General features: G+C 56.6%; 53 protein-coding genes (2 of these 53 cut by a window edge). 27 read left to right on the top strand and 26 right to left on the bottom strand.

Translation table 11 applies throughout. The features are described from left to right. The 6 genes from ispU to rpsB form a co-directional block, all read right to left on the bottom strand. Positions 1–32 carry the 5' portion of a (2E,6E)-farnesyl-diphosphate-specific ditrans,polycis-undecaprenyl-diphosphate synthase gene (gene ispU, locus EPG66_RS20095; RefSeq protein ID WP_010254107.1) on the bottom strand. It extends 721 nt beyond the left edge of the window, so 32 of the gene's 753 nt are visible here — the first part of the coding sequence; it begins with the start codon at positions 30–32; the stop codon falls past the left edge of the window. A gap of 181 nt (positions 33–213) precedes the next feature. Beyond that, positions 214–1,410: a 1-deoxy-D-xylulose-5-phosphate reductoisomerase gene (gene ispC / locus EPG66_RS20090; RefSeq protein WP_022625453.1), complete on the bottom strand. Its 1,197-nt coding sequence runs from the start codon at positions 1,408–1,410 to the stop codon at positions 214–216. Positions 1,411–1,521: 111 nt separating this feature from the next. Then, on the bottom strand, positions 1,522–2,079 hold the full coding sequence (gene frr, locus EPG66_RS20085; RefSeq protein ID WP_010254103.1) for a ribosome recycling factor: 558 nt from the start codon (positions 2,077–2,079) through the stop codon (positions 1,522–1,524). A gap of 143 nt (positions 2,080–2,222) precedes the next feature. Beyond that, complete coding sequence (gene pyrH / locus EPG66_RS20080; protein ID WP_010254099.1) at positions 2,223–2,948, bottom strand: UMP kinase; 726 nt, start codon at positions 2,946–2,948, stop codon at positions 2,223–2,225. Positions 2,949–3,105: 157 nt separating this feature from the next. Then, a complete protein-coding gene (gene tsf, locus EPG66_RS20075; RefSeq protein ID WP_031591214.1) occupies positions 3,106–3,957 on the bottom strand; it encodes a translation elongation factor Ts in 852 nt (283 codons plus the stop codon). A gap of 181 nt (positions 3,958–4,138) precedes the next feature. Then, the gene (gene rpsB / locus EPG66_RS20070; protein ID WP_008925636.1) at positions 4,139–4,864 is read right to left on the bottom strand and encodes a 30S ribosomal protein S2; all 726 of its coding nucleotides are present in this window, start codon (positions 4,862–4,864) and stop codon (positions 4,139–4,141) included. Between the two features lie 318 nt (positions 4,865–5,182). Here rpsB and map point away from each other — a divergent pair, with 318 nt between their 5' ends. The 4 genes from map (at position 5,183) to EPG66_RS20050 (ending at position 10,223) form a co-directional block, all read left to right on the top strand. Then, positions 5,183–5,977 carry a type I methionyl aminopeptidase gene (gene map / locus EPG66_RS20065; RefSeq protein ID WP_010254092.1) on the top strand — a complete coding sequence of 265 codons (795 nt, stop codon included), beginning with the start codon at positions 5,183–5,185 and terminating at the stop codon, positions 5,975–5,977. Positions 5,978–6,043: 66 nt separating this feature from the next. Then, complete coding sequence (glnD, locus tag EPG66_RS20060) at positions 6,044–8,698, top strand: bifunctional uridylyltransferase/uridylyl-removing protein GlnD (protein WP_182687921.1); 2,655 nt, start codon at positions 6,044–6,046, stop codon at positions 8,696–8,698. A gap of 83 nt (positions 8,699–8,781) precedes the next feature. Next, a complete protein-coding gene (gene dapD, locus EPG66_RS20055) occupies positions 8,782–9,606 on the top strand; it encodes a 2,3,4,5-tetrahydropyridine-2,6-dicarboxylate N-succinyltransferase (protein WP_010671859.1) in 825 nt (274 codons plus the stop codon). Between the two features lie 224 nt (positions 9,607–9,830). After that, the gene (locus tag EPG66_RS20050; protein WP_010254085.1) at positions 9,831–10,223 is read left to right on the top strand and encodes a DUF3461 family protein; all 393 of its coding nucleotides are present in this window, start codon (positions 9,831–9,833) and stop codon (positions 10,221–10,223) included. Between the two features lie 60 nt (positions 10,224–10,283). On the opposite strand, the gene EPG66_RS20045 is transcribed toward EPG66_RS20050, so the two are convergent. The 3 genes from EPG66_RS20045 to dgt form a co-directional block, all read right to left on the bottom strand. Then, positions 10,284–11,441, bottom strand: coding sequence for a CdaR family transcriptional regulator (locus tag EPG66_RS20045; RefSeq protein ID WP_031591218.1), 1,158 nt, complete (start codon positions 11,439–11,441; stop codon positions 10,284–10,286). 184 nt (positions 11,442–11,625) lie between these two features. Beyond that, a complete protein-coding gene (degP, locus tag EPG66_RS20040) occupies positions 11,626–13,071 on the bottom strand; it encodes a serine endoprotease DegP (RefSeq protein WP_182687919.1) in 1,446 nt (481 codons plus the stop codon). Between the two features lie 134 nt (positions 13,072–13,205). Next, complete coding sequence (dgt, locus tag EPG66_RS20035) at positions 13,206–14,696, bottom strand: dGTPase (protein WP_069025842.1); 1,491 nt, start codon at positions 14,694–14,696, stop codon at positions 13,206–13,208. Positions 14,697–14,788: 92 nt separating this feature from the next. On the opposite strand from dgt, the gene mtnN reads away from it, so the two are divergent. The 3 genes from mtnN to EPG66_RS20020 all read left to right on the top strand — a co-directional run bounded on the left by mtnN (position 14,789) and on the right by EPG66_RS20020 (position 16,649). Next, on the top strand, positions 14,789–15,487 hold the full coding sequence (gene mtnN, locus EPG66_RS20030) for a 5'-methylthioadenosine/S-adenosylhomocysteine nucleosidase (RefSeq protein WP_010254075.1): 699 nt from the start codon (positions 14,789–14,791) through the stop codon (positions 15,485–15,487). After that, positions 15,480–16,274: a vitamin B12 ABC transporter substrate-binding protein BtuF gene (gene btuF, locus EPG66_RS20025; RefSeq protein ID WP_115758001.1), complete on the top strand. Its 795-nt coding sequence runs from the start codon at positions 15,480–15,482 to the stop codon at positions 16,272–16,274. Before mtnN ends, btuF begins: the two co-directional genes overlap by 8 nt. Before the next feature lie 123 nt (positions 16,275–16,397). Next, positions 16,398–16,649 carry a hypothetical protein gene (locus tag EPG66_RS20020; protein WP_010254068.1) on the top strand — a complete coding sequence of 84 codons (252 nt, stop codon included), beginning with the start codon at positions 16,398–16,400 and terminating at the stop codon, positions 16,647–16,649. Between the two features lie 30 nt (positions 16,650–16,679). Here the strand turns inward: EPG66_RS20020 and erpA are convergent, their stop codons facing one another. Continuing rightward, positions 16,680–17,027: an iron-sulfur cluster insertion protein ErpA gene (erpA, locus tag EPG66_RS20015; RefSeq protein ID WP_010254064.1), complete on the bottom strand. Its 348-nt coding sequence runs from the start codon at positions 17,025–17,027 to the stop codon at positions 16,680–16,682. Positions 17,028–17,230: 203 nt separating this feature from the next. Between erpA and hemL the strand changes: the two genes are divergently transcribed. Next, on the top strand, positions 17,231–18,511 hold the full coding sequence (hemL, locus tag EPG66_RS20010; protein WP_039391370.1) for a glutamate-1-semialdehyde 2,1-aminomutase: 1,281 nt from the start codon (positions 17,231–17,233) through the stop codon (positions 18,509–18,511). 252 nt (positions 18,512–18,763) lie between these two features. On the opposite strand, the gene fhuB is transcribed toward hemL, so the two are convergent. The 6 genes from fhuB to hrpB form a co-directional block, all read right to left on the bottom strand. Beyond that, positions 18,764–20,743, bottom strand: coding sequence for a Fe(3+)-hydroxamate ABC transporter permease FhuB (gene fhuB, locus EPG66_RS20005; protein WP_182687917.1), 1,980 nt, complete (start codon positions 20,741–20,743; stop codon positions 18,764–18,766). Then, positions 20,743–21,621 (bottom strand): Fe(3+)-hydroxamate ABC transporter substrate-binding protein FhuD, encoded by an 879-nt coding sequence (gene fhuD / locus EPG66_RS20000; protein ID WP_039391365.1) that lies wholly within the window; start codon positions 21,619–21,621, stop codon positions 20,743–20,745. Before fhuD ends, fhuB begins: the two co-directional genes overlap by 1 nt. A gap of 10 nt (positions 21,622–21,631) precedes the next feature. After that, positions 21,632–22,426, bottom strand: a complete 795-nt coding sequence (gene fhuC, locus EPG66_RS19995; protein WP_163638332.1) for a Fe3+-hydroxamate ABC transporter ATP-binding protein FhuC — start codon at positions 22,424–22,426, stop codon at positions 21,632–21,634. Positions 22,427–22,465: 39 nt separating this feature from the next. Further along, positions 22,466–24,682, bottom strand: a complete 2,217-nt coding sequence (gene fhuA / locus EPG66_RS19990) for a ferrichrome porin FhuA (RefSeq protein WP_182687915.1) — start codon at positions 24,680–24,682, stop codon at positions 22,466–22,468. Positions 24,683–24,881: 199 nt separating this feature from the next. Beyond that, positions 24,882–27,422 (bottom strand): bifunctional glycosyl transferase/transpeptidase, encoded by a 2,541-nt coding sequence (gene mrcB / locus EPG66_RS19985; RefSeq protein ID WP_031591230.1) that lies wholly within the window; start codon positions 27,420–27,422, stop codon positions 24,882–24,884. A gap of 98 nt (positions 27,423–27,520) precedes the next feature. Next, a complete protein-coding gene (gene hrpB, locus EPG66_RS19980; RefSeq protein WP_182687914.1) occupies positions 27,521–30,004 on the bottom strand; it encodes an ATP-dependent helicase HrpB in 2,484 nt (827 codons plus the stop codon). A gap of 36 nt (positions 30,005–30,040) precedes the next feature. Here hrpB and thpR point away from each other — a divergent pair, with 36 nt between their 5' ends. From thpR to panD, 9 genes are all read left to right on the top strand, one after another. After that, entirely contained in the window at positions 30,041–30,598 is a 558-nt protein-coding gene (thpR, locus tag EPG66_RS19975) for an RNA 2',3'-cyclic phosphodiesterase (RefSeq protein WP_010671851.1), read from the top strand. Continuing rightward, complete coding sequence (gene sfsA / locus EPG66_RS19970; protein ID WP_033780601.1) at positions 30,576–31,280, top strand: DNA/RNA nuclease SfsA; 705 nt, start codon at positions 30,576–30,578, stop codon at positions 31,278–31,280. The genes thpR and sfsA overlap by 23 nt, the downstream gene beginning before the upstream one ends. A 247-nt stretch (positions 31,281–31,527) precedes the next feature. After that, positions 31,528–31,983: an RNA polymerase-binding protein DksA gene (dksA, locus tag EPG66_RS19965; RefSeq protein ID WP_010254035.1), complete on the top strand. Its 456-nt coding sequence runs from the start codon at positions 31,528–31,530 to the stop codon at positions 31,981–31,983. 73 nt (positions 31,984–32,056) lie between these two features. Then, positions 32,057–32,935, top strand: a complete 879-nt coding sequence (gene gluQRS, locus EPG66_RS19960; RefSeq protein ID WP_031591235.1) for a tRNA glutamyl-Q(34) synthetase GluQRS — start codon at positions 32,057–32,059, stop codon at positions 32,933–32,935. 86 nt (positions 32,936–33,021) lie between these two features. Then, entirely contained in the window at positions 33,022–34,440 is a 1,419-nt protein-coding gene (gene pcnB / locus EPG66_RS19955; RefSeq protein WP_203583884.1) for a polynucleotide adenylyltransferase PcnB, read from the top strand. Next, positions 34,437–34,922, top strand: coding sequence for a 2-amino-4-hydroxy-6-hydroxymethyldihydropteridine diphosphokinase (gene folK / locus EPG66_RS19950; protein ID WP_115757998.1), 486 nt, complete (start codon positions 34,437–34,439; stop codon positions 34,920–34,922). The genes pcnB and folK overlap by 4 nt, the downstream gene beginning before the upstream one ends. Positions 34,923–35,005: 83 nt before the next feature. Beyond that, entirely contained in the window at positions 35,006–35,800 is a 795-nt protein-coding gene (panB, locus tag EPG66_RS19945) for a 3-methyl-2-oxobutanoate hydroxymethyltransferase (protein ID WP_182687912.1), read from the top strand. 15 nt (positions 35,801–35,815) lie between these two features. Further along, a complete protein-coding gene (gene panC / locus EPG66_RS19940; protein WP_182687910.1) occupies positions 35,816–36,670 on the top strand; it encodes a pantoate--beta-alanine ligase in 855 nt (284 codons plus the stop codon). Positions 36,671–36,717: 47 nt separating this feature from the next. Then, entirely contained in the window at positions 36,718–37,098 is a 381-nt protein-coding gene (gene panD, locus EPG66_RS19935) for an aspartate 1-decarboxylase (RefSeq protein WP_010254022.1), read from the top strand. Between the two features lie 65 nt (positions 37,099–37,163). Here the strand turns inward: panD and EPG66_RS19930 are convergent, their stop codons facing one another. The 3 genes from EPG66_RS19930 to EPG66_RS19920 form a co-directional block, all read right to left on the bottom strand. Continuing rightward, a complete protein-coding gene (locus tag EPG66_RS19930) occupies positions 37,164–38,177 on the bottom strand; it encodes an acyltransferase family protein (RefSeq protein WP_010254020.1) in 1,014 nt (337 codons plus the stop codon). Between the two features lie 424 nt (positions 38,178–38,601). Then, positions 38,602–39,372 (bottom strand): ABC transporter permease, encoded by a 771-nt coding sequence (locus tag EPG66_RS19925; RefSeq protein WP_010254018.1) that lies wholly within the window; start codon positions 39,370–39,372, stop codon positions 38,602–38,604. Continuing rightward, on the bottom strand, positions 39,369–40,298 hold the full coding sequence (locus tag EPG66_RS19920; RefSeq protein ID WP_010671845.1) for an ABC transporter ATP-binding protein: 930 nt from the start codon (positions 40,296–40,298) through the stop codon (positions 39,369–39,371). The genes EPG66_RS19925 and EPG66_RS19920 overlap by 4 nt, the downstream gene beginning before the upstream one ends. A gap of 108 nt (positions 40,299–40,406) precedes the next feature. On the opposite strand from EPG66_RS19920, the gene can reads away from it, so the two are divergent. Beyond that, positions 40,407–41,063: a carbonate dehydratase gene (can, locus tag EPG66_RS19915; protein WP_029519477.1), complete on the top strand. Its 657-nt coding sequence runs from the start codon at positions 40,407–40,409 to the stop codon at positions 41,061–41,063. An 80-nt stretch (positions 41,064–41,143) separates the two neighbouring features. On the opposite strand, the gene hpt is transcribed toward can, so the two are convergent. Continuing rightward, entirely contained in the window at positions 41,144–41,680 is a 537-nt protein-coding gene (hpt, locus tag EPG66_RS19910) for a hypoxanthine phosphoribosyltransferase (protein WP_010254010.1), read from the bottom strand. A gap of 235 nt (positions 41,681–41,915) precedes the next feature. Here hpt and EPG66_RS19905 point away from each other — a divergent pair, with 235 nt between their 5' ends. Then, entirely contained in the window at positions 41,916–43,199 is a 1,284-nt protein-coding gene (locus tag EPG66_RS19905) for a cystathionine gamma-synthase family protein (protein ID WP_115757995.1), read from the top strand. Here the strand turns inward: EPG66_RS19905 and cueO are convergent, their stop codons facing one another. Continuing rightward, positions 43,200–44,795: a multicopper oxidase CueO gene (gene cueO / locus EPG66_RS19900; protein ID WP_182687908.1), complete on the bottom strand. Its 1,596-nt coding sequence runs from the start codon at positions 44,793–44,795 to the stop codon at positions 43,200–43,202. It abuts the gene before it with no gap. A 182-nt stretch (positions 44,796–44,977) separates the two neighbouring features. Between cueO and EPG66_RS19895 the strand changes: the two genes are divergently transcribed. The 3 genes from EPG66_RS19895 (at position 44,978) to speD (ending at position 47,129) form a co-directional block, all read left to right on the top strand. Then, complete coding sequence (locus EPG66_RS19895; RefSeq protein ID WP_003854673.1) at positions 44,978–45,325, top strand: YacC family pilotin-like protein; 348 nt, start codon at positions 44,978–44,980, stop codon at positions 45,323–45,325. A 102-nt stretch (positions 45,326–45,427) separates the two neighbouring features. Beyond that, a complete protein-coding gene (speE, locus tag EPG66_RS19890) occupies positions 45,428–46,291 on the top strand; it encodes a polyamine aminopropyltransferase (protein ID WP_163841761.1) in 864 nt (287 codons plus the stop codon). Between the two features lie 28 nt (positions 46,292–46,319). Continuing rightward, on the top strand, positions 46,320–47,129 hold the full coding sequence (gene speD / locus EPG66_RS19885) for an adenosylmethionine decarboxylase (RefSeq protein ID WP_010253978.1): 810 nt from the start codon (positions 46,320–46,322) through the stop codon (positions 47,127–47,129). 246 nt (positions 47,130–47,375) lie between these two features. Here speD and EPG66_RS19880 read toward each other — a convergent pair whose 3' ends face one another. The 3 genes from EPG66_RS19880 to dtnK are packed head-to-tail and all read right to left on the bottom strand — an operon-like array spanning position 47,376 to position 50,379. Further along, the gene (locus EPG66_RS19880; RefSeq protein WP_033756597.1) at positions 47,376–48,140 is read right to left on the bottom strand and encodes a DeoR/GlpR family DNA-binding transcription regulator; all 765 of its coding nucleotides are present in this window, start codon (positions 48,138–48,140) and stop codon (positions 47,376–47,378) included. 6 nt (positions 48,141–48,146) lie between these two features. After that, the gene (locus tag EPG66_RS19875) at positions 48,147–49,127 is read right to left on the bottom strand and encodes a D-threonate 4-phosphate dehydrogenase (RefSeq protein WP_022625433.1); all 981 of its coding nucleotides are present in this window, start codon (positions 49,125–49,127) and stop codon (positions 48,147–48,149) included. After that, entirely contained in the window at positions 49,120–50,379 is a 1,260-nt protein-coding gene (dtnK, locus tag EPG66_RS19870; RefSeq protein ID WP_182687906.1) for a D-threonate kinase, read from the bottom strand. Before dtnK ends, EPG66_RS19875 begins: the two co-directional genes overlap by 8 nt. A gap of 187 nt (positions 50,380–50,566) precedes the next feature. Here dtnK and EPG66_RS19865 point away from each other — a divergent pair, with 187 nt between their 5' ends. The 5 genes from EPG66_RS19865 to EPG66_RS19845 all read left to right on the top strand — a co-directional run bounded on the left by EPG66_RS19865 (position 50,567) and on the right by EPG66_RS19845 (position 55,984). Next, the gene (locus tag EPG66_RS19865) at positions 50,567–51,715 is read left to right on the top strand and encodes an iron-containing alcohol dehydrogenase (protein WP_115757992.1); all 1,149 of its coding nucleotides are present in this window, start codon (positions 50,567–50,569) and stop codon (positions 51,713–51,715) included. An 11-nt stretch (positions 51,716–51,726) separates the two neighbouring features. Then, positions 51,727–52,611: a dihydrodipicolinate synthase family protein gene (locus EPG66_RS19860; RefSeq protein WP_064703405.1), complete on the top strand. Its 885-nt coding sequence runs from the start codon at positions 51,727–51,729 to the stop codon at positions 52,609–52,611. Positions 52,612–52,690: 79 nt separating this feature from the next. After that, positions 52,691–54,106: a sodium:solute symporter family protein gene (locus tag EPG66_RS19855; protein WP_031292876.1), complete on the top strand. Its 1,416-nt coding sequence runs from the start codon at positions 52,691–52,693 to the stop codon at positions 54,104–54,106. A 1-nt stretch (position 54,107) separates the two neighbouring features. Next, a complete protein-coding gene (locus tag EPG66_RS19850; protein WP_115757991.1) occupies positions 54,108–55,304 on the top strand; it encodes a sialidase family protein in 1,197 nt (398 codons plus the stop codon). An 8-nt stretch (positions 55,305–55,312) separates the two neighbouring features. Continuing rightward, entirely contained in the window at positions 55,313–55,984 is a 672-nt protein-coding gene (locus EPG66_RS19845; protein WP_031593571.1) for an SDR family NAD(P)-dependent oxidoreductase, read from the top strand. A 61-nt stretch (positions 55,985–56,045) separates the two neighbouring features. Here the strand turns inward: EPG66_RS19845 and yacL are convergent, their stop codons facing one another. Next, positions 56,046–56,423, bottom strand: a complete 378-nt coding sequence (gene yacL, locus EPG66_RS19840; RefSeq protein WP_010253973.1) for a protein YacL — start codon at positions 56,421–56,423, stop codon at positions 56,046–56,048. A 190-nt stretch (positions 56,424–56,613) separates the two neighbouring features. Continuing rightward, a protein-coding gene (gene acnB / locus EPG66_RS19835) for a bifunctional aconitate hydratase 2/2-methylisocitrate dehydratase (RefSeq protein ID WP_115064838.1) crosses the window boundary here: on the bottom strand, positions 56,614–57,671 show its final stretch. 1,540 nt of this gene lie beyond the right edge of the window; the window shows 1,058 of its 2,598 coding nt (coding positions 1,541–2,598); its start codon lies beyond the right edge, outside the window; it ends in the stop codon at positions 56,614–56,616.

The raw sequence follows: 57,671 nt of genomic DNA, 5'->3' as shown, positions 1-57,671 counted from the left end.
TCATCAGTGTTGTTGTGATTGTTAGACGACATAACGCTTAACCAATTCCTTTCATCAGAAATGCTGTGGTTTCTGAATACATTGCGCCCGATTCAAATCCCGACACACTCTCAGTGCCGGGCCACACCGAATTCGGTGACAGACCGTGAAACGCGAGCCAGCGACTATATCATTTTCACCTGAAGCGAACAAATGGCCTCATAACGATCGGCCTCACGACGTGAAACGCGGCAACATTTCTGTCGCCAGCGCGCGTGCAGTGCGATCGATTTCAAGGACAGCGTCCACCGAATCCGGCTCCGGACACACTTGTGCCGCCATCACCTCACTATTAAGCGCGGCAATGTCGGTGAAGCGGATCTGGTGATTCAGGAAAGCCGCGACGGCAACCTCGTTGGCTGCATTCAGCGTGGTGGTCGCCGCCTGCCCCGCATCACAGGCATCAATGGCCAGTTTCAGACAGGGATAGCGACTAAAATCAGGTTCTGCAAAGGAGAGCGCCGACATGCGGGTAAAATCCAGCGGCGTCACGCCTGCATTGATGCGCGAAGGCCAGGCCATGCTGTGGGCAATCGGCGTACGCATATCAGGAGAACCTAATTGAGCCAGCACGCTGCCATCGCAGTATCGCACCATGGAGTGAATCACCGACTGTGGGTGGAGTATCACTTCCATTTGCGCTGCGCTGGCATTAAACAACCAACGGGCTTCAATGTACTCAAGACCTTTATTCATCATGGTGGCCGAATCGACAGAGATTTTTCTCCCCATCGACCAGTTCGGATGTGCACAGGCCTGATCTGGCGACATGGCGCTGAGATCCGCTAAATCTGTGTCACGAAAAGGACCACCCGATCCCGTAAGGATAATCGACTCAATGCCATTATCCCGCAGGTCAGCGTAACCTAACTGATGCTGGATGGTAGCCGGTAAACTCTGAAAAATGGCGTTATGCTCGCTGTCGACCGGTAGTAACTGTGCGTTATGATGACGCACGGCCTCCATAAACAAACGGCCGCAGGTGACAAGCGATTCTTTGTTGGCCAGCAGCACCGTTTTGCCGGCGCGAATGGCCGCCAGCGTCGGCAGCAAACCCGATGCGCCGACGATCGCCGCCATCACCTGATCCACCTCATCCAGCGCGGCCAGCTCACAGGCTGCCTGAACGCCGGAGAGCACTTCAGTATTGACCCTGATTGCTCTCAGTCGCTCACGCAACGCAGCGGCGGATGCCTCGTCTGCCATGCAGGCGTAGCGTGGTGTAAAGGCCGCACACTGCTCGGCCATCAGCGCCACGTTATGGCCGGCAACCAGCGCCGTAATCTGATAAAGCGCCGGGTTGGCGCGCACCACCGCCAGCGTACTGGTGCCGATTGAGCCGGTGGATCCCAGCAGAGTTAATCGCTTCATGAAGCTATCCGTGTGAAGTCAGCGTGCCCACAGGCACAATGTAAAACGCCGCCAGATGTCGCATTCATACGAATACCTCTCTGTACGGCGTTTTGTCCGGCAGTGATGGGATTAGAAATCCATCAGCTCCGTCTCTTTTTCTGACAGTGCAGCATCAACTTTCTTGATGTAAGCATCGGTCATTTTTTGCACTTCATCCTGCGCACGACGTTCGTCGTCTTCGCTGATCTCTTTATCTTTCAGCAGCGCTTTGATTTTATCGTTGGCATCGCGACGGACGTTACGTACCGACACACGGCCCTGCTCGGCTTCGCCGCGCACGATTTTAATCAGATCTTTACGACGCTCTTCTGTCAGCGCAGGCAGCGGAACACGGATGTCGGTACCGGCTGAACTTGGGTTCAGACCGAGATCGGACTTCATGATCGCTTTTTCGACTGCCGGACTCAGTGAACGATCAAACACGTTGATTTTCAGCGTGCGTGAATCTTCCACAGTGACAGAAGCCAGCTGACGCAGTGGCGTCGGCGTGCCGTAATATTCGACGACGATGCCGTCGAGCAGCGAAGGTGAAGCACGACCGGTGCGCACTTTGCTGATGGTGGTTTTGAATGCTTCAACGCATTTTTCCATGCGCGTGTCAGCATCTTTTTTGATGTCGTTAATCACGTTGAAACCCTTGGATTCGGTTTGACCTGGCCAGTTCCGGCGTAACCGGAAGCGGGATCGATAATCATCGATAATCCTGACTGGTGCGCGATGCATTCTCATCGCGCTGACAGAATATACCTTATTTTATCTCGCCTCGGGTATTAATGCGTAATCAGGGTGCCTTCTTTTTCACCCATCACTACGCGACGCAGTGCGCCAGGCTTATTCATGTTGAAAACACGGATAGGTAATTTGTGGTCACGCGCCAGGGTAAAGGCCGCAAGATCCATCACTTTCAGCTCCTGATCCAGCACTTCAGCATAGGTCAGTTGCTCATACAGCGTTGCGTCCGGGCTTTTCACCGGATCCGCAGAGTAGACGCCGTCCACTTTGGTCGCTTTCAGCACGACGTCCGCTTCAATCTCAATGCCGCGCAGGCACGCTGCAGAGTCAGTGGTGAAGAACGGGTTACCGGTACCGGCGGAGAAGATCACCACGCGGTTGTTACGCAGCAGGCTGATCGCTTCTGCCCAGCTGTAGTTGTCACAGACGCCATTCAGTGGAATCGCTGACATCAGGCGTGCATTCACATAGGCGCGGTGCAGTGCATCACGCATCGCCAGGCCATTCATTACGGTTGCCAGCATACCCATGTGGTCACCCACAACGCGGTTCATGCCAGCCTGCTGCAGGCTCGCTCCACGGAACAGGTTCCCTCCGCCAATCACCACGCCAACCTGAATGCCCAGTTCAACCAGCTCTTTTACCTCTTGTGCCATGCGGTCAAGCACACTCGCGTCGATACCAAAACCTTCAGCGCCTTGCAGGGCTTCGCCGCTGAGTTTAAGCAGGATACGTTGATAAACAGGTTTTGCGTTGGTCGCCATGGTCAGTTCTTCCTGGAAGATAGGGTGTAAAGGAGAAGTAAATTCTGATCGATCATCCGCTTACCGCAATGAAATTGCTATTGGGATGAAACTGAAAATGTATCTGTTGCGATTCACAGACAAAAAAGAACCGCCATCTGGCGGTTCTTTCAGAGCATTAAGACTGTTTGGACATTGCTGCAACTTCTGCAGCGAAGTCAGACTCAACTTTCTCGATGCCTTCACCGACTTCGAAGCGGATGAAGTTGATAACGTCAGCGCCCTGCTCTTTCAGAGCCTGGCCAACGGTTTTGCTTGGGTCGATAACGAAAGCCTGACCAGTCAGAGAGACTTCGCCGGTGAATTTCTTCATACGGCCTTCAACCATCTTCTCTGCGATCTCTTTTGGCTTGCCAGACTGCATCGCGATGTCCAGCTGAACCTGGTACTCTTTATCAACCACGTCAGCAGAAACGTCTTCTGGCTTAACGAATTCAGGCTTGCTTGCCGCAACGTGCATCGCGACCTGTTTGATCAGATCTTCGTTAGCGCCTTTGGTTGAAACCAGAACGCCGATACGTGCGCCGTGCAGGTAGCTGCCCAGCTCTGCGCCTTCCAGGATAGCAACGCGACGGATGTTGATGTTCTCACCGATTTTAGCAACCAGTGCAACGCGCTCTTCTTCGAACTGCGCTTTCAGAACTTCAACGTCGGTAACGCGATCAGCTGCAGCCGCATCCAGAACTTTGTCTGCGAACGCCTGGAAACCGCCATCTTTTGCAACGAAGTCAGTCTGGCAGTTTACTTCCAGAATTACGCCGTAGTCGCCAACGATCTTGGTTTTGATTACGCCATCAGCAGCAACGTTGCCTGCTTTTTTCGCTGCTTTGATTGCGCCAGACTTACGCATGTTCTCAATCGCCAGCTCAATGTCGCCGTTCGCTTCAGTCAGCGCTTTTTTGCAATCCATCATGCCAGCGCCAGTACGCTCACGCAGTTCTTTTACCAATGCAGCGGTAATGTCAGCCATTCCAGAATCCTCGGTTCGTGCCTGTGTACGTTTGCACCAGCAGACACTTATTTGCGGAAAATTTACTCTGTCCCGCCGTCCGGTTGGGGGCGTGACAGACTTAGATAAAATAAAGGGGCCAGTATAGGCCCCTTACAGATCACATCTGAATGCTAAGGGCTCTTATGCAGAGCAAACCTTATTAAGCGTTTTCTAAAGACGCTTCTTCAGCTTGCTCAGCCAGGTCCTGAGAGCGGCCTTCGCGAACGGTGGTCGCAACGGCAGTCAGGTACAGGTTTACAGCACGGATCGCATCGTCGTTACCTGGGATAACGAAATCAACGCCATCTGGATCTGAGTTGGTATCAACGATAGCAAATACCGGGATACCCAGGTTGTTTGCTTCTTTGATTGCGATGTGTTCGTGGTCAGCATCGACAACAAACAGCGCGTCTGGCAGACCGCCCATATCTTTGATACCGCCCAGACTGTTTTCCAGCTTGGCCAGCTCACGCGCACGCATCAGCGCTTCTTTTTTGGTCAGTTTGTCGAAAGTACCATCCTGAGACTGAATCTCCAGATCTTTCAGACGCTTGATTGACTGACGCACGGTTTTCCAGTTAGTCAGCATGCCACCCAACCAGCGGTGGTTTACGAAGAACTGGTCGCAGCTCAGTGCAGACTCTTTTACCGCCTGAGCAGCAGCACGCTTAGTACCTACGATCAGGATCTTACCTTTACGGGAAGAGATCTTGTTCAGTTCAGCCAGAGCTTCGTTGAACATAGGTACAGTTTTTTCCAGGTTGATGATGTGAACCTTGTTACGAGCACCAAAGATGAATGGCTTCATTTTTGGGTTCCAGTAACGGGTCTGGTGACCGAAGTGAACACCAGCCTGGAGCATGTCGCGCATGGAAACAGTTGCCATGATAAAACCTCTAAAGTTTGATTGGGGTTGGGCCTCCATGTATCCCATACGACCGACCTCTTTCAAGGCACCCCGGCGTATGTGTCGATACATGTGTGTTTTATTACACATAATGAGAGTTATGCGTTTCCTGCTGACCGAAACGGCCATACAGAGAATCGTCGGCGCGCTTTATACCACAACCAGCCCAGGGACGCCAATAAATGATCGCTGACGGAGGTCAGCGCGTTCTCTATTTGGCAGCCCATTTGCTGGCTGCTAACATGACAGCACAGAACTTATTATTGTCGAAAATTTCGACAACTGCGGATTAATTTAATGGCAATTTCAATTAAAACCCCTGAAGAAATCGAAAAAATGCGCGTCGCGGGCCGACTGGCCGCCGAAGTGCTGGAGATGATCGAGCCTTACGTAAAACCGGGTGTGACCACCGGTGAACTGGACCGCATCTGCCACGATCACATTACTCAAAAGCAACAGGCTGTCTCCGCCTGCCTCGGCTATCACGGCTTTCCGAAGTCGGTCTGCATCTCGGTGAATGAAGTGGTGTGCCACGGAATCCCCAGCGATGATCGTCCGTTAAAAGATGGCGATGTGGTGAACATCGATGTCACCGTAATTAAAGATGAATACCACGGCGATACCTCAAAGATGTTTATCGTTGGTAAGCCGACTATTCAGGGCGAACGCCTGTGCCGTGTCACGCAGGAGAGCCTCTACCTCTCACTGCGTCTGATCAAGCCCGGCATCCGCCTGCGCGAACTGGGCCGCGCCATCCAGAAATATGTCGAAGCCAACGACTTCTCTGTGGTGCGTGAATATTGTGGCCACGGTATCGGCAAGGGTTTCCATGAAGAGCCTCAGGTGCTGCATTACGATGCCGATGATGGCGGCGTGGTACTCCAGGCAGGCATGACCTTTACGGTAGAACCGATGGTCAATGCCGGGGATTACCGCATCCGCACCATGAAAGATGGCTGGACGGTAAAAACCAAAGATCGCAGCTTGTCCGCGCAGTATGAGCATACTATTGTGGTGACGGAGAACGGCTGTGAGATTTTAACCCTGCGCAAAGACGACACGCTGCCCGCTGTGCTCGTCGCCGAAGGGTAATTCCCCCATTACAGATCAAGCCGGCGCTGAGCCGGCTTTTTTTTGGCTAAAAAAGAGAAGAGCTGCATGAGCGTGAGTCTGTCAGAAGAGGTAAAAAACGGTCTGGTCGATTCGCCAGCCGAATGGGGTGACGACCAGCTGACGCGCGACATTCTGAAGCCGCGGCTGGAACTATTTCAGCAACATCTGGCCGCCGCTTTTGATGCCGGTGAACCCGTTGAGCCGCTGATTGATGCCCGCACGCTGTTTATCGATCGGCTGCTGCGTCGCCTGTGGCGCTTCTTTGGTTTTGATGAGATGCCGGCTATCGCGCTGGTCGCCGTTGGCGGCTATGGCCGTGCCGAACTGCATCCGCTCTCTGATATAGATGTCCTGATCCTGAGCCGCCAGCCGCTGGATGAACAGGCTGCGCAGCACACCAGCGACCTGTTAACGCTGATGTGGGACCTTAAGCTGGAAGTGGGCCACAGCGTGCGCACGCTGGAAGAGTGTCTGCTGGAGGGATTATCTGACCTGACCGTTGCCACCAATCTGATTGAGTCACGCATGCTGACCGGTGATGTGGCGCTGTTTCTGGAATTACAGAAAAACATCTTCAGCGACGGTTTCTGGCCCTCATCCTGCTTTTTCGCCGCCAAAATTGAAGAGCAGCAGGAGCGCCACAAGCGTTACCACGGCACCAGCTATAACCTTGAACCGGACATTAAAAGCAGCCCTGGTGGCCTGCGGGATATTCATACGCTGCAGTGGGTCGCCCGACGCCATTTTGGCGCCACCACGCTGGATGAGATGGTGGGCTTTGGTTTCCTCACCGACGCGGAGCGCAGCGAACTCAACGAATGTCAGGCATTTCTCTGGCGCATCCGCTTTGCCCTGCACCTCTCCCTGCCCCGCTACGATAACCGCCTGCTGTTTGATCGCCAGCTCAGCGTGGCACAACGCCTGAATTACCAGGGCGAGGGCAATGAGCCGGTCGAGCGGATGATGAAAGATTTCTATCGGGTCACGCGGCGTATCGGCGAACTGAATCAGATGCTGCTGCAGCTGTTTGATGAGGCGATTCTGGCGCTCTCCACCAGCGAAAAGCCCAGGCCTATTGATGACGATTTCCAGCTGCGTGGCGATTTGATCGACCTGCGCGACGAAACGCTGTTCCGACGAGAGCCGCAGGCGATTCTGCGCATGTTCTACGTCATGGTGCGTAACGACAGCATCAAAGGGATCTACTCCACCACCCTGCGTCACCTGCGCCATGCGCGTCGTCATCTTAAACAGCCGCTGTGTCAGATCCCGGAAGCGCGCCGCACCTTTATGTCGATTCTGCGCCATCCCGGCGCGGTCAGCCGGGCGCTGGTGCCGATGCATCGCTACAGCGTGTTGTGGGCTTATACGCCGCTGTGGGGCCATATCGTCGGACAGATGCAGTTCGATCTGTTTCACGCCTACACCGTGGATGAGCACACCATTCGGGTGCTGCAGAAGCTGGAAAGTTTTGCCAATGAAAGTACCCGTCCGCAGCATCCACTGTGCGTCGAGCTATGGCCGCGTCTGCCGCAGCAGGAGCTGTTGCTGATGGCCGCGCTGCTTCATGACATTGCCAAAGGGCGCGGCGGCGATCACTCCATTCTCGGCGCGCAGGATGCGCTCGATTTTGCTGAAATGCACGGTCTCAATTCACGTGAGACCCAGCTGGTGGCCTGGCTGGTGCGTCATCATCTGCTGATGTCGGTGACAGCACAGCGGCGCGATATTCAGGACCCGACGGTGATACAGCAGTTCGCCGAGGTGATGCAGAATGAGAACCGGCTGCGCTATCTGGTTTGCCTGACCGTAGCCGATATCTGCGCCACCAATGAAAGTCTGTGGAACAGCTGGAAGCAGAGCCTGTTACGTGAACTCTTTTTCGCCACCGAGAAGCAGTTGCGACGCGGCATGGAAAACAGTCCGGATCTGCGTGAGCGGGTGCGTCATCATCGCCTGCAGGCGCTGGCGCTGCTGCGGATGGACAACATCAATGAAGAGCGTCTGCACCAGATCTGGAATCGCTGCCGCGCTGACTACTTCCTGCGCCATACGCCGAATCAGATCGCCTGGCATGCCCGCCACTTACTGGTTCACGACCTGAAAAAACCGCTGGTGCTGGTCAGTCCGCAGGCCACGCGCGGCGGGACCGAAATCTTTATCTGGAGTCCCGATCGCCCGCACCTGTTTGCCGCCGTAGCGGGTGAACTCGATCGCCGTAATCTCAGCGTGCACGATGCGCAAATCTTTACCAGCCGCGACGGCATGGCGATGGATACCTTTATTGTGCTGGAGCCGGATGGCAGCCCGCTCTCTCCGGATCGCCATCCAATGATCATTCAGGCGCTGGATCAGGCGATAACCCAGTCAGAGTGGGCGCCGCCGCGTACCCGCCGTCCGTCGGCCAAACTCAGGCATTTCAGCGTCGATACCGAGGTCAATTTCCTGCCGACGCATACCGATCGTCGCAGCTATCTGGAACTGGTGGCGCTGGATCAGCCAGGCCTGCTGGCGCGGGTCGGTGAAGTCTTTGCCGATCTCGGGGTCTCACTGCATGGCGCACGCATCAGCACCATCGGCGAGCGGGTCGAAGATTTGTTTATTCTGGCCAACAGTGAACGTCAGGCGCTGGACGAAGAAATGCGAAAAGCGTTGCGACAACGGTTGACAGAGGCCCTTAATCCAAACGATAAAGTGTGACCAGACTCGATTTGTAAACATTAATCTCTTTACTTGTGTCGGGATATTGCCCGGCATCGCACATGACAGATCAGGAAAAAAATATGCAACAGTTACAGAGCGTTATTGAATCCGCCTTCGAACGTCGCGCTGACATCACACCCGCCAGCGTCGACAGCGAAACCCGTGATGCCATCAACCAGGTAATCGCCCTGCTGGACAGCGGTGCACTGCGCGTTTCTGAGAAGATCGACGGCGAGTGGGTAACGCATCAGTGGCTGAAGAAAGCCGTACTGCTCTCTTTCCGCATCAATGACAATCAGGTGATGGAAGGTGCAGAAACCCGCTTTTACGACAAAGTGCCGATGAAGTTTGCAGGCTGGGATGAAGCGCGTTTCAAAGAAGCCGGTTTCCGCGTCGTGCCGCCTGCGGCTGTGCGTCAGGGTGCCTATATCGCCCGCAACACAGTGCTGATGCCTTCTTACGTCAACATTGGCGCCTTTGTGGATGAAGGCACCATGGTGGACACCTGGGCGACCGTTGGCTCCTGTGCGCAGATTGGTAAAAACGTTCACCTTTCTGGCGGCGTGGGTATCGGTGGCGTGCTGGAGCCGCTGCAGGCGAACCCGACCATCATCGAAGATAACTGCTTCATTGGCGCGCGCTCTGAAATCGTTGAAGGCGTGATTGTTGAAGAAGGTTCAGTGATCTCAATGGGCGTTTACATCGGCCAGAGCACCAAAATTTATGACCGCGAGACCGGTGAAGTGCATTACGGCCGTGTTCCTGCGGGGTCCGTAGTGGTTTCAGGTAACCTGCCCTCTAAAGATGGCAGCTACAGCCTCTACTGTGCCGTGATCGTGAAGAAAGTGGATGCAAAAACGCTGGGCAAAACAGGCATCAACGAACTGCTGCGCACCATCGATTGATTTAAGTGATGGGCTGGTTTCCAGCCCGTCATCTTTTCTTTACAGTGATTCCCAAATAACATGCTTCGCGTCGCGAATTAACTGGTGCGTTTAGTTTTTATCCAGGTCATAATCCGCGCCAGTTAAATCCTGTCGCGCAATGTTCATCCCGCTTATTTATGTCTACAGTTGACGGACGTCATGAACAAATCTGCGCGCTTCTCACTTTTGATGGAAACAACGCTATGTATGACAATCTGAAAAGCTTAGGTATCAGTAACCCGGACGACATTGACCGCTATAGCCTGCGTCAGGAAGCCAATAACGACATTCTGAAAATCTACTTCCGCAAAGATAAAGGAGAGTTTTTCGCGAAGAGCGTCAAATTCAAATATCCGCGCCAGCGCAAAACGGTTGTTGCCGATCACGCGACCCAGGGCTACAAAGAAGTTCAGGAAATCAGCCCGAATCTGCGTTATGTCATCGATGAGCTGGACCAGATTTGCCAGCGCGATCAGGTTGAAGTGGATCTGAAACGCAAAATTCTGGATGACCTGCGTCACCTGGAAAGCGTGGTTTCCCACAAGATCACTGAAATTGAATCGGATCTGGAAAAATTAACCCGTAACGGTCGTTAATTTCCTGCCCGACCAGAGAGGCCAGCATTGCTGGCCTTTTTTATGCCGCAAATCTGCACTTCAGCCCTGCTCATCCAGTTGCAAAGCGACATAGAGCAACAGCCTGTCATCAAAATGGCCAAGATTCAGTCCGGTCAGTTCAGAAATCCGGTTCAGCCGGTATTCCAGCGTATTACGATGAATGAACAGCGCACGCGCGGTAGCGCTCGGCTGAACGTTGTGGGTGAACCAGGCGATCAGCGTGCGGCGCAGCAAGCCGTTATTATCCATGCTCTTGAGCTTCGCCAGTGGCCGGGCGAGCTCATTGGCCTGCCAGCCACCCCGCAGGCTGTCGAGCAGCACGGGCAGCACCAGATCCTGATAAAAATAGCTGCGTACCTCGGGCATACGTTGTTTACCCACCATCATGGTGGTGCGCGCTGTCCGGTAAGAGCGTGCGATGCTGCCGGGTCCGGTAAAGAAGTTGCCCAGCGCGATACGCATCCGAAGATGACCGCTCTCTTTCATCCGCTGTAGTAACTGCTCTACGCGGCGGCGATGATCCTCCTGATCGTAACGCCCATGCCCATTCAGAGCCGGTTTCAGCACCACCATTTCGGTCAGTGACACAATCGCGATCAGATTGTCCCGCTCCGGCGTGGTCAGCAGCGTTTGCAGCTGCTGTAACTCTGACATCGCGCTGTCGACGCCGAGCTGACCACTATCCACTTCCACCACGGCGACCACACGCGGCTGATTGAGATCGATCCCGAGCCGCTGCGCCCATTCGGTAAGCTGTGGCGACAGGGTATCGCTGCGGATCAGGTTCAGCACCAGCTCTTCACGCAGACGGCTGTCCTGCGCCAGCATATGCAGCAGCCGGGCCTGCTCCAGCATCATCTCTGCGGTCATGCAGACCAGCTCGCCATAATGCCGCAGCGCCAGCGGTTCGCCGGTCAGGCCGATTACCCCGACGATGTCACCATCAATGCGCAGCGGCAGGTTAATGCCAGGCCGCACGCCATGAAGATGTTTAGCCACGGCCTCATCGATGTCGACAACGCGCCCCTGAGAGAGCACCAGCAGTGCACCTTCGTGCAACTCCCCAATACGTTCCCGGTCACCGCTGCCGATAATCCGGCCCCGCGCATCCATCACGTTGACATTGCTGTCAATAATTTTCATGGTGCGCGCCACGATATCCTGTGCCAGCCGGGCATCAAGGTGATAGGTAGCCATCCATTACTCCTGAAAAAGAGGGGGAGAAACAGAATACGCATGCACAGCACGCAGAACATTGTGCAATTGCACAGAGCCAGGCCGTCATTTGCCGAATTTGCGGCGAGCATCACACTCTGATGAGGCAGAAAGTGGACATAAAAAAGGCGGACCGCAGTCCGCCTCTTCATCCGTTGCTGTTCTGTTACTGCATCAGCAGATAGATACTGCTGTCGCCGCGCTTTATATTCAGCGCCAGAACGGACGGCTTGCTGTCGAGAACTTTGCGCAGCTCACCCAGGTTGGTCACTACCTGCTGGTTAACGCCCTGGATCACATCGCCCTTTTTCAGGCCGATACGCGCCGCAGCACTGCCCGGTTTCACGTTATCAACCCGGACACCTTTGGTACCCGCTTCGATATTACTGAGATCGGCGCCTTCAATGCCAGTGTAAATGGTCGCGGACTGCACTTTTGACTGGCTGCTCTGCTGCAACTTAACAGAGACATCGACCGGTTTGCCGTCACGCAGCAGCCCCAGTTTCAGGGTGGTGCCAACCGGCAATGAGCCCACTTCCGCACGCAGCGAAGCAAAGCTGCTCAGCGGTTTACCGTTCATCGAGACAATGACGTCACCCGCCTTAATACCGGCTTTGGCGGCAGCTGAGTCTGGCAGCACCTGGCTGACAAAGGCACCACGCTGCGCATCGACCTTCATCGCTTTTGCCAGCTCGGAGTTCAGCTCAGTCCCCTGCAAGCCCAGCTCGCCGCGTTTCACCTGACCAAACTCGACCATCTGTGCCGTCAGGTTTTTCACCATGTTGCTGGGGATAGCAAAGCCGATACCGATGTTGCCGCCATCGGGCGCCAGAATGGCGGTGTTAATCCCGATGAGTTCACCGTTGAGGTTAACCAGCGCACCACCGGAGTTGCCCCGGTTAATGGCCGCATCCGTCTGGATAAAGTTTTCGTAGTTTTCCACGTTCAGGCCACTGCGTCCCAGCGCGGAGACGATACCTGAGGTGACCGTTTCACCCAGACCATAAGGGTTGCCGATCGCCACGGTATAATCGCCGACGCGCAGGTTGTCAGAGTCAGCGATTTTGACTGCGGTAAGATTTTTGGCTTCCTGCAGCTGAATCAGGGCAATGTCAGAGCTGGGATCTTTACCGATGACTTTTGCGTCATAGCGACGACCGTCACTGAGCTGTACCTGAATTTTGGTGGCATTATTCACGACGTGGTTATTAGTTACCACATAGCCTTTGTCAGCGTTAATGATGACGCCCGATCCCAGAGCTCGGAATTTTTCCTGCTGGGTATCAGGCACTGGCGCGCCGCCGTTACCGCCTGCACCGTCGCCGTTCTGGCACATCGGTGAACCCTGGAACGGGGAACCATCCTGGCAGAATGGCGAATTGTCGCCAAAGAATTGCTGAAACTGCTGCGGCATACGCGGGGTTTTCACCGTGGTGGTTCCCTCGACGCTGATACTGACCACAGACGGCATCACCTTCTCCAGCATCGGTGCCAGACTTGGCTGTTGCAGACTATCGGAAGAGGCCGTTTGCGCAGCAGAAACAGTAACAGGGGCGAGCGCCATGCTCAGGCTCAACGCCAGCGCACTTAACATTAAGGTCTTTTTTTTCATTTTTCGTTTCTCAATAAGATTACTGTTCAGACCATTGCTGTGGTCGAAAGGTGAGATAAATGTTTTAGCGCGAAGTTCCTTTAAAAGTTTAAGGCAAAAGTAAAAATTTATTCGCGCTCTTTACAATTGGCGGCTTATTCTACCGCCATCAGTCGCCGGTACTCATCCCAGGCATAGAGATCGGTCATACCACTGATATAATCCTGAATGAGCCGGAAGCGATAATAACGCTCCCACAACAGACGCTGATATTTATGTTCGACAACCAGATTACGCATCTTATGCAAATAGGCTTTACGGTGTTTACCCGAGAGCTTATGAAAAAGCCGGGTTTCAATCGGATGCTGACGCAGGAAATCTTCATTTATCAGCGTGGTAAAGGCTTCGTAATTGAGGCGCATCAGCGGCTGATAGATCTCCAGCAGCCCTTTAATCACCCGGTAACCCTGTAACTCCAGCTGCTCGACTTCAGAGTGATTAAAGACCTGCTGGCGCGCAACGGTTTTAAACAATTGCAGCAAGCGGCCCTCTTCACCCTCATCTTCCAGTAGCGCATGGTTAAAACTTCCATCGAATATAGCAGGAAGATTATCCACAAAACGTTTCACAGCATAGCTTACCAGCACGCTCTGAACATTTACGCGAAGTGACATAAAAAATTGATCGCTGCGGCTTCGGCGTTTTTTACTGCAGGCTTCACGCCAGGCTTCACCAATAGTCCGGCTGAAAGCGTCATTATTTTTAACCGGCCCCCAGGCTTTATTGAGAAATTCATACAAACTCTCAACATTAAAGATATCTTTTTCTACAGCGTCGTCCAAATCGGCAATACAATAGGAGATATCATCCGCAGCTTCCATTATATAAGTCAGCGGAAAACGGTGGTGCTCTTCCATATTGGTGGCAGCACGCAGGTCGGCAATATAATCCTGCTCAGAGAGATAAAACCCAGGCTTCTTCATGAGTACGCTAAATTCGGCGGGTTTTTCCCCCTGCCACCAGGCCGGCGCGGTATATTTCAGGATGCAGGCGACCTGAGAATAACTGAGATTCAGTTGCAGCAGCGTATGCACCATCCGGATCGCCTGCGCGTTACCTTCAAAGTGACAGAGATCCTGACGGATCATGGCGTTGAGTTGATCAAAGGCTTTACGCTGTGCTTCTCCTTCCACGCCGGCCACCAGCGGATCCACCAGCTCGGCTGAGAGGTTCTCTTCAAACCAGTCATTAATCGCCGCCTCGCCAAAATGGCCAAAAGGTGGATTACCGACATCATGCATCAGACAGGCCATCTCAATCAGACTTTCAAACGCGCCTTCCAGTTCATCAAGACCATACTGCCCCAGCCCGCCCTGCATCTTCAGGGTTTGCAGAATCTCTTTGGTGATGTAACGCCCGGTCTGCTGCACCTCCAGCGAGTGCGTCAGGCGGGAACGAACGGCAGCGTTGCGCTCAAGCGGAAACACCTGCGTTTTTTGCTGCAAACGCCGGATGGCGGCGGAGTTTATAATCCGTCCGCGATCGCTCTCAAAATGGCGCGTAATGTAATATTCGCCTTCCGGTTCCTTGCGGCTGTTATAAGGGCGCGAGAAGCTGATCTTCTTCCTGAAATTGATCGCTGACATGGATTACCCCTTATTTTTTCGTGAATTAATCCCCTGAATGCCATGGTAGACTATGCCCTAAATTTTGATTCTTTACATTAGCGGAACTCACTATGAAAGCAGGCATTATTGGCGCGATGGAGCAGGAAGTCACACTGCTGCGCGACAAAATTGAAAACCGTCAAACGCTGTCGCTGGCGGGTTGTGAAATTTATACCGGCACCCTGCAGGGCGTTGAGGTGGCTCTGCTGAAATCGGGCATTGGTAAAACCTCTGCCGCGCTGGGTACCACGCTGCTGCTGCAGCTCTGCAAGCCGGATGTGGTGATCAACACCGGTTCGGCTGGCGGTTTAGCGCCCTCGCTCAGCGTCGGCGATATCGTGGTGTCAGAAGAAGTGCGTTATCACGATGCTGACGTCACCGCTTTTGGTTATGAGCCGGGTCAGATGGCAGGTTGTCCGGCCGCGTTTGTGGCAGACAGCAAGCTTATCGCCGCTGCAGAAGCCTGTATTCAGCAGCTGGATCTGAATGCCGTACGCGGTCTGGTGGTCAGCGGTGATGCCTTTATCAATGGTGCCGAACCGCTGGCGCGCATTCGTAATCTGTTCCCGCAGGCGATTGCCGTTGAGATGGAAGCCACCGCTATCGGCCATGTCTGTCATCAGTTCCAGGTGCCTTTTGTGGTGGTCCGTGCCATTTCCGACGTGGCCGATAAGCAATCTCACCTCAGCTTTGATGAGTTCTTAAGCGTTGCGGCGAAGCAATCTTCGCTGATGGTAGAGAACCTGCTGGCGCATCTGGCGCGTGGCTAAAACGCTACTCCTCTGCTGGCTGCTGCTGTTAAGCGGCAGCCTGCTGGCTTCCCCGCCACGCGTGATTACCCTCTCCCCTCACCTTACCGAACTCGCCTTTGCTGCCGGGATTACCCCGATTGCGGTCAGCGCCTGGTCCGACTATCCGCCGCAGGCCAAACAGATTGAACAGGTCGCAAACTGGCAGGGCATCAAGGCTGAACGTATTCTGCAGCTTAAGCCGGATCTGGTATTAGCCTGGCGAGGCGGTAATCCGCAGCGGCAGATTGACCAGCTACAGGAGCTCGGCGTGCCGGTTAAATGGATTGATCCGCTGACGCTGGATGAGATGTTCACGGCGCTGGCCGATCTGGGCCACTGGAGTCCCAGACCGGAGCAGGCAACTCGCGCTGCCCGCCAGTTACGTCAGCAGGAAGCCGCGCTGCGTCAGCGCTATGCTCATCTGACTGCGGTTCCGCTTTTTTTGCAGTTTGGTCAGCAGCCCCTGTTTACCGCCGCCAGAGCCACGCTGCAGAATGAAATTATTACGTTATGTGGCGGCAGGAACATCTTTGCTGACAGCCGCGTCAGCTGGCCGCAGGTCAGCCGTGAGCAGGTGCTGATGCGCCATCCTCAGGCCGTTGTGACGGGTGGCAGTGCGCAGCAGGCGGAAAACATCCGGGTGTTCTGGCGACCGCAGCTGGATGTACCGGTGATTGCCATCAACGAGGACTGGCTTAGCCGGCCAGGCCCGCGACTGCTGCTGGCAGCGCAGCAACTCTGTGCGGCCCTGCATCCCGATGAATAAATCGGCGAATTGATTAAAGTCGCTGCGATTTTTGCCGTTGATCAATACCAGAGACGAACGCGCCACGTATGCTCGCCGTCCTTTTAGCGCCCCGGCGCTTTTTTAAAACACCAGGAACCTTATATGACCAGAGCACTGCTGCTGGCCATAGGGCTGTCGATCGCCGGTTCTGCCTTTGCAGGATCGATAAATGGCTCTATTGGCGCCAGGCTTGTCATCTATTCACGCTGTGAAATCAACACGGCTAACGGTCAGCCCGCACCGCAGATCAACTGCGGCAGACAGGCAAGCGCGCAGCCGCGCGTAACAAACGGCCAGATTCAATCGCAGGGAAGTGTGAAGCAAAGTAACCGGCTGGTCACAATAGAATGGTAAACGAGGCCGTCTGTATGACGGCCTGCATTATCAGATACTGAAGGAAGAGCCACAGCCACAGGTGGTTTTGGCATTCGGGTTGGTCACGATAAAGCGTGAGCCTTCCAGACCTTCCGTGTAATCCACTGAACCGCCCACCAGATATTGCAGGCTCATCGGATCAACCACCAGTGAGACGCCCTGCTTTTCAATGGTCATGTCGCCATCATTCATCTGATCGTCAAAGGTGAAGCCGTACTGGAAACCACTGCAACCGCCACCGGTGATATAGACGCGAAGTTTCAGCGCCGGGTTTTCTTCGTCGGCAATCAGGTTCTTCACCTTGGTGGCTGCGGCGTCGGTAAACTGCAACGGCAGTGCTACTACTTCATCACTCATGTTTTACTCCGGTAAACGCCCAGGTCAGAAAACGACCTTAATTACGCTATTATCAGCCAGCACCTCAGCGCAATCAAGCTCTGCCCTTCGCACTCTGTGCCGCATTCACTCCTGTTAAGGGCACAGGGGGCGAATCCACCTTTCGTCTGCTGCCCCTCTTCCGTAGAATGGCGCAATATTTTTCTGAACCGCTGGAGCCGAAAATGAGTAAGTCCGAACAACTGTTTGCCGAGGCACAACGCCTGATCCCGGGTGGGGTAAACTCGCCAGTACGCGCATTTACCGGTGTGGGCGGCGTTCCGCTGTTTATTGAACACGCTGATGGCGCCTATCTCTATGACGCTGACGGCAAAGCCTATATCGACTATGTCGGCTCATGGGGTCCGATGGTGCTGGGTCATAACAACGCGGCGATCCGTAACGCCGTGATTGAAGCGGCACAGCGCGGCTTAAGTTTTGGCGCACCGACCGAAATGGAAGTGACCATGGCGCAGCTGGTGTGTGAGCTGGTGCCGAGCATGGAGATGGTGCGGATGGTCAACTCCGGCACCGAAGCGACTATGAGCGCTATTCGTCTGGCGCGTGGCTTTACCGGCCGCGATAAAATCATCAAATTTGAAGGCTGCTACCACGGCCACGCCGATCATCTGCTGGTGAAAGCTGGCTCAGGTGCGTTAACACTGGGTCAGCCAAACTCGCCGGGCGTACCGGCCGATTTCGCTAAACATACCCTGACCTGCACCTTTAACGATCTCGATTCAGTGCGCAGCGCTTTTGAGCAATATCCTGAGTCGATTGCTGCCATCATCGTTGAGCCGGTCGCTGGCAACATGAACTGCATCCCACCGCTGCCGGAGTTCCTGCCGGGTCTGCGTTCACTGTGTGATGAGTTCGGCGCACTGCTGATTATCGATGAAGTGATGACCGGTTTCCGTGTCGCGCTGGGTGGCGCGCAGGCTCATTACAATGTGCGCCCTGATTTGACCTGTCTTGGGAAAATCATTGGTGGCGGCATGCCGGTCGGTGCGTTCGGTGGCCGTCGCGAAGTGATGGCGGCGCTGGCTCCGACCGGTCCGGTTTATCAGGCAGGTACACTCTCCGGCAACCCGATCGCCATGGCGGCGGGTTTCGCCTGCCTGACGCAGATCGCGCAGCCGGGCACCCATGAGAAGCTGGATGCCCTGACCCGCAAGCTGGCAGAGGGTCTGCGCGAAGCAGCGCAACAGCAAAATATCCCGCTGGTGATTAACCATGTTGGCGGGATGTTCGGCCTCTTCTTCACCGATGCTGACAGTGTAACCTGTTACGCCGATGTGACCCGCTGCGATGTGGAGCGCTTTAAAACCTTCTTCCACCTGATGCTTGAGGAGGGCGTTTACTTTGCGCCTTCAGCCTATGAAGCGGGCTTTATGTCGCTGGCGCACAGCGAAGAGGATATTCAGCGCACTGTGGACGCCGCGCGTCGTTGTTTCGCGAAGCTGTAATTGCGGCAGCGTTAAAGATGAAGACCGGCAGCAGCCGGTCCGGGATCTCACAGCAACATAAAACTCAACGCGCAGGGAACACGGGCAGAGGAGGAAAGCGTCCCGCGCCAGGGACGGCGCGGGCCGAGCGTGTCAGGGATGACGGCTTTTGCGTCTTTCCGATCTGACCGTGTTCCCTTCGCAGGCTCAGTCTCACAGCCAATCGGGCCAGACTTTGTTAATAATCTCAGACCGGTTTGCGCCGGTCTTTTTTTAACCTGAACGCCGCAGCAGCCAGATAAAGTAAGGCGCGCCTAAAAAGGTCGCCATCAGCCCGGCTGGGATCTGATCCGGGAATGCCAGCATCCGTCCGCACCAGTCAGCCAGCACCATCAATCCCGCCCCCAGTAATCCTGACAGCAGCAGTTGCGGCAACGCTCGCCGGAATCCCAGCATACGCGCCATATGGGGCGCCATTAGTCCGACAAAACTCAGCGGACCAATAGTCAGTGTCGCACTGGCGGTCAGCGCGGCCGCCAGCAGCAGCAGACTCAGCCGCGCAGGCGTCAACGCCATACCGGCCGAGCGTGCGGTAGCACTTCCCAGCGGCAGCAGCGTCAGCCAGCGACTGGCCAGCGGTGCCAGCGACACCAGCACCAGCGCGCAGACTGCGCTCTGAACCGCCTGAGTGCCGCTGATGTTATAGGTCGAACCGGAAATCCAGCTCAGCAGCCCGCCCATACGCGGATCGCCACTCGCCAGCAGTAGCATCAACAGGGTGAAAAAGGCGCTGTTCAGCGCCATGCCCGCCAGCAGCATTCGTTCCGGCGAAAAGCCGCCCCGACTGGCTACCGCCATGATCACCAGCAGCGTCAGCGCCGCGCCCAGCGCACCGGCGGGCAGCAGCCAGGCCAGCGCATCGCCCGGCACAAAGAACATCATCATCACCACGCCAAAAGCGGCACCCGAACTGATGCCCAGCACTTCCGGGCTGGCCATGGGATTGCCGGTCAGCCGCTGAATGAGACTCCCCGCCACGCCCAGCATCAGGCCGGTTACCAGCGCAGCCAGCACGCGCGGTGCGCGCCACGGCAGCAGCGATTGCAGCATCTCACCCGCAGACCAGACCCAGCCCTGCGCATCTCGCCCAAACGCCAGACCACCCCACCCCAGCAGCGCCAGGATGGCAAGCCCCGTCAGTACCCAGCGCAGCAGGTTCTGTCGCTCGGCGGGCACCTTATCACCCTGATTCAGCGCGGGCGGCACCGAACCGGTGCGCAGGCGCGGCAGCAGCCACAGCAGAATCGGGACGCCGAGTAGCGCCGTGGCGGTGCCGGTCGGGATATCGCGCCAGTGGGTGCTGAGCCACAACACGCAACTGTCCGCCAGCCATAGCAGCAGCGCGCCAGTCAGCGGAGCCAGCAGCATCCGGGTGATGAGCCGTCGTCCACCCAGCAGCTTCGCCAGTAGCGGCGCAAACAGCCCAATAAAGCCGATGATACCGGCGACATTGACCAGCTGTGCGCTGAGCAGGATCGCCAGTCCAAGGCCACCAATCCGCGCGACGGAAAGCGCCAGACCAAGGTTTTTCGCAACCCCATCATCCAGCCCCATCAGCGTCAGCGGACGCAGCAGCGCCAGCGCCAGCACAAACGCCAGCAGCAGGCGCGGCCAGAGCTGCTGCACATTTTCCCAGCTCATCTGATTCAGCGCACCGGTGCTCCACAGAAACATGTTCTGCAGCTGATCGTGATTGAAGATAGCGAAGATTTGATTCACCGCGCCGCTGTAAAGGCTCAGCACCAGCCCGGCCAGAATCAGCGTCACCGGCGACAGACGTTTGCCCCAGGCTACACCAAACACCAGCGCCCCCACCAGCAGCGCGCCACTGAGCGCGGCAAACTGCTGTGTCAGCGCCCCGCCCGGCAGATGCCACAGCGTCGCCACGGTAATGCCCAGCTGTGCGCCGGAAGAGACGCCGAGCGTGGTCGGCTCCGCCAGCGGATTACGCAATATCTGCTGAAACAGCAGACCGGCTAAGCCCAGTCCACTCCCCACCAGCAGCGCCAGCACGATACGCGGCAGCAGGCTGTAGTGAAACACCATCTGCGACAGGCTATCGACCGCCGGTGACCAGAGTGCCAGCCACCATTCAGCCTGTGGCAACGCCTGATGCAGATTGACCAGCGTCAGGCTGAGCGCCAGCAGAAACAGCAGGCTGAGGAGGCCTGCGGGAAACAGAGCATGGCGCATCAGTGCGTCTCCAGCGCGCGTTCCAGCACGCGAACAAAGTGCAGCGCCGAGAGCGTCGCACCGTAATACCAGACGGCCGGGACGCGCTGAAAGCGTCCGGTGCGAACAAACGGCAGCGACTGCCACAGCGGGCTGCGCATCAGTTGCTGCATCTCCGCATCGTTGTCATGATCAAAGCAGATGACATCCACATCCCCGACCTGCGCCAGCTTTTCAATGCCGATCACCGCGCTGCCCCAGAAATTCGTTTCGCCCTGCCAGCCATTTTTCAGGCCCAGCAGAGTCATCACTTCCAGAAAAAGACTGTTTTTGCCGAAGGTAATGGCGTGACGACTGTCGAGCAGCGACATCAGCAGGATAGTCCGTCCGGCATAGGGCGCCAGCCGCTGGCGCGCCGCCGCCAGCTGATCATCAACTTCGCGCAGATGCTGTTCCGCTCGCGCGCTTAATCCAATGCGCGCCGCCAGCTGACGCAGCGATGCGCGCGCGGCAGTGAGGGGTTTCCCGTCACCGCTGTGGAGGTCGAAGCCCATAATGGGCGCGATGCGCGTCAGTTTCTCTTTAGGCGGGCCGTAGCCGTTGGAGCAGAGGATCAGTGACGGCTGCATTTGCGCCATCAGCTCAAGATTGGGTTCGGTGCGCAAACCTACATCGATCACACCCTGAGGAAGCGGCGGCTCCCCTACCCAGATGTTGTAGTTGTGCAGATCGGCCACGCCCCAGGGCGTGACGCCTAGTGCTATCAGCAGTTCGGTGGGTAACCACTCCAGTGCAATAATCCGACCCGGATTTGGCGTGGCGGCACGCAGGGGAAGCGCACAAAACAGCGGAGAGACTGCCAGCGCCAGCATCAGTCGGCGGCGATTAAGATCGGGCATCATCCTCTCCTTAACAGACAAAACTGACCGGCGCGCCGCCCTGCGGGTGCGGTAAAATGCCCATCGGAATGCCATAAATCGCACCGAGCACCTCAGCCTGCATAATCGCCTCTGCGTCACCTTCGGCAATCATCGCGCCCTGACGCAGCGCCACCAGATGATCGCAGTAGCGTGCTGCCATATTAATATCGTGCAGCACCGCAATCACGGTTAAGCCGCGCTGCTGGCTCAGTGCTTTTATCAGCGCCAGCACCTCAACCTGATGGGCAATATCCAGCGCCGACGTCGGTTCATCCAGCAGCAGACAGCGGCTGTTCTGCGCCACCATCATCGCCAGCCAGGCGCGCTGACGCTCGCCGCCCGACAGGCTATCTACCAGCCGTCCGGCAAAGGCATTAAGCCCGACCTGGGCAATCGCATCCTCTACCCGGTCGCGATCTTCCTGACCAAAGCGCCCCAGCGCGCCGTGCCAGGGATAGCGGCCAATCGCCACCAGTTCACGCACCGTCATCCCTTCGGCTGCCGGTAACTGCTGCGGCAGATAGGCTACCTGACGGGCAAAGGCTTTGCTTTTCCAGCTTCCGACGGGCTGCTGATTCAACAGCACCTCTCCGCTGCTGGCCGCGTGGTGACGACCCAGCATTTTTAACAGTGTTGATTTGCCCGAGCCGTTGTGACCGATTAGCCCGGTCACTTTTCCCGGCGGAAAGGTCAGCGACAGTGGCTGAAGGAGAGTCCGGCCCGGCACTTCAAAACTGGCGTTTTTCAGCGTAAAGGTCGCCTCTTCTGCGTGCGGATGCGGCATGGTTATCCCTGTGAACGGGCGCCGAAGCGCCCGGTTAAATCAGAATCTGAAGGTCGCGGTGCCGACAATCTGGCGCTCCGCACCCCAGTAGCAGGCGTATTCACGATAGCAGCTGGCGACGTAGTCGCGGTCAAACAAATTGTTGACGTTGACGCCCACGGTCGAACCCGGCAAACCGAAACGACCCAGATCATATTTCAGCGCCGCATCCACCGTGGTGTAACCGGCAACTTTAAAGTTCTGGTTCGAGAGTCCAGCAGCGCTATTATCTGTGGTATCAGCATACAGCCCCTGGCTTTCACCCACGTAGCGAACCCCAGCGCCGATCGTCACCCCTGACAAAGCGGTCTCGTGGAAGGTGTAATCACTCCACAAGGAGGCCATGTGCTTCGGCACCTGTACCGGCGTTTTGCCTTTCAGCAGCGTATCTTCGGTATATTCCGCATCGGTATAGGTGTAGGACGCCGTCAGGTTAACGTTGGCATTCAGCGCCGCTTTAGCTTCCAGCTCTACGCCCCGTGACCGGATTTCACCGCTCTGAACGCTGAAATTGACATTACCGGGTTCAGCCGTCAGATTTTTGGTTTTGGTCAGTTGGTAAACTGCGGCGGTAAGCACCACCGGACGATCTTTGGGAACATATTTCACGCCAGCTTCATATTGCTTTGCGCGTGAGGGATCAAACGGTTGACCGCCGGACGTAGTACCGGTGTTGGGAATGAATGATTCGCTATAGCTAAAGTAGGGAGCCACACCATTATCAAACACATAGTTCAGACCACCGCGCCAGGTGAATGCCTGGTCGTGATTTTTCACTTCGGTACTGCTACTGCGGTTAAGCGCAGAGGTTGTGGCGTAATCGTAACGGCTACCTAACGTCAGTACCCAACGATTCCACTCCATCTGATCCTGTGCATAAAGACCGGTTTGTTCTTGTTTATTCAGATAGTGATAAGGGAATGGCGTACCGATTGCAGTATCATTGCCATATTGGGGTTTGATCGCATTAAGTGGCGTAACAGTGCCGAAGGCAGCATCAATATCGTTACGGGTCCGTTGATAATCGACGCCCAGCAGCAGCGTGTGATCCAGCTGGCCGGTGGCAAATTTCGCCTGCGCCTGAGTATCGACCGCAAACTGATTGAGCTTCTCTTCAGAAATGGCGGAACCGCGATTAATCTCCTGAGTTTGCGCATTAAAACTGCTGCCGTAAATACTGCGGTAATCGGTGCGCAGGTCGGCATAACGCAGGTTCTGGCGCAGCGTCCAGGTGTCGTTAAAGCTGTGCTCGGCGTTATAACCGACCATTTTGGTGTTGCGTGAAATCTTGTTGCTCTGCTCGCCTTCATCAAAGTTGGTTGGCAGTTTGTACTGGCTGCCATCAGCGCGGGTGATCGGTACCACCGTGCCCTGACGCGGCAGCCAGCCGTAATAACCGGTTTCTGGCTCGTTCTGGAAATAGGTGAGCAGGTCAATGCGGGTGCGATCGTCGGGACGCCAGCTGAAAGCCGGTGCGATGGTGTAGCGCTTCTCTTTGTTCATCGCCTGCTGCGCATCCTGACTACGCGCCTGGCCGGTCAGGCGATAGCTGTAGACGCCGTCGTCGTCCAGCGCGCCGCCAAAGTCAAAGCCGGTCGAGAAGAGGTTGTCGTTGCCCATCTGGAACTGCACTTCGCGCAGGGTTTCCTGGGTCGGACGCTTACTCACCAGCGAGACCACGCCGCCGGGATTGCTCTTACCGTAGAGCACCGAAACCGGGCCACGCAGCAGTTCAGCGCGTTCCAGAAAGTAAGGGTCAATGGCAAACTCAGAGTAGTTATCACCCTGCAGTTTCAGACCATCCAGATACTGATTGGTGTTGGTTTCGCTGAAACCGCGAATCGACAGTGCATCAATTACGTCTGAGCTGCCCCGGTTACCGGTCAGCACGCCAGGCGTGTAGTTAAACGCCCCTTTCACGCTGGTTACGTTACGCATCTCCATCTCTTCACGGGTGACCACGGAGATGGACTGCGGATTTTTTTCAATGGGGGTATCAGTTTTCGTCCCGGTGGCGCTGCGTTTCGCTGCCACAGTGGGTGCCGGTCCCCAGGCGCTTTCCGCCTCGACGCTGCTGCCGCCATCAGCCGAGACGACCATCGTCTCCGCCTGCGCGGCGTAAAGAGAGGAGCTCAGGCTCAGTGAGATCATGATGCCCAGAAGCGGTCGGGAAAATGTTTTTTTGGTGTTGTCAGAAAAAGTCGTTCGCGCATTCATAAAAGTGTCTCTTAACAATAGGCTCAGGCAGGCGAATCGAAACGATAATGATTATTATAACGCTTAGATAATATGCGAAATTCAGCAGGCACTGCAAGAAGAAATCCCAGTAGTGACGCCGTTTGCAGGCCGATTGACGCGTATTGATCAGGAACAAAAAAAGGGCGCCGAAGCGCCCTTTTTAACCTGTCTGACTGATTTATTTGCCAAACATATCTTTTATCCACCCTGCTACGCCGTCGCTATCTTTCTGCTCCTGCTGTTGCTGGGTCGGTTGTTGCGGCTGCTGCTGTTGCTGTTGTTGCTGCTGCTGATCGAAGAGCTGTTGTTGCTGCTGCACCTGCTGCTGCTGTTGCTGACACAGTGCATTCGGATCCAGCGCCCACACCGGCAGAGAACGCCAGGTGCTGCTGCCCGTGCCGCAGACAAAGTTACCGGCAGAATCCACATTCATCAGCGACACATCTTCCGGCGGCGTCAGCTGCAACGGCATCGGGGCCTGAATGTCCAGGTAGCGACGGTAGAGCTGCATCGCGCCGCTGGCACCATAGAGTTTGGTCGGCTGGTTGTTATCGCGTCCCACCCAGGTGATCGCCACTTCTTTGCCATCAATACCGGCAAACCAGCTGTCCACCAGATCGTTGGTGGTACCGGTTTTGCCCGCCAGATGCGCATTAGGAAAACGCGCGCCCAGCGCACGGGCGGTACCGTGGTCAGCCACCTGTTGCATGGTGTAGAGCGTCAGATAAGCGGCCTGCGCTGGTTCAACACGCTGCGCCTGCGGATAACTCTGATAGAGCACACTGCCATCTTCCGCAATCACCGAACGCACCGCTGACAGCGACGCGCGGTTGCCGCCGCTGGCGATCGACTGGAACGCCTGAGCCACTTCAACCGGCGTCAGGTTTAAGGCACCCAGCAGCATCGATGGTACCGGATGCAGCTGCTCTTTCGGCACGCCCAGCTTGTTCCAGGTATCCACCACCGCATCCAGCCCCAGCGTCATGCCGAGGTTTACGGTCGGCACGTTCATTGAGTTGGTCAGCGCATCCACCAGCATCACTTTGCCGCTGAAGCGACGATCGTCGTTCATCGGTTTCCAGATGCTGCCGTTTGGCTGCTTCAGCGCAATCGGCTCATCGGCGATCCAGCTGTTCAGCCGGTAGCTGTTTGGCTGGCTCAGCGCGGTCAGGTAGGTCGCCGGTTTCGCCAGTGAGCCGATTGAGCGGCGTGCCTGCAGCGCACGGTTGTAACCCGCATACTGTGGATCGGCACCGCCGACCATAGCGCGGACTTCGCCGCTGAAACGGTCAACCACCACCATCGCGGTTTCCAGATCTTTCAGGCCACGCTGTTTTTTCAGCGTCGGAATGCCATCGATCACCGCCTTTTCGGCCGCATCCTGCGACACCGGATCCAGCGTGGTGAAGATTTTCACCCCGGAGAGATCTTTCACCTTGTCGCCCAGTTTCGCCTGAAGCTCGTTACGCACCATCTGCATAAAGGCCGGCTGCGGCGTAATCACGCCGCCTTTCGGCTGCACGCCCAGCGGACGGGCCGACAGCATGTCATACAGCTCCTGGTCGATCACTTTCTGCTGCTGCAACAGGCGCAGTACGAGGTTGCGTCGTTCCAGCGCCAGTTTCGGGTTACGCCACGGATTATAGAGCGACGCGCCTTTCACCATGCCGACCAGCATCGCCTGCTGATCCAGACTCAGCTCATCAACCGGACGGCCAAAGTAGTAGAGGCTGGCCAGCGGGAAACCGCGGATCTGATCGCTGCCAGCCTGACCGAGATAGACCTCGTTCAGGTAGAGCTCCAGGATGCGATCTTTGCTGTAGCGCGCATCCATGATCACCGCCATGTAGGCTTCACGCGCTTTACGCCACAGCGAACGCTCGTTGGTGAGGAACAGGTTCTTCACCAGCTGCTGCGTCAGCGTACTGCCGCCCTGCACCGCTTTCCCGGCCGTGATGTTCGCCAGGAAGGCGCGGCCAATGGAGTAAGGGCTGATGCCATCATGCTCATAGAAATGGCGATCTTCGGTGGCGATCAGCGTATCGACCAGCAGATCCGGGAAACCGGCGCGCGGTACGAAGAGTCGCTGTTCACCATTCGGCGACTGCAGCATGGTGATCAGGCGCGGATCGAGGCGGAAAAAGCCAAAATCACGGCCGGTTTCAAGGTTTTTAATCTCGCTCAGCTCATCTTTACTGAAGCTCATGCGCGCGTGGATCTGCCCCTCTTTACTGTCGGGGAAATCAAACGGGCGACGCAGCAGATCGATGGTGTTGCCCTTCACCGAAAACTCGCCAGGGCGGGTAATACGGGAGACTTCGCGATACTGAGTGCCTTCCAGCAGCGCTACCATTTCACTTTTGTTGTAGGCCATGCCGGGTTCCAGGCTGACCATGCGGCCATAGACGGTGGCGGGCAGTTGCCACACTTTACCGTCAATCCGGCTGCGAATTTCCGAGTCGAGGTAGATGCCCCACGCGGCCATGACCACCACAAACACCAGGAACAGTTTGATTACCCATCCCAGCCAACGGCGTTTGCCGCGCGGCGGTTTTCCACCTTTACCTTTACGTGGCACCGGCGCTTCCTCCTCGTCATCATTAAAATCGTCCTGATCGATATCCTGTTCGATATCCCTGCGTCGTCCCCGGCCCGCACTGCTGCGCGGCGGCAACGGTTTACCTTTGCGCCCTATTGGTTCGCGATCGTTCCCAGACATTACTTTTCTTCTCCAGGCAGTGCTTACGGCAGCGCCGCTACTCTAACTGCTTTCTCGCGTGCCGCATGGCAGAACCCTCTGAATTCGATCCAGCGGACTCAACCCTGCGGGGACATTTTTTTGGTTCGCCTTGTTGGCAAGGCGGTGGCCGGATCCTCGGGCCAGGGATGTTTAGGATAACGTCCCTTCATCTCTTTCCTGACCTCCGGCCAGGCACCGCGCCAGAACGCCGCCAGATCGCGGGTGATCTGCAACGGCCGCTGGGCGGGCGATAACAGCTCCAGCACCAGCGGAATACGTCCTTCCGCTACGGTGGGATTCTGCGCCTCGCCAAACATCTCCTGAATCCTGACCGCCAGCGCGGGCGGCTTCTCCGCATCGTAGCGGATTGGCAGCCGGCTTCCGGTGGGCACAGTGTAATGAGTTGGCAGCACAGTATCCAGCCGCTGACGTTGTGACCATGTGAGTAAATGTAAGAGCGCCGTGGTCAGGTTCACTGCCTGCATGCTGCGGAGATCGCGCACCGCTGACATCTGCGGCAACAGCCACTGCGACAGGCTCTCAAGCAGCGTTTCATCATCGGTCGCGGGCCAGCTCTCTTCCGGCAGCCACCGGGCCGCACACTGGATGCGCAGGCGCAGCTGTTCGGCGTCCGGCGTCCAGCCCAGTACCGACAGACCTTTTTCGGCGATCCAGCGCAGCATGGCCGCGTGCAGCACCTCCGGTTCCGGGCGCGCCATCGGCTGAGTTTTCAGTATCAGCGCGCCAATCTGCTCACGTCTGAACGCACGCAGCGTACCTTTCTCTTCGTCCCATTCCACTTCGGTCCGGCGCTCAATCAGCGCAGGCTGCTGCTGGCACAGCGTTTCAATATTCACCGGCAGTGCCAGCAACATCCGGGCATCTGGTGTGGCACTGCCCTGCAACAGAGCAGGCGCAATCAGCCATTCATTGCGCGTCAGGCCATCCTGCTCATCGAGTCTGGCGCCCAGCCCGTTGGCCAGCTGATAGCGACCGCTCTGATCGCGTCGCCGCGCCAGCCGATCGCCAAAGCCCACCGCCAGCAATCCGGCGAAACGATCTTCATCGATGCGCCCGCCACGGATTTTAAGCCGCTGCTGCCACAGCTGCGCCCGCCGCTGCCATTGCGCCTGCGGCCGATGCAGCGCATCACGCAGGTCGGCGCTGCCGCTGCGGGGAGGATCTTCCAGAATCGCCACCAGCAACGCGGCGCTGGCGACCGCATCCGGCTCATCGCCTGCGGCACACAGCATGGCGGCGAGTCGGGGATCGCATCCCAGCTGCGCCATACGCCGTCCCAGCGTGTTGAGCAGGCCGTTGTTGTCCAGTGCTCCCAGTCGGGTCAGCTGCTGCTGCGCCGCATCCAGATTTCTGGCGGGCGGCTGGTCCAGCCACTGCAGCTGTTGCGGCTGGGTACAGCCCCACTGCAGCAGATCCAGCCACAGTGACGAGAGATCGCTGTTAACGATTTCTGGTTCACTCTGCGCCGCCGCTCGTGATGCCTGCTCCTGCGGCACCAGATGCAGGCAGAGCCCCGGCATCAGTCGCCCGGCGCGACCTGCACGCTGGATCATCGATGCCTGGCTGATTCGCTGGGTCTGCAGACGCGTCACGCCGCTGCGGGCGTCAAACAGAGCGCTGCGTTCCAGCGCACTGTCGACCACTAGCCGAATCCCCTCAATGGTCAGGCTGGTTTCGGCGATATTGGTGGCCAGCACCACTTTGCGGCGGCCGGCGGCGGCAGGCAGAATTGCCCGGCGCTGCGCCGCCAGCGGCAGTGCGCCATAGAGCGGCGTCAGATCAACGTCGTCACTGATGCGTGATTCCAGCTCGCGCTTCACCCGTTCGATCTCCGCCACACCCGGCAGAAACAGCAGCAGCGAACCGCTCTCATCCCGCAGCAGCTGGGCGACTTCACGCGCGACCGCCTCTTCAAAACGCACATTCTGATTCAGTGACGCGTAACGCCGCTCAACCGGATAGCTGCGCCCTTCTGAAACGATTAGTGGCGCATCCGGCAGCAGCGCCGCCAGCCGGGCGTTGTCCAGCGTGGCGGACATCAGCATGATTTTAAGGTCGTCGCGCAGCCCCTGCTGCACATCAAGCAGCAGCGCCAGCGCCAGATCGGCCTGCAGGCTGCGCTCGTGAAATTCATCAAGGATCACCAGCGAAACGCCCTCCAGCATCGGGTCGTGCTGAAGCATGCGCGTGAGCATCCCTTCGGTCACCACCTCCAGCCGGGTCTGTGGCCCGACGCAGCTTTCGCCACGCATCCGGAATCCCACCGTGCCACCCGGCTGCTCGCCGAGTTGCTCCGCCAGCCGCTGCGCCACATTACGCGCCGCCAGCCGACGAGGCTCCAGCATGATGATCCGTCCCGGCAGCGCCGCCTGCTGTAACAACTGCAGCGGCAGCCAGGTCGATTTGCCCGCGCCGGTTGGTGCGGCCAGCAGGATTTGTGGGGCGTCACTCAGCGCCGCCAGGATGTCAGGCAGCACCGCGCTGACCGGTAAATCGCTCACAGCAAACTCCGCTTCTGCCTGTGCTAAGATGGCGCGCATTGTAGCATCCATCCGTGATATTTGCCGGAGAGCGCCATGGCGACACAACGCTTATTTTTTGCCATCAGCCTGCCTGACGAGATGCAGCAAGAGCTGGTGCGCTGGCGGGCCGATACCTTTCCTGCGGAGGCGGGCCAGCCGGTGGTCGCGGCGAATCTGCACCTGACGCTGGCGTTTCTGGGTGAAGTTGCGCCGGAAACCTCACAGCGCCTGCAGACGCTGGCCTCGCGTATTGTACAGCCCGGTTTTGATCTCGACCTTGATGATGCCGGACACTGGCCGCGCCCCGGCGTGGTCTGGCTCGGCTGCCAGCGCGCGCCACGCGGGCTGTTGCAGCTCGCCAGCCTGCTGCGGGCGCAGGCCGCCCGGCATGGCTGTTACCAGAGCCCCCAGCCGTTTCATCCACACATCACGCTGTTACGCCACGCCACGCAGCCGGTGACGTTACCGCCGCGCGGCTTTCACTGGCGTTTTCGCGTCTCCACCTTTTCTCTGTTCGCCTCTGAATATGCCCGGGGACGCACCCGCTATCGCGCCCTGGCAAGCTGGCCATTACATTCTCAGGATCCGCATGCACTTCTCTCCGCCCCTTAAACCCGCCCGTCTGATCGCCCGTTACAAACGTTTTTTGGCCGATGTGGTGACGCCTGAGGGCGACGTTCTGACGATTCACTGCGCCAATACCGGCGCCATGACCGGCTGCGCCACGCCGGGCGATCGGGTCTGGTACTCGACCTCCGACAGCCTGACGCGCAAATACCCCCACAGCTGGGAGCTGACCGAAACCCAACAGGGCCACTGGATCTGCGTGAATACGCTGCGCGCCAACCAACTGGTGGCTGAGGCGCTGGAGCAGGATCGGCTGCCGGCGCTGGCGGGTTATACGCATCGTCAGGCGGAAGTGAGATATGGCACTGAAAAAAGCAGAATTGATTTCCTGCTCAAAGCAGAGGCCCGGCGCAACTGCTATATTGAGGTGAAATCCGTAACCCTTCTACATGAAGGAAAAGGGTATTTTCCGGATGCGGTGACGATTCGAGGACAGAAACACCTGCGTGAACTGGCGACAGTTGCGGCAGAGGGTCATCGGGCCGTTTTGTTGTTTGCCGTTTTGCACTCGGGGATTGAGGACGTTTCCCCGGCACGGCACATTGATGTGGCGTATGCAGAACAACTGGCTCAGGCGCAGCAGGAGGGCGTAGAGGTTTTAGCGTATCAGGCAGACTTATCGGCGGAAGGAATGTTTCTTAAATCGCCGATCAACGTAACCTTGTAATATCTTTTGCAATTTTATGTGTTAAGAATGTTCTGAGCTAAGGGCCAATTACGCTGTTCCTCACAGGCTTGTCAAGGTGTGTTCATGAAGAATTGCCAACCCTGACTGCTTCTGTTATTTATAGCGGCCTGTTTTTTTCCCCAATAGGGGATCGATGTACCCCGCAGACGTCAAATGCAGGCTGGCAGCAAGGCCCCTGCGAGACGAAATTCGAAGGGTATAGTGCGTGTTATCCAGGAGAAGCAACATGCAAGAAGGTCAAAACCGTAAAACATCGTCCCTGAGTATTCTCTCTATTGCTGGCGTTGAACCTTATCAGGTGAAGCCTGGCGAAGAGTATATGAATGATGCGCAGCTGACCCATTTTCGCAAGATTCTGGAAGCCTGGCGTAATCAATTACGGGACGAAGTCGATCGTACCGTTTCTCATATGCAGGATGAAGCCGCTAACTTCCCGGACCCGGTTGACCGTGCCGCGCAGGAAGAGGAGTTCAGCCTGGAGCTGCGTAACCGCGATCGCGAACGTAAACTGATCAAAAAGATCGAGAAGACGCTGAAGAAAGTTGAAGATGACGACTTCGGCTATTGCGATTCCTGTGGCGTTGAGATTGGTATCCGCCGTCTCGAAGCCCGTCCTACTGCCGATCTCTGCATCGACTGTAAGACGTTAGCAGAAATTCGTGAGAAGCAAATGGCCGGCTGATGCCGCGTCCAGCCTGTTACCACGCAGTGGAACAACTGCTGTTTTGTCCGCTGCGTGGTCACTTCTGAAACCTATGTCATCCTCCTGTATCGGTCGCTTCGCCCCTTCTCCCTCTGGTGAACTCCACTTCGGATCGCTGATTGCTGCCCTGGGCAGTTACCTGAGCGCTCGTGCGCAAAACGGCGTCTGGCGGGTGAGGATTGAAGATATCGATCCGCCACGGGAAGTGCCGGGTGCCGCCAGCCGTATCCTGCATCAGCTGGAGCACTACGGTTTAAAGTGGGATGGCGAGGTGCTGTGGCAGTCACAGCGTCATGAGGCCTACCGTGACGCGCTGGCCTGGCTGCAGCAGCATCGTCAGAGTTATTACTGCACCTGCCCCCGGCGTCGCATTCAGCAGATTGGCGGTTTCTATGATGGTTACTGCCGTGAACGGCAACGCGGACCGGAGAATGCCGCGCTGCGTTTACGCCAGCATGCGCCGGTCTTTGCGTTTGACGATCGTCTGCGTGGCCGTGTGGAGGCGGACAGACGTCTGGCACAGGAAGATTTTATTATTCACCGCCGTGATGGCCTGTTTGCCTATAACCTGGCGGTCGTCGTCGATGATCATTTTCAGGGCATTACCGAAGTGGTTCGCGGCGCAGATTTGATTGAGCCGACGGTGCGACAGATTGCGCTTTACCAGCAATTTGGCTGGCCGGTGCCTGACTGGCTGCATCTGCCGCTGGCGCTTAACCACGATGGCCATAAGTTGTCGAAGCAGAATCATGCACCTGCGCTGCCGGATGGCGATGCCAGACCCCTGTTGGTAGCGGCGTTACGCTTCCTCGGACAGCCGGTTTCAGGCGGCTGGCAGGACTTAACGCAGGACAAACTGCTGTCTGATGCGGTGTCGCAGTGGAATATCGCTTTGATGCCGCAAGAGAACGCCCTGAAACCGGATGCATAGACAACAGCATTCTCAAACGGTTCTCAACAGGCTATGATTAGCCGCTGATTTTACCTACACCCTAATTGCCACTGTCGAGGTGTCCCATTTTTACCCGAGTAGCTAATTTTTGCCGGAAAGTCCTGAAGCGTGATGAAGAGGAAGCCCCAGCAGAGGTTGAACCAGAGCGTCTGATGACCATCATTCCTCGTGAAAGCCATACCATCTCACGTAAAGACATCAGCGAAAATGCCCTCAAAGTGCTCTATCGCCTGAACAAAGCCGGTTATGAAGCCTATCTGGTAGGCGGTGGCGTGCGCGATTTGCTACTGGGGCAAAAACCCAAAGATTTCGACGTGACCACCAATGCCACGCCTGAGCAGATGCGTAAGCTGTTCCGCAACTGTCGCCTGGTTGGCCGTCGTTTCCGTCTGGCACACGTGATGTTTGGCCCGGAAGTGATCGAAGTTGCCACCTTCCGTGGACATCATCAGGCGGAAGAGCCGGAAGAGGATCGCAACAGCTCGCAGCGCGCCCAGAGCGGCATGCTGCTGCGCGACAACATCTTCGGCTCTATCGAAGATGATGCCCAGCGACGCGATCTCACCATTAACAGCCTCTACTACAGCGTGGCTGATTTCAGTGTGCGTGACTATGTCGGCGGCATCAGCGATCTCGAACAGGGCATCATTCGCCTGATTGGCGATCCGGAAACCCGCTACCGCGAAGATCCGGTCCGCATGCTGCGCGTCGCACGCTTTGCCGCCAAGCTCAATATGAGCATTGCGCCGGAAACCGCCGAGCCGATTCCACGTCTGGCCTCGCTGTTGCGTGATATTCCGCCTGCTCGCCTGTTTGAAGAGTCGCTGAAGATGTTGCAGGCTGGCTACGGCTACAGCACATATCTCAAGCTGTGTGAATATCAGCTGTTCCAGCCACTGTTCCCGACGCTGGCGCGCAACTTCACAGAAAACAGCGACAGTCACATGGAGCGGATGCTGGCGCAGGTGCTGAAAAACACCGATAACCGCATTCACAACGACATGCGCGTTAACCCGGCGTTCCTGTTTGCCGCAATGTTCTGGTATCCGCAACTTGAAACGGCAGAACGCATTGCGCAGGAGAGTGGCCTGACCTACTTCGAAGCTTTTGCGATGGCGATGAACGATACGCTGGACGAAGCCTGCCGTGCGCTGGCGATTCCAAAACGTATTACGTCGCTAATTCGCGATATCTGGCTGCTGCAGTTACGCATGTCCCGCCGTCACGGTAAACGCGCCTGGAAACTGATGGAGCATCCGAAATTCCGCGCTGCTTACGATCTGCTGGCGCTGCGGGCGGAAGTGGAAAATAACCCGGAACTGCTGCGCCTGAGCCAGTGGTGGGGTGAATTCCAGGTGGCTGCGCCGCCGCATCAGAAAAACATGCTCAATAACCTGGGTGACGATCCGGTGCCGCGTAATAAATCGCGTCGTCCGCGCCGCCGCCCTTCCGCGCCGCGTCGTGACAACCAGAACGTCTCATGACACGGGTTTACCTCGCGTTAGGCAGTAACCTGGCCGATCCGCTGCATCAGGTTGATGCAGCGCTGACCGCACTGGATGCGTTGCCGCAGACGCAACGCATCGCTACCTCGCCGTTCTACCGCACGCCGCCTTATGGCCCGCCCGATCAGCCCGATTTTCTCAATGCCGCCGTGGCGCTGGAGACCGATCTCAGTGCAGAAGCGCTGCTTGACCATACCCAGCGGATCGAGCGGGAGCATGGTCGGGTGCGCAAGGCAGAACGCTGGGGTCCGCGCACGCTGGATATCGATCTGATGCTGTTTGGCGAGGCGCAAATCAACACGGAGCGGCTGATTGTGCCGCACTATGATCTGCTGAATCGCGCGTTTATGCTGGTGCCCCTGCTGGCGATTGCGCCAGACGCCCGCCTGCCCGACGGCCGCGCACTCAGCACAATCCTGGCTACCCTCGACAGCAGCAGCATCGTGCTGTGGCACGGCTGAGCAGACAATCGCACATCTCTGATTCCGCTCTTTCACGCTATCCAGTAAACTGCGCCCATCAGAATTCCTGAGTTGAGAGCGCCATGAAACCCACCACGATTTCACATCTGCGTCAGGCGAAAGCCAGCGGTAAAAAATTCGCGACCCTGACCGCCTACGATTTCAGTTTTGCCCGCTTGTTTGCCGATGAAGGCATTCAGGTGCTGCTGGTTGGTGATTCTTTAGGGATGACGGTGCAGGGGCATGATTCCACCCTGCCAGTCACGGTCAGCGACATCGCCTATCACACCGCCGCCGTGCGCCGTGGCGCACCTCAGGCACTGCTGCTCGCCGACCTGCCGTTTATGAGTTATGCCACGCCACAGCAGACCTTTGACAACGCCGCGCAGCTGATGCGTGCCGGTGCTAACATGGTGAAACTGGAAGGCGGGAGCTGGCTGGCTGAGACCGTGCAGATGCTGACCGAGCGGGCCGTTCCGGTATGTGGTCATCTGGGCCTGACACCGCAGTCGGTCAATATCTTTGGCGGCTATAAAGTGCAGGGCCGGGATGAAGCCGGTGCAGAGCAGCTGCTGTCCGATGCGCTGGCGCTGGAAGCCGCAGGTGCACAGCTGATGGTGCTGGAGTGTGTGCCGGTATCGGTAGCGCAGCGGATTACCGACGCGCTCACCATCCCGGTGATCGGTATCGGTGCCGGCAATGTCACTGATGGTCAGATTCTGGTGATGCATGACGCGCTGGGCGTGACCGGCGGCCACATTCCCAAATTTGCCAAAAATTTCCTGGCGGAGACCGGCGATGTTCGCGCGGCGATTCGCCACTATATCGCCGAAGTCGAGGCCGGAACCTATCCGGCGGCAGAGCACTGTTTCCAGTAATCCAGGAGAGTCACCGTGTTGATCATTGAAACGCTGCTGATGCTGCGCCAGGAAGTCCGTCGCTGGCGTCTGCAGGGTAAACGCATTGCGCTGGTGCCGACCATGGGCAACCTGCATGAAGGCCATCTGACGCTGGTGGATGAAGCACGGGCGCGCGGCGACATCGTGATTGTCTCGATCTTTGTCAATCCGATGCAGTTCGATCGCGCCGATGATTTAGCGCGCTACCCGCGCACGCTGCAGGAAGATTGTGAAAAGCTGAATCGCCACCAGGTTGATGTCGTCTTCGCCCCCTCACCTGCTGAAGTCTATCCGCAGGGCGCGCAGAATCAGACCTTTGTTGAGGTGCCGGTGCTCTCTTCCCTGCTGGAAGGGGCCACACGTCCAGGCCATTTTCGCGGTGTAGCCACTATCGTCAGCAAACTGTTTAATCTGGTACAGCCCGATATTGCCTGTTTCGGTGAAAAGGATTTTCAGCAGCTGGCTATCATTCGTAAGATGGTGGCCGATATGGGCTTCGACATTGAGATTGTTGGTGTGCCTACGGTGCGCGCTAAAGATGGCCTGGCGCTGAGTTCGCGCAACGGCTACCTGACGGCAGATGAACGTAAGCTGGCACCGGCCCTGAGCCAGGTGATGCATGAGATGGCGACGCGGCTGGAGAATGGCGAGCGTCATATTGACGAGATCATTGAGGCAGCCAGTGAGGCACTGCTGGCGCAGGGATTGCGTCCTGATGGCCTGGCGATCTGTGATGCGGAAACGCTGCAACCGCTGACGGTGGACAGCCAGCGCGCGGTGGTGCTGATGGCCGCCTGGCTGGGCAAGGCCCGCCTGATTGATAATCAAACCGTTGACCTGACGCAGTAATCAATCCCGCTGCAGGTTATTTTATTTCTCTGACAAGGTTTCTGGCTATGATTCGCACTGTTCTGCAAGGCAAATTGCACCGCGTGAAGGTGACGCAGGCGGACCTCAATTATGAAGGTTCCTGCGCTATCGATCAGGATTTCCTGGATGCTTCCGGCATTCTGCAATATGAAGCGATCGATATTTATAACGTCACCAACGGTCAGCGCTTTTCCACCTACGCTATCGCGGCTGAGCGTGGCTCGAAAATCATCTCGGTCAACGGTGCGGCCGCCCGCTGTGCCTGCGAAGGCGATATTTTAATTATCTGCTCCTATGTGCAGGTAGACGATGCCGAAGCGCGTCAGTGGCAGCCTAAGGTCGCCTATTTTGAAGGTGACAACCAGATGAAGCGTCTGGCGAAAGCGCTGCCGGTGCAGATTGCCTGATTACAACCTGATTAAAAAAGGGCCGCCGGTAAAACGGGCGGCCCTTTTTATTTCTGCTGCAGTAATTAAACCGGTTTGGTTGTCATCGGCTTCGATGACTTTTTCATCGTAAAGAGGAAATTAAACCAGCCGCGTTTTCTCATCAGACATAATGTCCACGGTAACGCCAGCGCCACCAGGAATGCCGAAATAAACTTCAGGTCATTTACCCAGGCAGACGGGCTTTCAAACTTCACAATCTTACTGAAGAACTGAATCGCCAGATAATGCGACAGGTAGAAGACGATAGAATTGACGCCTATGTAGTAGACCAGTTCAGACTTCAGTTTCAGCGCAATCCAGACAAAGAACGGAACCGATAATAGTGCCAGCGGTGACAATAACGCCTGGGAATGACGTTCCAGTACAAAGATATTCAGGCAGGAGAGCAGCACAAAACTAATTACCGAGATTAACAGCGTCGGGCCATGCTGCACTTTCTCTGCGATATCCACCTGCTTCCTTACGACGTAATCGCCGAGATAGAAGAATACAAACAGATAAAGCGATTTATTGATGTGGGTATTGTCGAAGCTGGCAAACACCCCATCCGCCTCAATCGCTGGCAGCGCCCAGCTCAGCGTCATACAGATGGCAAACACCAGCAGGAACGGCAAGTGACGGGCAAAGATAATCACAATAAAGAAGATAAACAGCGAATGCAGGAACCAGGTCATATCACCGCCACCGGTCAGGTGGGAGAGAATAATATTCATCGGTGATTGCGGCGTATTAGCCATCGAGCTGAACAGGATTTTCAACCCGCCGTAGACGGCAACCCAGACCACAAATGGATAGAGAATACTGCGCACCTTGTTATTAAAAAAAGGACCCAGGCCTTTTCTTAACCCGGCATCGACAAATAAACCTGAAACAAAGAACATCAGCCCCAGCCTTACCGGTGCCAGCATCTCATTTAACAGGCCGCTGAAGGCGGTAAAATGTCCGGCGTTATTATGTACGGCAATAGTGCTGTGCAAAAAAATGATTGCGAGAATACTCAATCCCCGCAGATTATCGATCCACGTTATACGATTCATCTTTTCCTGCCTTTGATTAAAAACTGGCCCTGATTCGGTTGCCATTTTTCTTATTAAGAAGACTCTTAGCCTACTCATTCGTCCCTGAGCAGAGGAATAACCTTATTCCGGCGCTATTCTGATAATTCATAATCAAATAAACAACAGCCAGACTTTAAGGCTATTCTTAAAAAATATTTAATAGTTAAGAATCATTCAGATAGCGAAAGATGTCAGAGTATTATCAGATAATACTTAGGGTTATTTTTTGTGAGTAAGGATGTAAGCGAGGCGTCGGGCGGCTTCAGAGGCAAAATATAACGAATGAGGCGGGTTTTAAGGTGATTTTTAAGGCCAGTCAGAACCGTAGTCAGCGTGATTTACTCTCCACCCAAAAAAAAGCCACGCCCTTATCGCAGCGTGGCCCTTACCATTCAGCTTAACGTCAGGTGCGTAATCCGCGCCCGCGCTGTATCAGCGCATAGACCAGCCAGTAGAACACCAGAATAAAGGCCACCAGCACCGAGAGGGTAAACACCAGCGGCACATCATTAATGCCGAGGAAGCCATAACGGAATCCGCTAATCATATAAACGATTGGATTGAGTTTAGAGACAGCCTGCCAGATCGGCGGCAACAGACTCAGTGAATAGAATACGCCGCCCAGATAAGTCAGTGGCGTCAGCACAAAGGTCGGGATCAGGCTGATATCGTCAAACGTGCGCGCGAAGACAGCGTTCAGCAGACCTGCCAGTGAAAACAGAATCGCGGTCAGCAGCAGCGTGACCGCCACCATCGTCCAGGAATGCACGTGGAACGGCACAAAGAACAGCGAAATGGCCGTCACCAGAATACCCACGCAGACACCACGCGCCACCCCGCCGCCAACATAACCGGCAATAATGATGTGGGTCGGCACCGGCGCGACCAGCAGCTCTTCAATGTTGCGCTGGAACTTGGCGCTGAAGAACGACGACGCCACGTTGGCATAGGCGTTAGTAATGACCGCCATCATAATCAATCCCGGCACGATGAACTGCATATAACTAAAGCCGTGCATCTCACCGATGCGCGACCCGATCAGGTTGCCAAAAATGATGAAATAGAGCGTCATGGTGATGACCGGCGGTACCAGCGTCTGGATCCAGATGCGGGCGAAGCGGTTAACCTCTTTGGCCCAGATGCTCTTCAGCGCCACCCAGTAGAGATGTGTCATGCTTTTGCTCCTGTTTTTCCCTGCGTCGTCAGACCCACAAACAGCTCTTCAAGACGGTTGGCTTTATTACGCATACTCAGCACCTGCACACCCTGCGCGCTAAGCTGGCTGAAGACACTGTTGAGACCCTGCTCACGCAGCACTTCCACTTCGAGCGTTGAGGTATCGGTCAGCCGGTACTGGAACCCTTCCAGCGAGGGCAGCGGACTGCGTGGTGCCAGATCCAGGATAAAGGTTTCTGATTTGAGCTTGGAGAGCAGCCCTTTCATCGAGGTGTTCTCCACCAGCTCACCGCTCTGGATGATGCCGATGTTGCGGCACAGCATCTCCGCCTCTTCCAGATAGTGGGTAGTGAGAATAATGGTCGTGCCTTTGGCATTGAGATCTTTCAGGAACACCCACATCGAGCGTCGCAGTTCGATATCCACGCCAGCAGTGGGTTCATCCAGAATCAGCAGCTTAGGCTCATGCATCAGCGCACGGGCGATCATCAGGCGACGCTTCATCCCGCCGGAAAGCATGCGCGCACGTTCAGCGCGTTTTCCCCACAGATCGAGCTGCTTCAGATACTTTTCTGCCCGCTCATTGGCTTCACGACGCTCAACACCGTAGTAACCCGCCTGATTAACGACGATTTGCATCACCGTCTCAAACGGGTTGAAGTTAAACTCCTGCGGCACCAGGCCGAGCTGGCGCTTGGCATTCACCACATCTTTTTCGAGATCGTAGCCAAACACCCGCACGCTGCCCTCGGATTTGTTAACCAGCGAACTGATAATTCCGATGGTGGTCGATTTACCGGCACCGTTTGGCCCCAGCAGCGCATAAAAGTCACCCGCTTCAACGTTAAGATCGATGCCCTTCAGCGCCTGCACGCCGCCGGGATAGGTCTTGGTCAGCCGGGAAAGTTCCAGTGCATAAGTCATTCTGCATCCATACCCTGTTTTGATGGCATTGCAATGCCGTTTAAATTTATCAGGCCCTGTCATATAGTACGCGCGCGCACTCTGCGCAGTAACCGGTCGCTCAACACCATGACAGACATCAACACCCTGATCAGAAACAACCGCGAATGGTCAAAATTACTGGTTGAAGAAGATCCCAGCTTTTTTGAGCGGCTCGCCCAGGCACAAAAACCGCGCTTCCTGTGGATTGGCTGTTCTGACAGCCGTGTTCCTGCCGAACGTCTGACCGGACTGGAACCCGGCGAACTCTTTGTTCACCGCAACGTGGCCAATCTGGTTATCCACACCGACCTGAACTGTCTGTCCGTGGTGCAGTACGCTATCGAAGTGCTGGAAGTGGAACACGTTATCGTCTGCGGCCATTACGGCTGCGGCGGCGTGCAGGCGGCGATGGATAACCCGGAGCTGGGATTAATCGACAACTGGCTGCTGCACATCCGCGACCTCTGGTACAAGCATAGCGTGTTGCTGGGGGAACTCCCGCCGGATAAGCGCCTGGACAAACTGTGCGAAATCAACGTTATTGAACAAGTCTACAACCTGGGGCACTCGACCGTACTGCAATCTGCCTGGAAACGCGGTAAGGATGTCTCCCTGCACGGCTGGGTATACGGCATTCAGGACGGCTGTCTGCGTAACCTTGATGTGACAGCAAACAGCCGGGAGATCCTCGAACAGCGCTACCGCCACGGCATTGCTAATCTGCGGAAGAACGGCGAGGCCTGAGCCTGTCGCAGCGTAAAGCGCGGCATAGCCTACACCAGGCAACCGGTGCAGGCCTTGGAAGAATGTGCGGTAGAGCGGTATCAGGATTCCAGCGGCACCACTTTGCCGATATAAGGCAGATGGCGATAGTGCTGAGCATAGTCGATACCAAAGCCCACCACGAACTCATCCGGAATCGCAAAGCCGACATATTCGACGTTCACTTCGACTTCACGGCGCTCTGGCTTATCCAGCAGGGTACAGATCGCCAGGGATTTTGGCTGACGCAGCTGCAGAATCTCACGCACTTTGCTCAGGGTGTTACCGGAGTCGATGATATCTTCGACGATCAGCACATCCTTGCCACGGATGTCTTCATCCAGATCTTTCAGGATTTTCACATCACGCGTGCTGGACATACCGCTGCCGTAACTGGAAGCCGTCATAAAGTCGACTTCATGCGGCACATCGATGGCGCGACAGAGATCAGCCATGAACATAAAGGAGCCGCGCAGCAGCCCCACCAGCACCATATCGCTGCCGCTGTCGCGGTAGTGGTCGTTAATCTCTTTGCCCAGTTCAGCGATGCGCGTGGCGATTGCCTGTTCAGGGATCATCACTTCAACAGTGTGTTTCATTGCGTTCAGCCCGGTTACGTCAGAAAAGCCCCGGAGTCTATCACAGACGCAGCAGCGACGGCTGTGCGGCACCATAAGCAAACGATTACGTCGCGAAAATTATTACCCGCCGCCTGCAGCTCGCTGAAATGCGCATTACCTTAGAACATTCTGGCATTTACCAGCATGATTCGCTACATGGTAGCCTTTATCCAACAGATCGTTACCCTACTCGCACCGCTGGCCGGAGATCACAATGACTTCATCTTCAAGCAAAAAAACGCATATCGGCGACAGGCCGCTGCACCCTGAAACCCAGATGCTGAACTATGGCTATGATCCCCGCCTCTCTGAGGGTGCGGTGAAGCCGCCGGTCTTTCTGACATCAACCTTTGTCTTTGACAGCGCCGAAGAGGGACGGGATTTCTTTGATTACGTCTCTGGCCGACGTGAGCCGCCGGAAGGCAAATCGGGTGGGCTGGTCTATTCCCGCTTTAACCACCCTAACAGCGAAATTGTAGAAGATCGGCTGGCGGTCTATGAGCAGGCGGAGAGCTGTTCGCTCTTCTCTTCCGGCATGGCCGCCATCTCCACTGCCCTGCTGACGTTTGCCCGTCCGGGCGAGGTGATCCTGCATTCCCAGCCGCTGTATGGCGGCACCGAAACCCTGCTTAGCAAGACGCTGCACAATCTGGACATCAAAGCGGTGGGTTTCAGCGACGGCAATGATGAAGTCAGAGTGCGTGAAGCCGCTCAGCAGGCGATGGCCCAGGGCCGGGTAGCGGTGATCCTGATTGAAACGCCAGCGAATCCTACCAACAGCCTGGTTAATATCCGCCTGATGGCGCGTATCGCTGATGAGATCGACCAGCAGCAGGGGTCACGACCGATTATCGCCTGTGACAACACGCTGCTCGGCCCGCTGTTCCAGCAGCCGCTGACGCTGGGCGCTGACCTGTCGCTCTACTCGCTGACCAAGTATGTTGGCGGTCACTCTGACCTGATTGCAGGCGCGGCGATGGGCAGTAAAGCGCTGATGGCGAAAGTGCGCGCCCTGCGTAGCGCAATCGGCACGCAGCTGGATCCGCACTCAAGCTGGATGCTCAGCCGCTCGCTGGAAACGCTGTCGCTACGCATGGAGAAAGCCTGGCAGAATGCGGAAGCGGTCGCGGCGTTTCTGCGCGATCACCCGAAAGTGGCGAAGCTGCGCTGGCTGCCCTATCTGGATGCGGAAAGCGCCGAAGGGAAAACCTATCGCGAGCAGTGCAGCGGTGCCGGTTCGACCTTCTCATTTGATATCGTCGGCGATCAGCCCGCTGCGTTCCGTTTTCTTAATGCGCTGTCGCTGTTTAAGCAGGCGGTAAGCCTGGGCGGAACCGAGTCGCTGGCCAGCCATCCTGGCAGCACCACCCACTCCGGCGTGCCGCAGGCGGTGCGTCAGCGTATTGGGATCACTGACGCCACGGTGCGGCTGTCGATTGGCATCGAAAACGCCGGCGACCTGATCGAAGATGTGAAGCTGGCGCTGGAGCAGGCGTAATCAGCTGACGGTAAAGCCCAGCATCATGCCGGTGTCTTCATGCTCCAGCAGATGGCAGTGGGCCATGTAAGCGTGTTCTGCGGCGGCGACATAGTTGAAGCGTACCAGCACTTCGCTGCGCCAGCCGTCGACATTCACCATATCTTTCCAGCCCTGCCGGTGCGGAGCTGGCGGTTTGCCGTTTTCTGAAAGAATACGGAACTGGGTGCCGTGAATGTGGAACGGGTGCAGCATCGCGTCGCCTTCACCTGAAATCGTCCACTTCTCGTAATCACCCAGCTTCACCGCAAATGACGGCTTCGTCATATCAAAGGCCTGGCCATTAATCTTATTGCCGTTGCGGAAATCGTAACCGGCGGGCGGTGTATTGCCGTGCATGCTGTGATCCATGTTTTCCATATTTTCCATTGGTTGCATCGGCTCGGCAGCCGTTTTTTCCGGCATCGTGTGATGACCGCCCTTGCCCATCGCTTTCTCGCCGTAGCGCTGCATCAGCGCCTGCATGCCCTGCTGGTCCAGCTGCGGGTCCATCATCAGCTGCAGCCAGCGTGTCGTCAGGCCGTCGGTTGAGGGTAGCGCTGGCAGCGTCGCCAGCTGATCCGGCAGCGTGGCGCTGGCCATCACCCGCAGCGGCAGGATCTGCACCAGCGGCAGCGGCTGGTCAAACGGCGGCAGCGTCATGCCCATCTGCTCTGTCGGCAGCGTCACCAGATCGAAGCTCTTACCGTCAGAGGTATCGATCATCACCTCGAAACGCTCGCCCGGCAGGATCGGCAGCGAGTCGAGCTTTACCGGCTCGGCCAGCAGGCCACCATCGCTGGCGATCACGTAGAGAGGACGTTTATCACTGGCGGCAACATGCAGCGAACGGGCATTGCAGCCGTTGAGCAGGCGCAGACGCAACCAGCCGCGCGGCACCGCATGCTGCGGATAGTGCACGCCGTTGGTCAGCATCATATCGCCAAACCAGCCCACCGCGGCGCGCATCACGTCGAGCTGATAATCAATGCGGCTGCCCTCTTTGGTCAGTTGCTTATCCTGAAAAATCAGCGGCACATCATCCACACCCCACTGCGAGGGCAAACGCAGCGTTCCGCTCTCTTTATCTTCCAGCAGGATCAGTCCCGCCAACCCCTGAGCCACCTGATGCCCGGTCTTGCCATGCAGATGCGGGTGATACCAGCAGGTCGCGGCGGGTTGATCGGGCGTAAAAGAGACCTGACGCGAGCCGCCAGGCGCAATCACCGCCTGCGGGCCGCCATCCACTGCACCAGGGATTTCCAGCCCGTGCCAGTGCAGGGTGGTCGCTTCGCTGAGCCGGTTATGAATGTTCACCGTCACCGGTTTGCCACTCTGCATTTTCAGCACCGGCCCCAGCAGGCTGCCGTTATAGCCCCATGTCGGCACCGCTTTGCCGTTCCACTGGGTGGTACCCTGCATCGCGGTGAGGCTGTAGCTGCCCCTGGCATCGGGTTCCAGCAGAGACGGAATCGGCAGCAGCGGACGGGTGGCTGCCATCAGCGAACGGCTCCAGAGCGGCAATGCTCCGGCTGCACTCAGTGCGGCAGTAAGTTTCAGGAAATGGCGACGTTGCATGGTGATCATCCTTGTGGCATCAGAGCGCACAGCCTAAACCCTGACCTTATGGGAAGGTCAAGTCCTGACCGTGCGAATCTGACGAAAAAAAGGCGGTGCAGCAGCCCACAGCGGCAAATTAATCGAAAACCTGAGAGCAACTGTGCTAACGTCATTAACAATATCCATTGAAGAGAACGACTATGAAGCAAAGTATCAGGATCCTGCTGCTGACGGGACTCCTTGGCTTCTCCTCCACCAGTTTTGCCCTGAGCGAATCCGAAGCGGAAGATCTGGCCGATCTCACGGCGGTTTTCGTCTATCTGAAAAATGATTGTGGCTATCAGGATTTACCGGACGCGCAGATTCGCAAAGCGCTGGTCTTTTTTGCTCAGCAGAACCGCTGGGATTTAAGCAACTACAGCAACTACAACATGAAAGCGCTGGGTGAAGATAGCTATCGCGATCTCAGCGGCATCGCCATCACCAACGACAAAAAGTGCAAGTCACTGGCCCGCGATTCGCTGAGCCTGCTGGCCTACGTCAGGTAACGATTCTTCCCTCTGCAGCCGGACATTGACCGTGCAACCACGGTCAGTGTTAGCTATCATATGCCGCCCATCTTCATGGCGATGTCATCAGAGGAGAGCACCATGGCCCACAATGAAACGTGGTATGAAACCCTTCATGCCGGTTTTGGCCAGTATTTCACGGTTGATAAAGAGCTGTACCGTGAGAAGACTGCGCATCAGGATTTAATCATTTTCGAAAATGCCGCGATGGGCCGCGTAATGGCGCTGGACGGCGTCGTTCAGACCACCGAACGCGACGAATTTATCTACCATGAAATGATGACCCACGTTCCGCTGCTGGCGCACGGCGCGGCGAAGAGCGTTCTGATCATTGGCGGCGGTGACGGCGCCATGCTGCGTGAAGTGTCACGTCATCCCGGGATCGAAAAGATTACCATGGTGGAGATCGATGCGGGCGTGGTGACCTTTTGCCGCCAGTATCTGCCGAACCACAGCGCGGGTGCCTATGACGATCCGCGCTTTACGCTGGTAATTGATGACGGGGTGAACTTCGTTAATCAGACGCAGGAAAAGTTTGATGTCATCATCTCCGACTGCACCGATCCGATTGGTCCGGGCGAGAGTCTGTTTACCTCGGAATTTTATGCCGGATGCAAAGCGGCCCTTAATGAAAATGGCATCTTTGTGGCGCAAAATGGCGTCTGTTTCCTGCAGCAGGAGGAGGCCGTTAACAGCCATCGCAAGCTGGGACATTACTTTGCGGACGTCAGTTTCTATCAGGCGGCGATTCCGACCTACTACGGCGGCATCATGACCTTTGCCTGGGCGAGTGATAATCCGGCGCTGCGCCAGCTTGACAACGCGACCTTAAAGGCGCGTTTCGAGGCCGCTGGCCTGACCTGCCGTTATTACACGCCAGCAATCCATACCGGCAGCTTTGCCCTGCCGCAATATCTGTTGAATGCGTTATCTGCCGCGTGCTGATAGTGCATTTCTAAGGGGGTGAACGAAATTGCAAAAGCTAAAACTACATGGCTTCAACAACCTGACGAAAAGCCTGAGTTTTTGTATTTACGATATTTGCTATGCGAATACTGAAGCTGAACGCGATGGTTACATCGCCTACATTGACGAACAATATAACGCTAACCGTCTGACGGAAATCCTGACCGAGACCTGCTCCATTATCGGGGCTAACGTGCTCAACATTGCGCGCCAGGATTATGAGCCGCAGGGGGCCAGCGTCACGATTCTGGTCAGCGAAGAGCCGATCGATCCGAAAGATATCGATAACTCAGAGCACCCCGGTCCGCTGCCCAACTCGGTGGTGGCTCATCTCGATAAAAGTCATATCTGCGTGCACACCTACCCGGAGAGCCATCCGGCAGGCGGCCTGTGCACCTTCCGTGCGGACATTGAAGTCTCAACCTGTGGCGTCATTTCGCCACTGAAAGCGCTGAACTATCTGATCCACCAGCTGGAGTCAGATATTGTCACCGTCGATTACCGGGTGCGCGGTTTTACCCGTGACGTGAAAGGGATGAAGCACTTCATCGATCACGAGATCAATTCGATTCAGAACTTCATGTCTGAAGATATGAAAGCGATGTATGACATGGTGGATGTGAATGTCTATCAGGAAAACATCTTCCATACCAAGATGTTGCTGAAAGAGTTCGACCTTAAACACTACCTGTTTAATACCCGCCCGGAAGATCTCACTCCGCAGGAGCACAAGCGCATTACCGATCTGCTCTGGAAAGAGATGCGCGAGATCTACTACGGCAGAAATATCCCCTCAGTGGGCCTGAAGACCCTCTGATTATCAGGCGCGCAGCGTTATAGCCCATAACCTGCGCGTCTGCCCTCCTTGTTCCCCCTGCTTTTTCATCACGGCAACCGCCGGAATGAGGTTTGAGCGGGTTTCGGTGGACGCCCCCGCGATTACGTGCGAAGAGAATGATACCTACGCGCGATAAGGGCACGCGTTAACGGCGAGAGTTAAAGATAAACGCGCGGTGCTGTTCTCGTCCTGCTGATCAGGTCAGAGCAACACGGCGCGTTCTGTTCAGGCGGAGGTCAGCGCCAGCGTAATCCCGCGCTCGCGCAGCGTGCGGCAGACAGCCTCATCTAACCGGCTGTCGGTCACCACATCGGTCAGGTCATCCACCGGAGAAGCGCAGAATAGCGACCAGGAGCCATATTTACTGCTGTCCGCCAGCAAGACCCGACGAGCCGCATTGGCCAGAAGATCGTGTTTCAGCCCCGCTTTCTCCTCCGTCGGCGTGGTAATGCCGCGCTCAAGGCTCCAGGAGTTACAGCTGACAAAGGCGATATCGGGATTGATGCTGCGCAGCAGCCGCCGTCCATGTTCGCCCACACAGGACTGACTGGAGTCGTCGATACGTCCGCCAATAATCGTCACTTCGATCTGCTTAAACTCAGACAAAAACAGTGCAATGTGCAGATCGGCAGTGATCACCCGCAGCGGCAGATGCGTGAGCTGCCGCGCCAGCTCCAGCATGGTAGTGCCCGCATCCAGCACCACCGCATCGCCCGCCCGGACAAAGCTGGCGGCACATTCTGCAATCGCCTGCTTCTCGGCCAGGTTACGCTGCATCTTCTCCAGCGTGGTCGGCTGGGCAGGAATAAAACGATTCAGGGTAACGCCGCCATGACTGCGGCTGATCACGCCCTCTTTATCCAGCTTAATCAAATCACGGCGAATCGTGGCGGGTGAGGCGGAAATCGCACTGACCAGTTGCTCAACAGTCACCAGATTATGGCTTTTCAGGTAATCCATAATCTGGTCAAGACGGCTCTGTCCCTTCATATATCCCTATGCGAGCTGCATCGCGAGTTTAATAGAGATCGCCATGCTGTCAGACTTCGCTTTACCTGTCCAGGCGATATCAAATGCGGTGCCATGGTCAGCAGAGGTGCGGATAAACGGCAGGCCTGCGGTGATGTTGACACCATCATAGAAGCCCAGCAGTTTAAGCGGAATATGCCCCTGATCGTGGTACATCGCGACCACCATGTCATACCGTCCATCCTGGCACTGCAGGAACACCGTGTCCGGCGGACAAGGCCCGTAGACATCAATCCCCTGCGCTTTCATCGCCTCAATAGCGGGTGCCACGGTAGTGATCTCCTCATCGCCAAACAGGCCGTTCTCACCAGCGTGCGGATTAACGCCCGCCACGGCGATACGCGGGGCGCTGTAACCGACACGACGCAGGAAAGTGTCCGCCATACCAATCACGGTTTTGATGCGCGTCTGGTTCAGCGTATCGAGGAACTTACGCAGCGCAATGTGGGTCGTGACATGAATCACTTTCAGCTTATCGGTGTAGAGGACCATGGCGTAATCTTTGGTCCCGGTAAGATGCGCCAGCAGTTCGGTGTGACCAGGATAGAGATGGCCCGCCGCATGCAGCGCCTCTTTGTTCAGCGGCGCGGTGGCAATGGCATGCACGTCGCCCGCCAGTGCCAGCTCTGTAGCACGCTTCACGCAACGCCATGCCAGATCTCCCGCCTCTTTCTGCACCACGCCAGGTTTCAGCGCGTCGGGATCGGCCAGGGGCTCATCGATTACGTTGATGATGCCGGGCGCAAACCGCGCATCCTGCACCCGGTCCAGCACCCGCAGCTCGGCCTGTGGCGTAATGTTCATCGCCATAATGCGGCGCAGCGTACTGGCACAGCCTATCACCACCGCAGGAATGCCATTCAGCTCACCTTCAGAGAGTGACTTAATGATGATTTCCGGGCTGATGCCCGCCGGATCGCCCATGGTGATCGCAATAATTTTACTCACTCGACTTCTCCTCAATAAAACCAATGGCTGCTACCAGGGTATTTTCATCACCAAAGCCACCCGCTTTGGTCATTACCGGCAGAGTAAATTCACTGTTAAGCAGAACCCCGTGCGGCACACAGCCCGCCACCAGACCCTGAATTTTAAAGCCGCTGGCCCCCAGTGCCTGGGCAACGGCAATCGCCACGTCGCCTCCCGACAGATAGAGCGCATGCGGCAGCTGTGTCCGGCACAGGCTGTGGGTCATTTCGCCCAGCAACTGACTGATCGCTTCACCCAGCTGCTGGCGGGTCACGCTGTGCTGCTGGCTGAGATGCCCGATGTCGTGACGCTGGGATTCATGCTGGCAGGTGCGGATCACCGTATGGCGACCGGCACGCAGTGCGGTTTCAGCCTGTTCGATCCAGCGATCCCGGTCGGGCCAGGCGGGCTGCTGAAACAGCTGACGGATATCGACATCCACTATCTCAACTGCCCGCTGTTTAAGCAGCGTGGCGATCTGCTGCTGCGCGCTGCTGCTCATCGATCCCACTACCGCCAGCACGGGCCGCGACGGGCGAACAGAGAGCGCTGCGCCCAGCGCATCGCTTAATCCGGCGGCGCCCACCAGCAGCGGCTTCTCTGCCAGCCGCGCCGCAGCGGTTATCAGTCGCGCCAGATCGGCTTCATTTTCGGCATCCACCACCACGACGCCGTGCACCGCCGCTAACACCGCATCAAGCCGATCGCTGCGCAGCGTCGGGAGATCGATCTCCGTGCCGTCGATCTGCATCTGATCGAGTACGCGGGGGCTGAGGATCGGGGTTTTCGGATCGCTGGCAAATTCGGTGTCTGTCAGTAAGCGCTGATTGACCCACACTTTACCCTCGCGTGTGGTGCGGCCCAGTCGTGGCAAGGCTGGCGCAACCAGCGCCAGCCTTTTGCCGCTGGCGTGCAGCGCAGCCGTGGTTTCAGCACCGACGTTGCCGCGCAGCGTGGAGTCGATCTTTTTAAACAGCCAGCCCTGCTGAAGCTGTGCGGCGAAGTGCTGCACCACCTGAGCGACGCGCTCTGCGGCCTGGCTGGCGCTGACTGCCCGGCTGTCGGTGCTGATGACCAGCACATCCGCAGCGTCGTCTGGCAACGGTGCCTCAGTGCCAAACAGCACATGTACGCGGGCGCCAGCCTGTGCCAGTCCGCTACCCGCATCGTTGGCACCGGTAAAGTCATCGGCGATGACCAGCACCGGGGTTTTCCATAATGATGAGCCCATCCTCACTCCTGTCAGGCGATTGCCGCTGCATTTGATTATATTCAATCATGATTGATTATATGTGAGCAAGTTCAAATTAATCGAAATCGATATGCCTTATAAAATTAGCCACTGAGAGTGACTGACTTCGCATTGCGCTGAGCAAGATTAATCATCTGCTCAGACAGGACAGAAATAAGGGTATGAAATGAACATTAACAGCACGGTGATTAGCGGTTATCAGGCGTTAAACGACATGCGCTATCTGCTGAAGGGGATATCGACAGCAGTCGTGGTCACTGACCGGAACATTGAGGCGATTCCGGCAGTGCAGGCGCTGATGGGTCAACTTCGGGATCAGGTTCCGGGTATCAGCGTGGTCAACAGCGTCCCGCCTGAACCAAGCCAGCATGATGTGGCAGCGATTATCGCGACGCTCTCCCGGCCCCAGGTCGATATAGTGATTGGCATCGGCGGCGGCAGCGTGCTGGATGTGGCGAAGCTGCTCTCAGTGCTGTGCATCGACGCCGCGCCTTCGCTGGACGCCCTGCTGGCAGGTGAAAAACCGCAGCGCCGTACCCGTTCAATACTAATCCCCACCACCGCAGGCACGGGTTCTGAAGCGACGCCCAATGCGATCCTGGCGATCCCGGAGAAAGAGACCAAAGTCGGCATTATTTCACCGGTGATGCTGCCCGATGTGGTGGCCCTGGTGCCGGAACTGACCACCAGCATGCCGGCCCACATCGCCTCTTCAACCGGTATTGACGCCCTCTGCCATCTGATTGAGTGCTTTACCGCCAATGTCGCCAACCCGGTCAGCGACAACTATGCGCTGACTGGGATGAAGAAACTGTTCGCTAATCTCGAAACCACCCTGCGCGAGCCAGAAAATTTGCAGGCACGCCTGGAGATGCTCTGGGCCTCTTATTATGGCGGTGCATCGATTGCCCATGCCGGGACACATCTGGTGCATGCCCTCTCTTACCCGCTCGGCGGCAGATATCATCTGCCACACGGCGTCGCCAACGCCATCCTGCTGGCTCCCTGCATGCGCTTTGTCCGTCCGGCGGCGGTGAGCAAATTCGCTCAGGCCTATGATCTGCTGCCCGACGCCGACGTCCGTTTAAGCGATGAAGAGAAATCACACGCGCTGGTCGACTACTTCACCGCGCTGGTAGCGCGGCTGCAGCTGCCTGCCAGCCTGGAAGCCCTGGGCATCAGCCCGGATCACCTGCCCTGGTTAGTGGAAGCCGCGCTCGACGTCCAGCGTCTGATGAACAACGTGCCGATGGCGGTCACCGCCGACGATGTGCGCGCCGTCTACCTGACGCTTTTCCCTTCCTGCCAGGCGTAATGAGGATTGTCATGAATAAGAAAATAAACGGCGTACTGACCGCCATCGTCACCACTTTTGACCGGGAAGGTGCCTTTGATCCGGAGAGGCAGCGCGAACAGGTCAGACGCCAGATCAACGCCGGTAACGGCATCTTCTGCGGCGGTACCAACGGCGAATTCTTTGTGCTGAACGAGCAGGAGAAGATCGCGGTTACCACCACCTGCGTCGATGAAGTTAACGGCCGGATGCCGGTGGTGGCGCACATCGGAGAGATTTCGACCCGTGAAACTATCCGGCTAGGCAAACAGATTGCCAATCTTGGCGTAGATGCCGTCTCCGCGATCACGCCGTGGTTTGTTCCGCTTAAACAGCAGGAGCTGATCGACCACTATCAGCGCGTGGCTGACGCGCTTACGGTGCCGCTATTCCTCTATAACATCCCGGCGCGTACTGGCAATACCTTGCAGCCAGAGACCGTTCGTACGCTGGCCGCGCACCCGAACATCATCGGCATTAAAGATTCAGCAGGCAGCTATGAAAGTCTGAGCGGCTTTCTGCAGGCCACCGCCGACTGTCAGGACTTTGATGTGCTGAACGGCCCGGACTCGCTGATCCACCAGGGTTTCGTGGATGGCTGCTCCGCCTCAATTTCCGGGCTGGCAAACGTGGCGCCAGAGGCGATTAACGCCATCTGGGCGCGCTTCCATGCGGGCGATATTACCGGTTCGCATCAGGCACAGGAGAACGTCACCGGCCTGCGCACCGCGCTTTACAGCATCGGTTTCTCACCGGCCGCCGTGAAAAAAGCGGTCAGCCTGCAGGGCTTTGAGGTGGGTGAAAGCCGCTATGCGGTGCAGTTCAGCGCCGAAGAGCAGCAGCAGATCCGTCAAATCGTGAACCACTACCTGCGATAACGTCCATCACCTTTGCACCCTACCGGTCAGATGAGAACGAACCTGATGGTCGCCATCTGCCAGAACAATCGAGGTCATGATGAAAGCATTTTCAACTGAGAGCACCTTACTGATCGTCGGCATGGTGGTCGCCTATATCCTGTTCACCACCTGGCTCACTTGGCGGCTGCGCAGTAAAACCAGCGGCGACTTTATGGAAGGCTCGCGCGCCATGCCTGCTTTTATCGTCGGCATTATGCTGATGTCTGAATATATCGGGGCAAAATCCACCATCGGCACCGCGCAGGCGGCGTTTGAAGATGGCTTCGCCGCCTCATGGTCGGTGATTGGTGCGGCTATTGGTTTCCCGCTGTTTGGCCTGATTCTGGTTAAGCGCATCTACAACACCGGAAAGATCACTATCTCCGGTGCTATCGCCGAGAAATATGGCAGCTCGACCAAGAATATTATCTCGCTGATCATGATCTATGCGCTGTTGCTGGTGAACGTCGGTAACTACATCAGCGGCGCGGCGGCAATCTCCACCGTGCTGAAGATCGACCTGACCCAGGCTGCCTTTATCACTGCGGTGGTCAGCACCTTCTACTTTGCGTTTGGCGGCATGAAAGGCGTGGCCTGGGTCACGCTGCTGCACAGCGCCATCAAGTATATGGGGATCCTGATTATCCTCTATGTGGCGCTGAAGATGACCGGGGGCGTCGCCCCAATGATGGAGAAAATGCCGGCGTTCTACTGGACATGGGATGGTCACGTCGGTGCCAGTACGATTGTGGCCTGGCTGATCGGGACTGTAGGTTCGATCTTCTGTACCCAGTTTGTGATCCAGGCGATCTCCTCCACCAAAGATGTGAAGTCAGCGAAGCGCGCTACCTGGGTCGCCTTCTTCTTCTGCCTGCCGATTGGTCTGGCGATGGCGCTGATTGGCGTGGCAGCGAAGTTTGCTCACCCGGATATCAAGAGCCTCTATGCGCTGCCGGTATTTCTGCAGGATATGTCACCGTGGCTGGCGGGCATTGTCACCACCTCGCTGGTGGCCTCGATTTTCGTCAGCGTCGGTACCGTGGCGCTGGCCATCGCCTCGCTGGTGGTGAAAGACTTTTACGTGCCTTATCGTAATCCTACGCCAGAGCGCGAATTTAAAATGACGCGCTGGATCTCGATTGGCATCGGCTTCTTCCCGCTGCTGTTTGTTCTGTTCTTCCCGGAAGTGCTGAAGCTCTCGTTCTTTACCCGTGCGATTCGCCTGTCCATTACCGTTGTGGCGATCATGGCGTTCTACCTGCCGTGGTTTAAGAGCACACGCGGCGCCAATGCCGGTCTGATTGGCGCCTGCGTTGTCACCTCCGTCTGGTTCCTGATGGGTAACCCGTTTGGTATCGACAATATGTACGTGGCGCTGATCACCCCGGCAATTATTATGGTGATTGACCGCTGTATCCCGTCACGCCAGTCTCAGCCTCAATCGCAACACAATGCACAAAACAGTGGAGCCTAATATGACTCAGGAAACCGTCACCGCAGAACGCACCGGCCTGCTTGCGCCTCACCCGCAGGATAGCGCACAGCAGGTTGCGATGCTGCCCTCCTCCTGCCCGCAAAACCACGCGGCTAACCTGCTGCCGCTGCCCGATGGCGATCTGCTTTGCGTCTGGTTTGGCGGCACGCAGGAAGGGATTGCCGATATCTCTGTCTGGTGTTCACGGCTGCGAAAAGGCAGCGATCGCTGGAGTGAAGCCCAAAAACTCTCTGACGATCCGGGCCGTTCAGAACAGAATCCGGTGCTGTTTCTCGATCCCGACCAGGTGCTGTGGCTGCTGTGGACGGCGCAGAAATCGGGCAATCAGGACACCGCGATAGTTCGCTATCGCCAGTCTCACGATCTGGGCCAGAGCTGGGGGGAGATCAAAACGCTGCTGGATAAGCCCGGCACCTTTATTCGCCAGCCGATTGTGGTGCTGCCCAACGGTAACTGGTTGCTGCCGGTGTTTTACTGCCTGACGCAGCCCGGCGAAAAGTGGGTCGGCAGCTATGACGTGAGCGCGGTAAAAATCTCAGAAGATAAAGGCCAGAGCTGGCGTGACGTCAGCGTGCCTGACAGCACCGGCTGCGTTCATATGAACGTTACCCTGCTGGATGATGGCTCGCTGCTGGCGCTCTACCGCAGTCGCTGGGCCGACCACATTTACCAGAGCCGTTCATTTGATCAGGGTGAAAGCTGGAGCGCGCCACAGCCGATGTCGCTGCCCAACAATAACTCCTCAATTCAGGTCACAACGCTGCGCAATGGTCATCTGGCGTTGGTGTTCAATGCTATGAGCGCCGAAGGTGCCAGCGAACGCCGGTTGTCGCTATATGACGAAATTGAAGATGATGAAGAGGAAAGTGATGTTGCCGTCGCCGCTGAGCCGGTGGTGCACAGCGGCCGCACCGCTTTCTGGGGTGCGCCTCGTGCGCCGATGACGCTGGCTATCTCAACGGATGGCGGTAAAAGCTGGCCGCTGCAGCGCAATCTGGATGAGGGCGATGGCTACTGCATGACCAATAACTCCCAGCAGAAATTAAACCGTGAGTTCTCCTATCCCAGCATTAAACAGGGCCTGGATGGCGAACTGCATATCGCCTACACCTGGTATCGTCAGGCGATTAAATATGTACGGGTTGAGGAGTCATGGGTGCAGGGAGGTGATGAGTGATTGAACGGATGGCGCTGGTGACCGGGGCCAGCTCCGGCATCGGTCAGGCGGTTGTGGATCGCCTGCTAAATGAAGGCTGGCATGTGACCGGCCTGAGCCGCTCGGCGATAAGCCGGGCAGAAGCGGGCTGGCAGAGCCATCAGATCGATATCAGCGACAGCGCGGCACTGCAGGCTTTGCTGGACGCGCTGCCGGTGCCGCAGGCGGTGATCCATGCAGCCGGTATGATGCAGGCGGCACCGCTTGGAGAGCTGGATCTGAGCGCCAGCGCACGTCTGTGGCAACTGCATGTTGCCGCCGCAGAACAGCTGGCGAATCATTTTGCACCGCGGATGCGTGCGGGCGGCAGAATTGTGCTGCTGGGCAGTCGTACGTCAGGCGGCGCGGCAGGCCGCAGTCAGTATGTCGCCACCAAATCGGCGATGATCGGTATGGTGCGCAGCTGGGCAGCGGAACTCGCTCCGCGCGGCATTACTGCCAATATTGTGGCGCCAGGCGCCACCGAAACACCGATGCTGCAACAGCCGGGCCGGGCCAGTTCACCGCCCCGTCTGCCACCCATTGGCCGCTATATTCAGCCGCAGGAAGTGGCCGGACTGGTCGATTTCCTGCTCTCCCCTGCGGCGGCGGCGATCACCGGCCAGCAGCTGGTCATGTGCGGCGGTGCATCGCTGAGTTAGTTAACAGGCCGGGCTGCTGATGTCGTCCGGCCTTATAACCGTAAGGGATTGCCTTACTGTCTTACCGTACGGGTTTGCCGTACTGGTTCATAAACTGGCGATAAGCGGCGATCACCAGCTGAAAATCTTCAATGCCGCAGAACGAGAGGCTCTCTTCGTCGTAGTAGTTCATCCCCTCTTCCATACCGTCATCTTCCAGAGCCAGCAGGTTGGCGCGGATCATCACTTCCTCTTCATCCAGCAGAATGGTGTACTCGCTGCCGATCCGTTGCCACTGACGTACGCTGCCTTTGACATCTTCAATGGCGGCTTCAACTTCATCCAGCAATCCCGGATCGTTTTTGACCTCTTCGTTGAACCAGTGGCCGACCGCTTCATGATCCATCGACATGCGAACCTTAATCTGTCCGGTCACATCGCGTAAAAATTCATATTCCATCGCCCGTTCCTCTCAACGTCGTCGCCTCACCTGATAAGTGTCCGTGCTGCTCTCGCTGCAAAGTGTGACACGTCGCGCATTATTACAGGCTGTCTGCCGAAAGCCAGCTTTTGATCGTCACTCTCCCCCATGCTGAGACGAAAAAAAGGGGCGAATCATCGCCCCTTATTCATGCCTGCAAGGTGAAGAATCAGACCGCGGTCTGGAAAATCACGCCATCAGCTTTGTCGGTGTACTGCGTCAGCTGGTCGAAGTTGAGATAGCGATACGTGTCGCTGGCCGTTTTATCGACCTGCGCCATGAATTGCTGATACTCATCCGGCGTTGGCAGTTTGCCAAGCAGAGACGCGACTGCAGCCAGCTCCGCTGACGCCAGGTAGACATTAGCGCCGTTACCCAGACGGTTCGGGAAGTTACGGGTTGAGGTAGAGACCACCGTCGAACCATCTGCAACACGTGCCTGGTTACCCATGCAGAGTGAACAGCCTGGGATCTCAATACGCGCCCCGCTCTTACCGAATACACTGTAGTAGCCTTCTTCGGTCAGCTGCGCCGCATCCATCTTGGTTGGCGGTGCCACCCACAGACGGGTTGGCAGCTGGCCTTTGTGGCTATCCAGCAGTTTACCGGCTGCACGGAAGTGACCAATGTTGGTCATGCATGAGCCGATAAACACTTCGTCGATCTTCTCACCCTGAACGTCAGAGAGCAGACGTGCATCGTCCGGATCGTTTGGCGCACAGAGGATTGGCTCTTTGATTTCAGCCAGATCGATTTCGATCACCGCGGCATATTCAGCATCGGCATCCGGCTCAAGCAACTGAGGATCGGCCAGCCATTTCTCCATACCTTCAATGCGACGCTCCAGCGTACGACGATCGCCGTAGCCTTCTGCGATCATCCACTTCAGCAGCACAATGTTGGAGCTGAGGTATTCGATAATCGGCGCTTTATCCAGCTTGATGGTACAGCCCGCAGCGGAACGTTCTGCTGACGCATCGGACAGCTCAAACGCCTGCTCGACTTTCAGATCCGGCAGACCTTCAATCTCCAGGATGCGACCAGAGAAGATGTTTTTCTTACCTTTCTTCTCAACGGTCAGCAGCCCCTGTTTGATGGCATACAGCGGAATGGCGTGAACCAGATCGCGCAGGGTAATGCCCGGCTCCATCTTACCTTTGAAGCGCACCAGAACCGATTCCGGCATGTCGAGCGGCATAACGCCGGTCGCGGCGGCAAACGCCACCA

The organism is Pantoea pleuroti (assembly GCF_014156615.1).
GTDB classification, from domain to species: Bacteria; Pseudomonadota; Gammaproteobacteria; order Enterobacterales; family Enterobacteriaceae; genus Pantoea; species Pantoea agglomerans.
The sequence above is the reverse complement of the archived record's forward strand: the minus strand, read 5'-3'. Positions and strand labels throughout refer to the sequence as shown.

What these genes read in the sequence shown, in the direction of transcription:
- ispC (WP_022625453.1), bottom strand. Translation starts at nt 1,410, where the DNA reads ATGAAGCGATTAACTCTGCTGGGATCCACCGGCTCAATCGGCACCAGT.
- mrcB (WP_031591230.1), bottom strand. Translation starts at nt 27,422, where the DNA reads ATGTCTGGGAACGATCGCGAACCAATAGGGCGCAAAGGTAAACCGTTG.
- dapD (WP_010671859.1), top strand. Translation starts at nt 8,782, where the DNA reads ATGCAACAGTTACAGAGCGTTATTGAATCCGCCTTCGAACGTCGCGCT.
- degP (WP_182687919.1), bottom strand. Translation starts at nt 13,071, where the DNA reads ATGAAAAAAAAGACCTTAATGTTAAGTGCGCTGGCGTTGAGCCTGAGC.
- fhuA (WP_182687915.1), bottom strand. Translation starts at nt 24,682, where the DNA reads ATGAATGCGCGAACGACTTTTTCTGACAACACCAAAAAAACATTTTCC.
- mtnN (WP_010254075.1), top strand. Translation starts at nt 14,789, where the DNA reads ATGAAAGCAGGCATTATTGGCGCGATGGAGCAGGAAGTCACACTGCTG.
- yacL (WP_010253973.1), bottom strand. Translation starts at nt 56,423, where the DNA reads ATGGAATATGAATTTTTACGCGATGTGACCGGACAGATTAAGGTTCGC.
- cueO (WP_182687908.1), bottom strand. Translation starts at nt 44,795, where the DNA reads ATGCAACGTCGCCATTTCCTGAAACTTACTGCCGCACTGAGTGCAGCC.
- speE (WP_163841761.1), top strand. Translation starts at nt 45,428, where the DNA reads ATGGCCCACAATGAAACGTGGTATGAAACCCTTCATGCCGGTTTTGGC.
- EPG66_RS19860 (WP_064703405.1), top strand. Translation starts at nt 51,727, where the DNA reads ATGAATAAGAAAATAAACGGCGTACTGACCGCCATCGTCACCACTTTT.
- EPG66_RS19880 (WP_033756597.1), bottom strand. Translation starts at nt 48,140, where the DNA reads ATGAAGGGACAGAGCCGTCTTGACCAGATTATGGATTACCTGAAAAGC.
- tsf (WP_031591214.1), bottom strand. Translation starts at nt 3,957, where the DNA reads ATGGCTGACATTACCGCTGCATTGGTAAAAGAACTGCGTGAGCGTACT.
- dgt (WP_069025842.1), bottom strand. Translation starts at nt 14,696, where the DNA reads ATGTCAGCGATCAATTTCAGGAAGAAGATCAGCTTCTCGCGCCCTTAT.
- dksA (WP_010254035.1), top strand. Translation starts at nt 31,528, where the DNA reads ATGCAAGAAGGTCAAAACCGTAAAACATCGTCCCTGAGTATTCTCTCT.
- sfsA (WP_033780601.1), top strand. Translation starts at nt 30,576, where the DNA reads ATGCACTTCTCTCCGCCCCTTAAACCCGCCCGTCTGATCGCCCGTTAC.
- hemL (WP_039391370.1), top strand. Translation starts at nt 17,231, where the DNA reads ATGAGTAAGTCCGAACAACTGTTTGCCGAGGCACAACGCCTGATCCCG.
- EPG66_RS19850 (WP_115757991.1), top strand. Translation starts at nt 54,108, where the DNA reads ATGACTCAGGAAACCGTCACCGCAGAACGCACCGGCCTGCTTGCGCCT.
- EPG66_RS19920 (WP_010671845.1), bottom strand. Translation starts at nt 40,298, where the DNA reads ATGACTTATGCACTGGAACTTTCCCGGCTGACCAAGACCTATCCCGGC.
- glnD (WP_182687921.1), top strand. Translation starts at nt 6,044, where the DNA reads ATGAGCGTGAGTCTGTCAGAAGAGGTAAAAAACGGTCTGGTCGATTCG.
- EPG66_RS20045 (WP_031591218.1), bottom strand. Translation starts at nt 11,441, where the DNA reads ATGGCTACCTATCACCTTGATGCCCGGCTGGCACAGGATATCGTGGCG.
- gluQRS (WP_031591235.1), top strand. Translation starts at nt 32,057, where the DNA reads ATGTCATCCTCCTGTATCGGTCGCTTCGCCCCTTCTCCCTCTGGTGAA.
- EPG66_RS19855 (WP_031292876.1), top strand. Translation starts at nt 52,691, where the DNA reads ATGAAAGCATTTTCAACTGAGAGCACCTTACTGATCGTCGGCATGGTG.
- EPG66_RS20020 (WP_010254068.1), top strand. Translation starts at nt 16,398, where the DNA reads ATGACCAGAGCACTGCTGCTGGCCATAGGGCTGTCGATCGCCGGTTCT.
- EPG66_RS19845 (WP_031593571.1), top strand. Translation starts at nt 55,313, where the DNA reads ATGGCGCTGGTGACCGGGGCCAGCTCCGGCATCGGTCAGGCGGTTGTG.
- fhuD (WP_039391365.1), bottom strand. Translation starts at nt 21,621, where the DNA reads ATGCCCGATCTTAATCGCCGCCGACTGATGCTGGCGCTGGCAGTCTCT.
- panB (WP_182687912.1), top strand. Translation starts at nt 35,006, where the DNA reads ATGAAACCCACCACGATTTCACATCTGCGTCAGGCGAAAGCCAGCGGT.
- fhuB (WP_182687917.1), bottom strand. Translation starts at nt 20,743, where the DNA reads ATGCGCCATGCTCTGTTTCCCGCAGGCCTCCTCAGCCTGCTGTTTCTG.
- rpsB (WP_008925636.1), bottom strand. Translation starts at nt 4,864, where the DNA reads ATGGCAACTGTTTCCATGCGCGACATGCTCCAGGCTGGTGTTCACTTC.
- EPG66_RS19905 (WP_115757995.1), top strand. Translation starts at nt 41,916, where the DNA reads ATGACTTCATCTTCAAGCAAAAAAACGCATATCGGCGACAGGCCGCTG.
- panD (WP_010254022.1), top strand. Translation starts at nt 36,718, where the DNA reads ATGATTCGCACTGTTCTGCAAGGCAAATTGCACCGCGTGAAGGTGACG.
- dtnK (WP_182687906.1), bottom strand. Translation starts at nt 50,379, where the DNA reads ATGGGCTCATCATTATGGAAAACCCCGGTGCTGGTCATCGCCGATGAC.
- can (WP_029519477.1), top strand. Translation starts at nt 40,407, where the DNA reads ATGACAGACATCAACACCCTGATCAGAAACAACCGCGAATGGTCAAAA.
- EPG66_RS19895 (WP_003854673.1), top strand. Translation starts at nt 44,978, where the DNA reads ATGAAGCAAAGTATCAGGATCCTGCTGCTGACGGGACTCCTTGGCTTC.
- folK (WP_115757998.1), top strand. Translation starts at nt 34,437, where the DNA reads ATGACACGGGTTTACCTCGCGTTAGGCAGTAACCTGGCCGATCCGCTG.
- erpA (WP_010254064.1), bottom strand. Translation starts at nt 17,027, where the DNA reads ATGAGTGATGAAGTAGTAGCACTGCCGTTGCAGTTTACCGACGCCGCA.
- hpt (WP_010254010.1), bottom strand. Translation starts at nt 41,680, where the DNA reads ATGAAACACACTGTTGAAGTGATGATCCCTGAACAGGCAATCGCCACG.
- EPG66_RS19865 (WP_115757992.1), top strand. Translation starts at nt 50,567, where the DNA reads ATGAACATTAACAGCACGGTGATTAGCGGTTATCAGGCGTTAAACGAC.
- thpR (WP_010671851.1), top strand. Translation starts at nt 30,041, where the DNA reads ATGGCGACACAACGCTTATTTTTTGCCATCAGCCTGCCTGACGAGATG.
- fhuC (WP_163638332.1), bottom strand. Translation starts at nt 22,426, where the DNA reads ATGCCGCATCCGCACGCAGAAGAGGCGACCTTTACGCTGAAAAACGCC.
- EPG66_RS19930 (WP_010254020.1), bottom strand. Translation starts at nt 38,177, where the DNA reads ATGAATCGTATAACGTGGATCGATAATCTGCGGGGATTGAGTATTCTC.
- EPG66_RS19925 (WP_010254018.1), bottom strand. Translation starts at nt 39,372, where the DNA reads ATGACACATCTCTACTGGGTGGCGCTGAAGAGCATCTGGGCCAAAGAG.
- EPG66_RS20050 (WP_010254085.1), top strand. Translation starts at nt 9,831, where the DNA reads ATGTATGACAATCTGAAAAGCTTAGGTATCAGTAACCCGGACGACATT.
- pyrH (WP_010254099.1), bottom strand. Translation starts at nt 2,948, where the DNA reads ATGGCGACCAACGCAAAACCTGTTTATCAACGTATCCTGCTTAAACTC.
- hrpB (WP_182687914.1), bottom strand. Translation starts at nt 30,004, where the DNA reads ATGCGCGCCATCTTAGCACAGGCAGAAGCGGAGTTTGCTGTGAGCGAT.
- map (WP_010254092.1), top strand. Translation starts at nt 5,183, where the DNA reads ATGGCAATTTCAATTAAAACCCCTGAAGAAATCGAAAAAATGCGCGTC.